Annotated in this window: 56 protein-coding genes and 1 tRNA gene (2 of these 57 running past the window's edge); 35 read left to right on the top strand and 22 right to left on the bottom strand. The window is 66.2% G+C overall.

Annotation, left to right across the window (positions count from 1 at the left end; translation table 11 throughout):
- From selA to NJH59_RS04780, 3 genes are all read left to right on the top strand, one after another.
- Nucleotides 1–993, top strand: partial view of an L-seryl-tRNA(Sec) selenium transferase gene (gene selA / locus NJH59_RS04790; RefSeq protein WP_054916432.1) — the 3' portion only. Its footprint begins 432 nt before the window's first position; 993 of the gene's 1425 nt are visible here — the last part of the coding sequence; its start codon lies beyond the left edge, outside the window; the stop codon is at nt 991–993.
- Entirely contained in the window at nt 990–2903 is a 1914-nt protein-coding gene (gene selB, locus NJH59_RS04785) for a selenocysteine-specific translation elongation factor (protein WP_196932675.1), read from the top strand. Before selA ends, selB begins: the two co-directional genes overlap by 4 nt.
- Before the next feature lie 6 nt (nt 2904–2909).
- Nucleotides 2910–3005 (top strand) — tRNA-Sec (locus NJH59_RS04780).
- 14 nt (nt 3006–3019) lie between these two features.
- Here the strand turns inward: NJH59_RS04780 and NJH59_RS04775 are convergent.
- Nucleotides 3020–4012 carry an asparaginase gene (locus NJH59_RS04775; protein ID WP_253086473.1) on the bottom strand — a complete coding sequence of 331 codons (993 nt, stop codon included), beginning with the start codon at nt 4010–4012 and terminating at the stop codon, nt 3020–3022.
- An 80-nt stretch (nt 4013–4092) separates the two neighbouring features.
- Entirely contained in the window at nt 4093–5541 is a 1449-nt protein-coding gene (locus NJH59_RS04770; RefSeq protein WP_253086482.1) for a sodium:alanine symporter family protein, read from the bottom strand.
- Nucleotides 5542–5709: 168 nt separating this feature from the next.
- Here NJH59_RS04770 and NJH59_RS04765 point away from each other — a divergent pair, with 168 nt between their 5' ends.
- Nucleotides 5710–6528 carry a helix-turn-helix transcriptional regulator gene (locus tag NJH59_RS04765; RefSeq protein WP_043861908.1) on the top strand — a complete coding sequence of 273 codons (819 nt, stop codon included), beginning with the start codon at nt 5710–5712 and terminating at the stop codon, nt 6526–6528.
- Nucleotides 6529–6540: 12 nt separating this feature from the next.
- On the opposite strand, the gene NJH59_RS04760 is transcribed toward NJH59_RS04765, so the two are convergent.
- On the bottom strand, nt 6541–7383 hold the full coding sequence (locus NJH59_RS04760; RefSeq protein ID WP_253086472.1) for an alpha/beta hydrolase: 843 nt from the start codon (nt 7381–7383) through the stop codon (nt 6541–6543).
- A gap of 254 nt (nt 7384–7637) precedes the next feature.
- On the opposite strand from NJH59_RS04760, the gene NJH59_RS04755 reads away from it, so the two are divergent.
- Together NJH59_RS04755 and NJH59_RS04750 are read left to right on the top strand one after the other, a co-directional pair.
- Nucleotides 7638–8522 carry a sugar nucleotide-binding protein gene (locus NJH59_RS04755; RefSeq protein WP_253086471.1) on the top strand — a complete coding sequence of 295 codons (885 nt, stop codon included), beginning with the start codon at nt 7638–7640 and terminating at the stop codon, nt 8520–8522.
- Complete coding sequence (locus NJH59_RS04750; protein WP_253086470.1) at nt 8515–9444, top strand: NAD-dependent epimerase/dehydratase family protein; 930 nt, start codon at nt 8515–8517, stop codon at nt 9442–9444. The genes NJH59_RS04755 and NJH59_RS04750 overlap by 8 nt, the downstream gene beginning before the upstream one ends.
- Nucleotides 9445–9546: 102 nt before the next feature.
- Here the strand turns inward: NJH59_RS04750 and NJH59_RS04745 are convergent, their stop codons facing one another.
- From NJH59_RS04745 to NJH59_RS04725, 5 genes are all read right to left on the bottom strand, one after another.
- Nucleotides 9547–10230 carry an OmpW family outer membrane protein gene (locus NJH59_RS04745; protein ID WP_043861904.1) on the bottom strand — a complete coding sequence of 228 codons (684 nt, stop codon included), beginning with the start codon at nt 10228–10230 and terminating at the stop codon, nt 9547–9549.
- Between the two features lie 110 nt (nt 10231–10340).
- Nucleotides 10341–10853 carry a DUF3299 domain-containing protein gene (locus NJH59_RS04740; RefSeq protein ID WP_043861948.1) on the bottom strand — a complete coding sequence of 171 codons (513 nt, stop codon included), beginning with the start codon at nt 10851–10853 and terminating at the stop codon, nt 10341–10343.
- An 11-nt stretch (nt 10854–10864) separates the two neighbouring features.
- Nucleotides 10865–12130: an ABC transporter permease gene (locus NJH59_RS04735; protein WP_043861903.1), complete on the bottom strand. Its 1266-nt coding sequence runs from the start codon at nt 12128–12130 to the stop codon at nt 10865–10867.
- Complete coding sequence (locus NJH59_RS04730; RefSeq protein WP_043861902.1) at nt 12130–12849, bottom strand: ABC transporter ATP-binding protein; 720 nt, start codon at nt 12847–12849, stop codon at nt 12130–12132. Before NJH59_RS04730 ends, NJH59_RS04735 begins: the two co-directional genes overlap by 1 nt.
- Nucleotide 12850: 1 nt before the next feature.
- On the bottom strand, nt 12851–13414 hold the full coding sequence (locus NJH59_RS04725) for a DUF2796 domain-containing protein (protein ID WP_196932642.1): 564 nt from the start codon (nt 13412–13414) through the stop codon (nt 12851–12853).
- Nucleotides 13415–13539: 125 nt separating this feature from the next.
- Between NJH59_RS04725 and NJH59_RS04720 the strand changes: the two genes are divergently transcribed.
- Entirely contained in the window at nt 13540–13884 is a 345-nt protein-coding gene (locus NJH59_RS04720) for a hypothetical protein (RefSeq protein ID WP_078481672.1), read from the top strand.
- Nucleotides 13885–13963: 79 nt separating this feature from the next.
- Here NJH59_RS04720 and trxA read toward each other — a convergent pair whose 3' ends face one another.
- The 3 genes from trxA to NJH59_RS04705 are packed head-to-tail and all read right to left on the bottom strand — an operon-like array spanning nt 13964 to nt 15973.
- Nucleotides 13964–14836 carry a thioredoxin gene (gene trxA / locus NJH59_RS04715; RefSeq protein ID WP_100634159.1) on the bottom strand — a complete coding sequence of 291 codons (873 nt, stop codon included), beginning with the start codon at nt 14834–14836 and terminating at the stop codon, nt 13964–13966.
- 31 nt (nt 14837–14867) lie between these two features.
- On the bottom strand, nt 14868–15530 hold the full coding sequence (locus NJH59_RS04710) for a methyltransferase (protein ID WP_054916423.1): 663 nt from the start codon (nt 15528–15530) through the stop codon (nt 14868–14870).
- Nucleotides 15527–15973 (bottom strand): YbaY family lipoprotein, encoded by a 447-nt coding sequence (locus NJH59_RS04705; RefSeq protein ID WP_043861898.1) that lies wholly within the window; start codon nt 15971–15973, stop codon nt 15527–15529. Before NJH59_RS04705 ends, NJH59_RS04710 begins: the two co-directional genes overlap by 4 nt.
- Before the next feature lie 108 nt (nt 15974–16081).
- Here NJH59_RS04705 and nrdR point away from each other — a divergent pair, with 108 nt between their 5' ends.
- From nrdR to NJH59_RS04650, 11 genes are all read left to right on the top strand, one after another.
- Nucleotides 16082–16546, top strand: a complete 465-nt coding sequence (gene nrdR / locus NJH59_RS04700) for a transcriptional regulator NrdR (RefSeq protein WP_043861897.1) — start codon at nt 16082–16084, stop codon at nt 16544–16546.
- Entirely contained in the window at nt 16543–17679 is a 1137-nt protein-coding gene (gene ribD / locus NJH59_RS04695; RefSeq protein ID WP_253086469.1) for a bifunctional diaminohydroxyphosphoribosylaminopyrimidine deaminase/5-amino-6-(5-phosphoribosylamino)uracil reductase RibD, read from the top strand. Before nrdR ends, ribD begins: the two co-directional genes overlap by 4 nt.
- 43 nt (nt 17680–17722) lie before the next feature.
- Nucleotides 17723–18385 carry a riboflavin synthase gene (locus tag NJH59_RS04690; RefSeq protein WP_043861895.1) on the top strand — a complete coding sequence of 221 codons (663 nt, stop codon included), beginning with the start codon at nt 17723–17725 and terminating at the stop codon, nt 18383–18385.
- Nucleotides 18386–18403: 18 nt separating this feature from the next.
- A complete protein-coding gene (gene ribBA / locus NJH59_RS04685; RefSeq protein ID WP_043861894.1) occupies nt 18404–19495 on the top strand; it encodes a bifunctional 3,4-dihydroxy-2-butanone-4-phosphate synthase/GTP cyclohydrolase II in 1092 nt (363 codons plus the stop codon).
- A gap of 90 nt (nt 19496–19585) precedes the next feature.
- Entirely contained in the window at nt 19586–20062 is a 477-nt protein-coding gene (gene ribE / locus NJH59_RS04680; protein WP_043861893.1) for a 6,7-dimethyl-8-ribityllumazine synthase, read from the top strand.
- A complete protein-coding gene (nusB, locus tag NJH59_RS04675) occupies nt 20059–20559 on the top strand; it encodes a transcription antitermination factor NusB (RefSeq protein ID WP_043861892.1) in 501 nt (166 codons plus the stop codon). Before ribE ends, nusB begins: the two co-directional genes overlap by 4 nt.
- A gap of 18 nt (nt 20560–20577) precedes the next feature.
- Nucleotides 20578–21531, top strand: a complete 954-nt coding sequence (gene thiL / locus NJH59_RS04670; protein ID WP_253086468.1) for a thiamine-phosphate kinase — start codon at nt 20578–20580, stop codon at nt 21529–21531.
- A gap of 9 nt (nt 21532–21540) precedes the next feature.
- A complete protein-coding gene (locus NJH59_RS04665; RefSeq protein ID WP_043861890.1) occupies nt 21541–22044 on the top strand; it encodes a phosphatidylglycerophosphatase A in 504 nt (167 codons plus the stop codon).
- A gap of 13 nt (nt 22045–22057) precedes the next feature.
- On the top strand, nt 22058–22852 hold the full coding sequence (locus NJH59_RS04660; RefSeq protein WP_043861889.1) for an ABC transporter substrate-binding protein: 795 nt from the start codon (nt 22058–22060) through the stop codon (nt 22850–22852).
- Between the two features lie 68 nt (nt 22853–22920).
- Nucleotides 22921–23538, top strand: a complete 618-nt coding sequence (ribA, locus tag NJH59_RS04655; RefSeq protein ID WP_043861888.1) for a GTP cyclohydrolase II — start codon at nt 22921–22923, stop codon at nt 23536–23538.
- Nucleotides 23535–23954, top strand: coding sequence for a hypothetical protein (locus tag NJH59_RS04650; RefSeq protein ID WP_043861887.1), 420 nt, complete (start codon nt 23535–23537; stop codon nt 23952–23954). The genes ribA and NJH59_RS04650 overlap by 4 nt, the downstream gene beginning before the upstream one ends.
- 63 nt (nt 23955–24017) lie before the next feature.
- Here NJH59_RS04650 and dxs read toward each other — a convergent pair whose 3' ends face one another.
- The 3 genes from dxs to NJH59_RS04635 all read right to left on the bottom strand — a co-directional run bounded on the left by dxs (nt 24018) and on the right by NJH59_RS04635 (nt 27195).
- A complete protein-coding gene (gene dxs, locus NJH59_RS04645; protein ID WP_116052320.1) occupies nt 24018–25916 on the bottom strand; it encodes a 1-deoxy-D-xylulose-5-phosphate synthase in 1899 nt (632 codons plus the stop codon).
- 152 nt (nt 25917–26068) lie between these two features.
- Nucleotides 26069–26956: a (2E,6E)-farnesyl diphosphate synthase gene (gene ispA, locus NJH59_RS04640; protein WP_043861885.1), complete on the bottom strand. Its 888-nt coding sequence runs from the start codon at nt 26954–26956 to the stop codon at nt 26069–26071.
- On the bottom strand, nt 26953–27195 hold the full coding sequence (locus tag NJH59_RS04635) for an exodeoxyribonuclease VII small subunit (RefSeq protein ID WP_043861884.1): 243 nt from the start codon (nt 27193–27195) through the stop codon (nt 26953–26955). The genes ispA and NJH59_RS04635 overlap by 4 nt, the downstream gene beginning before the upstream one ends.
- Nucleotides 27196–27439: 244 nt before the next feature.
- Here NJH59_RS04635 and NJH59_RS04630 point away from each other — a divergent pair, with 244 nt between their 5' ends.
- Genes NJH59_RS04630 through NJH59_RS04620 form a run of 3 tightly spaced genes read left to right on the top strand, consistent with a single transcriptional unit; the run spans nt 27440 to nt 31219 of the window.
- Nucleotides 27440–28843 (top strand): MBOAT family protein, encoded by a 1404-nt coding sequence (locus NJH59_RS04630; protein WP_238596467.1) that lies wholly within the window; start codon nt 27440–27442, stop codon nt 28841–28843.
- The gene (locus NJH59_RS04625; RefSeq protein ID WP_253086467.1) at nt 28830–30008 is read left to right on the top strand and encodes an SGNH family hydrolase; all 1179 of its coding nucleotides are present in this window, start codon (nt 28830–28832) and stop codon (nt 30006–30008) included. Before NJH59_RS04630 ends, NJH59_RS04625 begins: the two co-directional genes overlap by 14 nt.
- A 2-nt stretch (nt 30009–30010) precedes the next feature.
- Nucleotides 30011–31219 carry an SGNH/GDSL hydrolase family protein gene (locus tag NJH59_RS04620; RefSeq protein ID WP_253086466.1) on the top strand — a complete coding sequence of 403 codons (1209 nt, stop codon included), beginning with the start codon at nt 30011–30013 and terminating at the stop codon, nt 31217–31219.
- Between the two features lie 244 nt (nt 31220–31463).
- Here the strand turns inward: NJH59_RS04620 and NJH59_RS04615 are convergent, their stop codons facing one another.
- On the bottom strand, nt 31464–32549 hold the full coding sequence (locus NJH59_RS04615) for a dienelactone hydrolase family protein (protein WP_253086465.1): 1086 nt from the start codon (nt 32547–32549) through the stop codon (nt 31464–31466).
- Between the two features lie 85 nt (nt 32550–32634).
- Nucleotides 32635–34218 carry an RNA repair transcriptional activator RtcR gene (gene rtcR / locus NJH59_RS04610; RefSeq protein WP_088514361.1) on the bottom strand — a complete coding sequence of 528 codons (1584 nt, stop codon included), beginning with the start codon at nt 34216–34218 and terminating at the stop codon, nt 32635–32637.
- Between the two features lie 611 nt (nt 34219–34829).
- Between rtcR and NJH59_RS04605 the strand changes: the two genes are divergently transcribed.
- Genes NJH59_RS04605 through NJH59_RS04585 form a run of 5 tightly spaced genes read left to right on the top strand, consistent with a single transcriptional unit; the run spans nt 34830 to nt 39501 of the window.
- Nucleotides 34830–35975, top strand: coding sequence for a slipin family protein (locus tag NJH59_RS04605; protein WP_043861878.1), 1146 nt, complete (start codon nt 34830–34832; stop codon nt 35973–35975).
- A 45-nt stretch (nt 35976–36020) separates the two neighbouring features.
- On the top strand, nt 36021–37235 hold the full coding sequence (locus NJH59_RS04600) for an RtcB family protein (protein WP_253086464.1): 1215 nt from the start codon (nt 36021–36023) through the stop codon (nt 37233–37235).
- Between the two features lie 50 nt (nt 37236–37285).
- A complete protein-coding gene (locus NJH59_RS04595) occupies nt 37286–38083 on the top strand; it encodes a nucleotidyltransferase domain-containing protein (RefSeq protein ID WP_043861877.1) in 798 nt (265 codons plus the stop codon).
- 28 nt (nt 38084–38111) lie between these two features.
- Nucleotides 38112–38423, top strand: coding sequence for a hypothetical protein (locus tag NJH59_RS04590; RefSeq protein WP_043861876.1), 312 nt, complete (start codon nt 38112–38114; stop codon nt 38421–38423).
- 4 nt (nt 38424–38427) lie between these two features.
- On the top strand, nt 38428–39501 hold the full coding sequence (locus NJH59_RS04585) for a DUF6708 domain-containing protein (protein ID WP_052504270.1): 1074 nt from the start codon (nt 38428–38430) through the stop codon (nt 39499–39501).
- Here NJH59_RS04585 and NJH59_RS04580 read toward each other — a convergent pair.
- Nucleotides 39431–40336 carry a DMT family transporter gene (locus tag NJH59_RS04580; protein WP_104571882.1) on the bottom strand — a complete coding sequence of 302 codons (906 nt, stop codon included), beginning with the start codon at nt 40334–40336 and terminating at the stop codon, nt 39431–39433. The two genes, NJH59_RS04585 and NJH59_RS04580, sit on opposite strands and share 71 nt — an antisense overlap.
- 98 nt (nt 40337–40434) lie before the next feature.
- Between NJH59_RS04580 and NJH59_RS04575 the strand changes: the two genes are divergently transcribed.
- The 8 genes from NJH59_RS04575 to NJH59_RS04540 all read left to right on the top strand — a co-directional run bounded on the left by NJH59_RS04575 (nt 40435) and on the right by NJH59_RS04540 (nt 49675).
- Nucleotides 40435–41346: a LysR substrate-binding domain-containing protein gene (locus tag NJH59_RS04575; RefSeq protein ID WP_054916414.1), complete on the top strand. Its 912-nt coding sequence runs from the start codon at nt 40435–40437 to the stop codon at nt 41344–41346.
- Nucleotides 41347–41402: 56 nt separating this feature from the next.
- Nucleotides 41403–42410 (top strand): response regulator, encoded by a 1008-nt coding sequence (locus NJH59_RS04570; protein WP_043861873.1) that lies wholly within the window; start codon nt 41403–41405, stop codon nt 42408–42410.
- 4 nt (nt 42411–42414) lie between these two features.
- Nucleotides 42415–43386 carry a sensor domain-containing diguanylate cyclase gene (locus tag NJH59_RS04565; RefSeq protein WP_043861872.1) on the top strand — a complete coding sequence of 324 codons (972 nt, stop codon included), beginning with the start codon at nt 42415–42417 and terminating at the stop codon, nt 43384–43386.
- A gap of 97 nt (nt 43387–43483) precedes the next feature.
- Entirely contained in the window at nt 43484–44002 is a 519-nt protein-coding gene (locus tag NJH59_RS04560) for a sigma-70 family RNA polymerase sigma factor (RefSeq protein WP_043861871.1), read from the top strand.
- Complete coding sequence (locus tag NJH59_RS04555; RefSeq protein WP_231390680.1) at nt 43995–45002, top strand: FecR domain-containing protein; 1008 nt, start codon at nt 43995–43997, stop codon at nt 45000–45002. The genes NJH59_RS04560 and NJH59_RS04555 overlap by 8 nt, the downstream gene beginning before the upstream one ends.
- Nucleotides 45003–45120: 118 nt before the next feature.
- The gene (locus NJH59_RS04550; RefSeq protein ID WP_253086463.1) at nt 45121–47916 is read left to right on the top strand and encodes a TonB-dependent receptor; all 2796 of its coding nucleotides are present in this window, start codon (nt 45121–45123) and stop codon (nt 47914–47916) included.
- A 1-nt stretch (nt 47917) separates the two neighbouring features.
- Nucleotides 47918–49018: a cytochrome c peroxidase gene (locus tag NJH59_RS04545; protein ID WP_253086462.1), complete on the top strand. Its 1101-nt coding sequence runs from the start codon at nt 47918–47920 to the stop codon at nt 49016–49018.
- Nucleotides 49019–49123: 105 nt separating this feature from the next.
- The gene (locus NJH59_RS04540; protein ID WP_058541907.1) at nt 49124–49675 is read left to right on the top strand and encodes an NADAR family protein; all 552 of its coding nucleotides are present in this window, start codon (nt 49124–49126) and stop codon (nt 49673–49675) included.
- Between the two features lie 19 nt (nt 49676–49694).
- Here the strand turns inward: NJH59_RS04540 and NJH59_RS04535 are convergent, their stop codons facing one another.
- Nucleotides 49695–50591 carry a LysR substrate-binding domain-containing protein gene (locus NJH59_RS04535; protein ID WP_058541906.1) on the bottom strand — a complete coding sequence of 299 codons (897 nt, stop codon included), beginning with the start codon at nt 50589–50591 and terminating at the stop codon, nt 49695–49697.
- A gap of 126 nt (nt 50592–50717) precedes the next feature.
- On the opposite strand from NJH59_RS04535, the gene NJH59_RS04530 reads away from it, so the two are divergent.
- Nucleotides 50718–51782 (top strand): D-cysteine desulfhydrase family protein, encoded by a 1065-nt coding sequence (locus NJH59_RS04530; protein WP_253086461.1) that lies wholly within the window; start codon nt 50718–50720, stop codon nt 51780–51782.
- Here NJH59_RS04530 and NJH59_RS04525 read toward each other — a convergent pair.
- From NJH59_RS04525 to NJH59_RS04510, 4 genes are all read right to left on the bottom strand, one after another.
- Entirely contained in the window at nt 51725–52921 is a 1197-nt protein-coding gene (locus tag NJH59_RS04525) for an NAD(P)/FAD-dependent oxidoreductase (protein ID WP_253086460.1), read from the bottom strand. The two genes, NJH59_RS04530 and NJH59_RS04525, sit on opposite strands and share 58 nt — an antisense overlap.
- Nucleotides 52914–53468, bottom strand: a complete 555-nt coding sequence (locus NJH59_RS04520; protein ID WP_253086459.1) for an OsmC family protein — start codon at nt 53466–53468, stop codon at nt 52914–52916. Before NJH59_RS04520 ends, NJH59_RS04525 begins: the two co-directional genes overlap by 8 nt.
- Before the next feature lie 77 nt (nt 53469–53545).
- A complete protein-coding gene (locus NJH59_RS04515; protein WP_043863934.1) occupies nt 53546–54313 on the bottom strand; it encodes an ABC transporter ATP-binding protein in 768 nt (255 codons plus the stop codon).
- Nucleotides 54310–55103, bottom strand: the 3' portion of a protein-coding gene (locus NJH59_RS04510; protein WP_078481402.1) for an ABC transporter permease. It continues 40 nt past the right edge of the window; the window shows 794 of its 834 coding nt (coding positions 41–834); the start codon falls outside the window, past its right edge; the stop codon is at nt 54310–54312. Before NJH59_RS04510 ends, NJH59_RS04515 begins: the two co-directional genes overlap by 4 nt.

The following is a 55103-nucleotide window of genomic DNA, read 5'->3' as shown; positions in this document are numbered from 1 at the left end:
GGCGCCGAGGCCGTGACCGTGGTCAACAACAATGCCGCCGCCGTGCTGCTGGCGCTCAACAGCCTGGGCGCGCGCAAGGAGGGCATCATTTCGCGCGGCGAACTGATCGAGATCGGTGGTGCATTCCGCATCCCCGACATCATGGCCCGCGCCGGGGTCAGGCTGCACGAGGTGGGCACCACCAATCGCACCCACGCCCGCGACTACGAAGCGGCAATCAACCCGCGCAGCGGCCTGCTGATGCGCGTGCATTGCAGCAACTACAGCATTGAAGGCTTCACCAGCCATGTGCCCACCGCCGAGCTGGCGCAACTGGCCCACCAGCACGGCCTGCCGCTGCTCGAAGACCTGGGCAGCGGCAGCCTGATCGACCTGACCCGCTGGGGCCTGCCCGCCGAACCCACGGTGCGTCAGGCCCTGGCCGATGGCGCCGATATCGTTACCTTCAGCGGCGACAAGCTGCTCGGCGGTCCGCAGGCCGGGATCATCGTGGGCAGCAAGGCGCTGATCGCGCGCATCAAGAAGAACCCGCTCAAGCGTGCCCTGCGGGTCGACAAGTTGACCCTCGCCGCGCTGGAAGCGGTGCTGGGCCTGTACCGCGACCCCGACCGTTTGGCCGAGCGCCTGCCCAGCCTGCGCCTGCTGACCCGGCCGCAAGCCGAGATCCTGGCCCAGGCCGAACGCCTGGCGCCGCGCATGGCACAGGCGTTGGGCGCGTCGTGGAGCGTTGCCGCGCTGCCTGCACTGGGCATGATCGGCAGCGGCAGCCAGCCGGTGGCACGCCTGCCCAGTGCTGCGCTGTGCATGCGCCCACAGGTGTCCAAGCGCCTGCGCGGTCGCAGCCTGCTGGCGCTGGAAGCGGCCTTGCGCGCGTTGCCCATCCCGGTGCTCGGGCGCCTGGACGACGACGCGCTGTGGCTCGACCTGCGCCAGCTGGATGACGAACCCGCGTGGCTGGCGCAGCTGACGCAACTGGCGGTACTGCCCACGTGATCGTCGGCACCGCCGGGCACATCGACCATGGCAAGACCGCGCTGCTCGAAGCCCTCACCGGCCAGGCCGGGGATCATCGGCGCGAAGAGCGCGAACGCGGCATCACCATCGACCTTGGCTACCGTTATGCAGCGCTGGCGGCGGATGCGCCGTTGACCGGCTTTGTCGACGTGCCGGGCCACGAGCGGTTTATCCACAACATGCTGGCCGGCGCCCAGGGTATCGACCTGGTGCTGCTGGTGGTGGCGGCCGACGACGGGGTGATGCCCCAGACCCGCGAGCACCTGGCCATCGTCGAACTGCTGGGCATCGCGCAGGCGCTGGTGGCCATCACCAAATGCGACCGGGTCGAGCCGGCGCGGGTGCAGGCGGTGCAGGCCCAGGTGCGCGGGCTGCTTGCGCCGGGACCGTATGCCGGGGCGGCGCAGTTCGCGGTGTCGAGTGTCAGCGGCCAGGGTATCGAGGCACTGCGTCAGGCATTGCTCGCCGCGCAGCACGCCCTGCAGCCGCGTAGCCAGGGTGGCGCTTTTCGCCTGGCCATCGACCGGGCCTTCAGCGTGGCCGGGGCCGGTATCGTGGTCACGGGCACCGCGTTGTCCGGGCAGGTTCAGGTGGGCGACAGCCTGGTGCTGGGCAAGGCGGGCAAACCGGTGCGGGTGCGCGGCCTGCACGCGCAGAACCAGGTCGCGACCCAGGCCTTCGCCGGGCAGCGCGTGGCCCTGAACATCAGTGCCGAGCGGCTGGCGCTGGAGCATATCCACCGCGGCGACTGGCTGCTGGCCGAGTGGCTGCATGCGCCTACTCAGCGGCTGGATATCGAACTGCACCTGCTGGCCGGGGAAGCCCGTGCACTCGAGCATTTCAGCCCGGTGCACCTGCACCTGGGCACCCAGGACGTCACCGCCCGCGTCGCATTGCTGGAAGGCGAGCGGCTGGCGCCCGGGGCGCGCATGTTCGCGCAGCTGCTGGTCAACGCGCCGGTGCAGGCGGTGCATGGTGACTCCGTGGTGCTGCGCGACCAGAGTGCCCAGCGCACCCTTGGCGGCGGGCGCGTACTCGATCCATTCGCCCCGGCCCGCCAGCGCCGCAGCCCGCAGCGGCTGGCGCAGCTGCAGGCACTGGCGGCGGCCGACAGCCTGGAAAAGGCCTTGCCGGCGCTGCTTGCGCAAGGCACGGGCGGGCTCGACCCGCAGCGCCTGGAGCGCCAGTTCAATCGCTTGCGCAACCACTGGCGGCTGGATGCGCAGGTGCAGGTGGTGGCCACGCGGCAGGGGCCGCTGCTGTTCGACACGACGCAATGGCAGGCGCTCAAGGCCCGGGTGCTGGCGCAACTGGCGCGCTTTCACGAGCTCGAACCCGACCAGCTCGGCCCTGACCGCGACCGCCTGCGCCGTTTCGCCAGCCTGGCACTGGAGCGGCCGGCGTTCATCAGCCTGGTGGACGAGTTGCTGGGCGAGCAGGCGATTGCCAGCAGCGGCCCGTGGCTGCACCTGCCCACGCACCAGGCGCGCCTGAACGAGGCCGACACGGCGCTCTGGCAACAGGTGCAACCGTTGCTGCTGGCGGCGCGTTTCGATCCGCCCTGGGTGCGCGACCTGGCCCGCGCCACCGGCAGCGAAGAAGCCGAGGTACGGCTGCTGCTGCGCAAGATGGCGCGTCTGGGCCAGGTGCACCAGGTGGTGCGCGATCTGTTCTATCCCGAGGCCACAGTGCGGCAAATGGCGGCTATGCTGTTGCGCATGGCGGGTGATGAGGTGCAGGTGACGGTTTTTCGTGATGCGCTGGGTATCGGGCGCAAGCGCAGCATCCAGGTGCTGGAATACTTCGATCGCATCGGCCTGACCCGGCGCCTGGGCGACCAGCGCCGCATTCGCCGCGACAATGCCCTGGCTCAACCGGGCGACAACTGAATTCAAGGAAGGCAATCGCGCCCGGTGGCGCGGCCGGGCTTCAAACCCGGTTGGGGACGGCAGCCGTTCCCGGGCAGGTTCGACTCCGGCTGCCTTCCGCCATTTTTCGCAGTGCCTCAGGCCACCCGTTCACCGCACAGGTCCAGGGCGAACCAGTGCTCGGCGGTGTCGATGTCCAGCCCCGCGCCCAGCAGGGCGAACAGCTTGCCCAGCGCCGCCTCGCGGGTCATGCCGCCGCCCGATACCAGGCCGGTCTCGCGCAGGCGGCTGCCGGCGGCGTAGGTATCGAACAGCACACTGCCCTCGATGCACTGGCTGATGGCGGCAATCAGCACGCCCCCCTGGCGCGCCTTCTGCAACGCCTGCATCAGTGCTGCATCTTCCGATGGGCCGGTGCCGCTGCCATAGCATTCAAGCAGCAGGCCGCGCACGCCGCTCACTACCAGTGCCTGTACCTGCTCGGCCTGCAAGCCGGGGTACACCGGCAGCACCGCCAGTTTCACCGGCACCCGCGGTTGGGCATAGCCGAGTACCGCGGGCAACGCGCTGGCGCGGCTGCCTTCGCGGTGGCGCGCCGGCGCGGCAAACGCATCGAAGGCCTCGCTGCGCAGTTTGCTGGCCCGTGCGCCGTGCAGCAGCTGGCCTGCGAAATACAGCTGCACGCCGCTTTGCAGGCCGCTTTCGAACAGGGCCAGGGCGCCGTGCAGGTTGTCCCAGGCGTCGCTGTGCGGTGCGCCGGCCGGCAGCATCGAGCCGGTGAGCACTACCGGCACATCCAGCCCCAGCAGCAGGAACGACAACGCTGCTGCGCTGTAGGCCAGGGTGTCGGTGCCGTGCAGCAGCAGGATGGCGTCGTGGCCATCACGCGTCACCGCTGTGACGATGGCCGCCTGCATGGCCAGCCAGTTGGCCTGCTGCATGTTGGCGCTGTCGAGCAGCGGTGACATCTCCTGCAGGCGCCAGTGCACCCGGGGTGGCGTCGGGTGCGTGTCCAGCCAGGCGCGCATGCGTGCCTCGAAGCCACCGGCCGGCGCCAGGCCATGGGGCGTTTGCAGCATGCCGATGGTGCCGCCGGTGTAGAGGACGAGAAGGTTCTTGACCGCGCGCATGGTGAGCATTCCAGGCAGGTGAGAAAAGGGGCATCGCGAATCGGCTGCCGCCCGCGAACGGGGCGGCGGCACAGGGTTGCTCAGCGTTGCGCTTGAGCTTGAGCTTCGCCCACGCTGGCAGGGCGTGTGCTTTCAGCGGGCTGGACAGCAGGCCAGGCCTGGGTGTCCAGGTCCAGGTCGGGGAACCTGGCCGAGTCGAATACCGGCTGCTTGATGCCTGCCTTGCGCTGGTCGTCGTAGTCGCGCATCACGCGCAGGCCGATCTTGAACAGCAGCGCCAGGGCGATCAGGTTGACGAAGGCCAGGCACGTCATGGTGATGTCGGCGAAGGCGAACACGGTCGACAGGTTCTGCACCGAGCCCCACACGATCAGCGCCAGCACCAGGGCACGGTAGACCATCAGCACCGCACGGTTGCGGGTCAGAAACTGCAGGCTGTTTTCGCCCAGGTAGTAGTTGTAGAGGATGCAGGTGAACACGAACAGCGACAGCGCCACGCTGACGAACAGGCGACCCCAGTCACCGACCACGGCAGCCAGCGAGTTCTGGGTCAGCACGATGCCGTCACCTTCGAAGCCCGGGGTGTAGAAGCCCGACAGCAGAATCAGCAGCGCGGTGCAGGTGCAGATCACGAAGGTATCGAGGAACACGCTGAATGCCTGCACCACGCCCTGGGCGCCCGGGTGTTTCACTGCCGCCACGGCGGCCACGTTGGGCGCACTGCCAAGGCCCGCTTCGTTGGCGAACACGCCACGCTTGACGCCCATCACGATGGCACTGCCCAGCAGGCCGCCGAAGGCAGGGTCCAGGCCGAAGGCGCTCTTGAAGATGGTTTCGAGCATGGCCGGCACGTGTTCGATCTGGCTGCCGATCACGTACAGGGTAACGCCGATGTAGGCCAGGGTCTTGACCGGCACCAGCAGGTCGGACACCGAAGCGATGCGCTTGATCCCGCCCAGGAACACGATGGCCAGCAGCACGGCCAGGGCAATCCCGGTGTGCTCCGGGGCGAAGCCGAAGGCGTTCTGCAGCGAGTGGGTCACGGTGTACGACTGCAGGCCGTTGAAGGCGAAGCCGTAGGTCACCAGCAGCAACACCGAGAACACCACTGCCATGGCGCGCAGGTTGAGGCCGTGCAGGATGTAGTAGGCCGGGCCTCCGCGGTACAGGCCGTCACCGTCGGCGCGCTTGTAGACCTGCGCCAGGGTGCATTCGAAGAAGCTGCTGGACATGCCCACCAGCGCCGTCACCCACATCCAGAACACCGCGCCCGGGCCGCCCAGGGTCACGGCGATACCGACACCGGCGATGTTGCCGGCACCCACGCGCCCGGCCAGGCTCAGCATCAGTGCCTGGAACGAACTCAACTGGCCCGCCTGGCCGCGCAACGATTCCTTGAATACGCCGAACATATGGATGAAATGGCGAAACTGCACAAATCGCGAGCGCAGGGTGAAATAGCTTCCCAGTCCGACGATAAGCACGATAAGGAGCTTCCCCGAAAGGAAATCGTTGAGCACTTCGAGCATGGCGTGACCTCGGTTCTTGTTCTGAATGACAGTGGCTGACGGCGTGCGCCGTTTGCCTGGGGGCGCATGGTTGGTCATGACAAACGTCGTTACAATTTCGCGGGTTGCTCTGAGTTGATGCGACCTGATGCTAAACTGGCGCCTATCGCATCAATCGGTACCTGATCAATGAGTCAACACCTGGGCCCCAACCTCAAGCTGGCGTGCAGCCATTACCGCTCTATTTCCGAGGTTTGCCGGCAGCTGTCGATCAACCGGGCGCAGTTCAACAAGTACCTGAGCGGGCAGAGCCAGCCGACGGCGTACAACCTCAAGCGCATCGGCGACTTCTTCGGCGTCGAGGACTACGAACTGGGCCTGCCGCCGGAACAGTTCGCGCGCCTGATCGGTGCGCGCAGCTCGGCGCTTGCCAGCCCGGCCCAGGCCGACCCGTTGCTGGAACTGCTGCGCCCGCTGCGCGAGCACGAGGGCAATCTGTCGCGCTACTGCGGCTACTACTTCGAGTATTCCAACTGCATGTCGGTGCCGGGCAGCATCCTGCTGTCGCTGGTGCACCTGCGCGAAGAACGCGGCACGTTCCTGTTCGAGCGCCAGGAACGCCAGGAGCGCTCCAGCAGCACCGACGTGCAGGCCGAAGACTGGGTGCGCTGCCGCTACCTGGGCGCGGCCTTTCAGTTGCAGGACCGGGTGTTTCTGATCGACTACGAATCGCTGACGGTCAACGAGATGAGCCAGACCATCCTGATTCCCAGCTTCAAGAGCCGCATCACCCGGCTCAACGGCCTCAAGACCGGCGTCTCCAGCGGTGACCGGCGCACTCCGGCGTGTACCCGCGTGGTGTGGGAATACCTGGGCCCGGAAATCAACCGCATCAATGCCTACCGCCAGGTCCGGCTGTACCGCCCGGATGACCCGCGCATCGATGACGATGTGCGCGCACGGCTCAACGTCGGGCCGATTCGCAACGGCCTGTTCGAGATCGAGTGAAGGGCGCCGTGCTCAGCGGCGAATGAATGCCGCCACCTGCTGCGCCAGGGCCCCGGCCTGTGGGGGATGGGCGCGCAGGTGGGCGGCGATGCCGTGGTCGCAGTCGGGCAGGGTCAGCTGTTCGAAATGCCCGGGGGGTAGGGTGTCGCTCAGCGCCTGGATGACTTCGGCCGGGATCGGGCTGTAGCGCAGCATGCCGTCGATTTCCACATGGCCTGCCGACGTGCCCGGGGTTCGCCCGTGGTGGCCGGCCAGCAGGCCATCGTATTGTCCCAGCACCAGCAGCACCTGGCCGCGATAGCTGCGCAGGAACTTGTAGCTGTCGCTGTCGAGAAACCCGTGGGGGGTGCTGATGGCGCGGGTGAAGGCCGGGCCGAAGGGTGCATCGTAGGCGCTGTCGGCATAGACCGCCGGGCACAGCAGCACCAGCTTGTTCACCTGGCGTGCATGGTGCGCTGCCACTTTCAGCGCCAGCGCTGCGCCCAGGCTGTGGCCGATCACGGTGTTGCAGCGATGCTCGACGTGGCGAAAGAAGCGCAGCGCCTCGGCCAGGTTGGTGTGCAGCGAGGGCGCCCGGGCCCCCGGCAGGCTGGCCAGGCTGTGCCCCGACAGGTTGCCGGTCAGCGAGCCGATGCCCAGGGCCTGCAGGCGGTACAGCAGCGGGTTGAGGTGGGTGAAGTCGCTGCGTGCGCCGCCGAGCATGAACAGCGGCGGCGCGTGCTCGATATCGGGGATCAGCAGGCGACCTTCCTGGCTGTAGCCGTCGAACGTTTCGACCACCAGGCACTCGCGGCCCGGGCTGGGTTCGTCGAATTGCCAACGCTCACGTCCGTGTGCGGCCGTCTTGATCGGCATGAAGCGGTCCTCTTGCCCGGGGTGAAGGGTCGACAAGTCGACATGAACCAGCGAGGCTGACGCTTTTACAGTAGATGCAGTCGGGCATTTCTGGTGGGCGCGCAGGTTATTTCTTGAACTACGTTGAACCCGTCACACTTTGCGCTGACACACTCTAGACTTTGGCGCCAGTCGGCCCCGCGTTGGACTTCGCCTGCTGGAAGCCGCAAAATATCCGCTTTCCCTCAATTTATCTGACCGGACCTGCTGACTCTATGCGAATGCGCCTGATGCTGTTGGGTGGTGGAAATGCCCTTGGGCAAGCGCTGATTCGCCTCGGGGCCGAGGAAGATATCGGCTTTCTGGCGCCGCGCCCACCTGACCAGGGCTGGGATGCCGCGAGCCTGACCCAGCTGCTCGATGACACCCGCCCCGATGCGCTGATCAATCTGGCCTACTACTTCGACTGGTTCCAGGCCGAATCGGTGAGCGAGCAGCGCCTGGCTTCGCAGGAGCGTGCGGTCGAGCGCCTGGCCGAACTGTGCCAGCACCACAACATCATCTTGCTGCAACCCTCCAGCTACCGGGTATTCGACGGTTCGCGGGCCACGGCCTATAGCGAAAAGGACGAGCCGGTACCGCTCGGCCAACGTGGCCAGGCGTTGTGGCGCATCGAACAGAGCGTGCGCGCGACCTGCCCGCAGCACGTGCTGCTGCGCTTTGGCTGGGTGCTCGACGACAGCGTCGACGGTGTGCTGGGGCGTTTTCTGACTCGCGCCGAGCACTCGCAGGAACTGCTGCTGGCCGACGACCGGCGTGGCAACCCGACCCCGGTCGACGATGCAGCGCGGGTGATCCTGGCGGTGCTCAAGCAACTGGACTGTGGCGCGCCACTGTGGGGCACCTACCATTACGCCGGCAACGAGGCGACCACGCCGCTGGCGCTGGGTCAGGCGATCCTCAGCGAAGCCGGGCAACTGCGTCAGCTGGCCGTCGAAGCGCCCACTGCGCAGGCCCACGCCGCCCGCCCGGATGCTGGCGAAGAACCCCAGCACGCAGTGCTGGCCTGCAAGAAAATCCTCCACACCTTCGGCATCAAGCCGCGTGCCTGGCGCGCCGGCCTGCCGACCCTACTGGACCGGTTCTATCGTCATGGCTGATGCTCCTATCCTGATTACCGGGGGGGCCGGCTTCATCGGCTCCCACCTGAGCGACGCGCTGCTGGCCAAGGGGTACGCAGTGCGTGTGCTCGACGACCTGTCTACCGGCCGGCGCCTGAACCTGCAGCTGGACAACCCGCGCCTGCAACTGATCGAGGGCGACGTGGCCGATGCCGCCCTGGTGGCCCGGGCCGCCGAGGGCTGCCAGGCCGTGGTGCACCTGGCGGCGGTGGCCTCGGTGCAGGCCTCTGTGGAAGACCCGGTCAGGACCCACCAGAGCAACTTCATCGGCACGCTGAACGTGTGCGAAGCGATGCGTGTGGCCGGCATCAAGCGCGTGCTGTTTGCCTCCAGCGCCGCGGTGTACGGCAACAACGGTGAAGGCCAGGCCATCGACGAGGACACGCCCAAGGCGCCGCTGACCCCCTATGCGGTGGACAAGCTGGCCAGCGAGCAGTACCTGGACTTCTATCGCCGCCAGCATGGGCTGGAGCCGGTGGTGTTCCGCTTCTTCAATATCTTCGGGCCGCGCCAGGACCCGTCGTCGCCGTATTCGGGGGTGATCAGCATCTTCTGCGAGCGCGCCCTCAACGGCACGCCGATCAACCTGTTTGGCGATGGCGAGCAGACCCGTGACTTCCTGTATGTGGCCGACCTGGTGGCGGTGCTGGTGCAGGCGCTGGAACAGACGCAGGTGCAGGAGGGGGCGGTGAACGTGGGGCTGAACCGCGCCACCACGCTGAACCAGTTGCTCGAGGCACTGCGCAAGGTGGTAGGGCCGTTGCCCGAGGTCAATCACGGGCCGGCGCGCGCGGGTGATATCCGTCATTCGCGGGCCGACAATGCGCGGCTGCTGGCGCGCTTCGACCTGCCCGAGCCGACGCCGCTGGCCGATGGGCTGGCGCACCTGCTGGGGCGCTGAACGTAAAAAGCTTCGCCGGCAACGCCGGCTCCTGCAGGCGGTGTTTTCCTGGCGGGAATCGCAGCCAAAAAAAAGCCCCGAATGATCGGGGCTTTTTCATGGTCAGAACTTGTAACCCACACCCACCATGTAGACCCATGGGTCCACATCCACGCTCACCTTGGTCTTGCCCACGCCCAGCGCGCTTGGGCCGTCGATGGTGGCCTTGGTGTCGATGTCCACGTACCAGACCGCGGCGTTGACCAGCAGGTTGTCGGTCAGCATGTAGTCCATGCCCAGTTGGCCGGCCAGGCCGACCGAGTCCTTGAGCTTCATGTTGCTGAAGCCCTGGGCCTTGCGGCTGCTGCTCAGGTCTTCATCGAAGAACAGGGTGTAGTTCAGACCGATACCGGCGTAAGGCTGGAACTTGGAGGTCGGTTCCATCGGGTAGTACTGCAGCGACAGGGTCGGTGGCAGTTGCTTGATGTTCGCCAGCTTGCCGTCCAGGCCCGCGCCCAGGCCCTTGACGCCCACTTCGTGCTGGAACGGGGTGGCTGCCAGCAGTTCCAGGCCGATGTGGTCGGTCAGCATGTAGGCAAAGGCCAGGCCCAGCTGGGTGTCGCTGTCCAGGGTGGCCTTGGTGCCGCCAACCTTGGTGCCATCGAGCTTGATATCGCCGCTGTCTTCGTTCGGTGCGGTGGTGATCGCACCGGCACGCAGAATGAAATCGCCCGCCTGGTGGGCGTGGGCAACAGGGGCTGCAAGCGCGAGGGCAATGAGCGAGGCGCTGAGCAAGGACTTGTTCATGGAAGCTCCCAAAGGACGTTTAGAATTTAATGTGTCCAATGGTAAGGAGCTGACAGGCGGTGATTCTTGACGCAGCTCAATGAAACCGCAAACGCCCTGGCGCGGGGCTTCTATTGTAGTTCATAGGCGTAGATCTTCTCGGCTTCCATCTGGTAGCCGGCCTCGGCCAGCTCGCTGCTGGAAGCCTTGACCTGCATCGGCCCCTCGATCCAGTAGGGCTGGTACAGCTCCTCGACCTTGATGCCGATTTCGCTGAACACGTGCACGATCTGGTTCGACGGTGGGGGCGGCACGTGAATGCATGCGCCGTAGTACGGCACCAGCAGGAACTCGGTGGTACGGCCTTCCTCGCTGACTTCCAGTGGCACGATGTAGCCCGGCAGCTTCACCTGCTGGCCATCCAGTGCCTTCACCACCGGCGCGTCGGGCGCCTGCTGCTGCGCCGCCGGGCCGCTTTCGCCGGCCAGCGCGTTGCTCAACTGCGAAAGGTCGTGCAGTGGGGTCATCTGCGGCACGATCACCGGTGCACCCTCGGGGATCAATTGCGGCCATTCCAGCGTGCGCGGCTCACCCGCCCACAGGGGCGGGGCAATCAACAGCAACAACAGCAGGGCACGACGTATCACGGGCGTTCTCACAGGTGAATGGACAAACCGTCGGCCAGCGACTGGCGGTAGGCCCGCCAGGCCGGAATGCTGCCCATCAGCACGGCGGCGCCGAGGATGATCCCCAGCAGACTCCACTCGTGGGCGCTGGGCAGCGCCAGCGGCAGGTACAGGCCGTAGTTGGCCTGCACCGTGCCCTGGGCCAGGGCGATGCCAAGGTAGAGCAGGCCAAGCCCGGCGGCAATCCCCGCCAGCGCCAGGGTGAACGCCTCCATCACCAGCAGCCCTGCAATATGCCAGGGGCGTGCACCCACCGAGCGCAGGATGGCCATTTCGCGGCGGCGCTCGTTGAGGCTGGTGAGGATCGCCGTGAGCATGCCGATCAGGCCGGTCAGCACCACGAACAGCGACACCACGAACAGCGCCTGTTCGGCGGTGCCCATCAGGCTCCACAGCTCCTGCAGGGCCACGCCGGGCAGAATCGCCAACAGCGGCTCGCCGCGAAACTCGTTGATCTCGCGTTGTAGGGTGAAGGTGCTGATCTTGTTGTTCAGGCCCAGCATGAACGCGGTGATGGCCTTGGGTGTGAGGTCCATGCCTCGGGCCTGTTCGGCGCTGACGCGGCCGGCGCCGCGGGCGGGCACGCCGTTGTGCCAGTCGACGTGGATCGCCTCCATGCCGCCAAGGCTGATGTGCAGGGTGCGGTCCACCGGGGTGCCGGTGCGTTGCAGCACGCCCACCACGGTGAACGGCTTGTCGTCATGCTTGACCAGGCTGATGGCGGCCACGCCATGGGCCAGCACCAGCTTGTCGCCGAGCTTGTAATGCAGCGCGTCGGCCACCTCGGCGCCCAGCACCACCTCGAACGGGTCGCTGGCGAAGGCACGCCCGCTGGCCAGTTGCAGGTGCTGCTTGCGCCCGTACTGGTAATGCTCGAAGTAGGCTTCGGTGGTGCCCATCACCCGATAACCGCGGTGCGAGTCGCCCAGCGAGATCGGGATGGCCCACTTCACCCGCGGGTTGCTGGCGTAGTGCTCGAAGCTGTCCCAGCGGATGTTGTTGGTGGCATTGCCGATGCGAAACACCGAGTACAGCAGCAGGTTCACCGAGCCCGAGCGCGCACCGACAATCAGGTCGGTGCCACTGATGGTGCTGGCAAAACTGGCGCGGGCCTCGGTGCGTACCCGCTCCACCGCCAGCAGCAGGCACACCGACAGGGCGATGGCGAAGGCGGTGAGCAGGGCAGTGAAGCGGCGGTTGGCGAGACTCGCCAGGGCAAGGCGGAGCAGGTACATCAGGCCTCCAGGTCGCTGGCAGGGCGCGCGGCGCGGTTGAGTTCGGCAAGCGACAGCTGGCGATCGAACAGCGGTGCCAGGCTCTGGTCGTGGCTGACGAACAACAGGCTGGAGCCGGCTGCGCGGCATTCGGCGAACAGCAGGCGGATGAAGGCTTCACGGGTGTCGGCATCGAGCGCCGAAGTCGGCTCGTCGGCAATCACCAGCTCGGGTTGGCCGATCAGCGCGCGGGCGGCGGCCACCCGTTGCTGCTGACCGATCGACAGGCTGTCGGCGCGCCGTGCCAGCAGTGCCGGGTCCTTCAGGCCCAGATGGGCGAGCAGGCTGGCGGCGGCCTTGTCCACACTGCCGTAGCGCTGGCCGGCGCGTTGCGCCCGGCTGCGCGAGAAACGGCACGGCAGCTCGACGTTTTCGCGTACCGACAGAAACGGCAGCAGGTTGAACTGCTGGAAGATGTAGCCGGTATGATCGACGCGAAAACGGTCGCGCTGGCCCTGGCTGAGCGCACCCAGCTCCTGGCCGAGCAGGCGGATGCTGCCGCGGTCGGCCTTCTGCACCCCGCCCAGCAGGCCCAGCAGGGTGGTCTTGCCACTGCCGCTGGGGCCCTTGAGGAACAGCGACTCGCCGGCCTGCAGGCGCAACGCCGGTATGTCCAGCAGCTCAGGCTGGCCGGGCCAGGCGAAACCCAGCCGGGACAGTTCGATCAGTGCCTGGCCCATGTCAGAAGTCGATCGCGCTGTGGGTCGGGGTCAGGTCCACGCCCTTCTGGCCATTGGGGCCCACCAGTTGCAGCTGGATCTTCTGGGTGGCGGGGAAGGCCTTGAACAGTGGCGCCAGGTCCAGGCGGGTGAGCTGGGCCGGGGTGGTGCATTCGAGTTTGTAATGGGCGTTGATGTCGCTGTGTTCGTGATCGTGGGCGTCGCCATCCTCGTCATGCACCGGCTTGTCGCCGAACAGCGGGCTTTGCAGGTCCTGGTCGGTTTCGCTGCAACCGGCTGCCTTGTTCAGGGCGAACAGCGCCAGGGGTGTTTCGAGCTGGGCGCGCACGGCCGCGACCTTGGCCTTGTCGGTGGCAGAAGTGGCGGCATGTTCGAAGCCCACCAGGTTCATCGCCGGGCTGTCGAATTCCAGCTCCAGGGCATTGCCGTCGAGTGCGACGTTCAGGTGCGCCACGCCATGTTCATGGGCGCCCAGGCTGCCATGCTCATGGTCATGGTCGTCATGGGCGTAAACTAGACTCAGGGGCAGCAGGGCGAACGGCAAGGCAAGCAGCAGACGACGCATGGGCGGAACTCCGGAAGGCGCTGAAAGAGTTTCGAAATGTTATAACAACTTGTCGGCCGCGTACCAGTGTCGCTGGATGAAACTTCGTGGGAGCATGGGCGCCTGATCGAGTGGAGGGTGCGAACGTGCGTATTCGTGGACACATCGGCGAATGGCCGGTGGATTTGAGCGTGGAGCTGGAGCCCCATGAGTGGGCGCAGCTGGGCGGGCAGTTGCAGGCGGCCGGGGCGCCGGCGGTTGCCGCTGCTGTACCGACGGCGCCGGTTCGCCCGGACGATGCAGTGTGGCAGGCGGCGCGCGAGGTGTTGCGCAAGGCCGGTCAGTTGAACGGGCCCCAGTTGCTGGAGGCGCTGGAGGGGTTGGCGGGCAATACGGCGGCCGGCAAGCGCCTGCTGGTGCGTTTGCGCCATAGCAGCGAGGTGAGGGTGGAAAGCGGGGCGGATGCGCCGGTCTATCACTGGGTCGGCTGAACACCGCGTTGATCCCATCGCGGGTCAAGCCCGCTCCCACAGCGCGGGTAGGTAACCTTGTGGGAGCGGGCGGTTGACCTCAGTACAACGCAGCAAACAGCTTGCGGCGGTAATCCAGCACCAGCGGGTGCTCGTTGCCCAGCAGGTCGAACACCTGCAGCAGGGTCTTGTGCGGCAGGCCGCCTTCATACCCGCGGTTGCGCTTGAACAGTTTCAGCAGCCCGTCCAGCGCCGCCTCGTACTGCTGGCGCGAGAGCTGCTGCACTGCCAGCTGATACGCCGCCTCGTCATCCTCGGCGTTCTGTGCCAGGCGTGACTTCAGGTCTGCCACGTCCGGCAGGCTGGCGGCCTGCTTGAGGAACGTCAGCTGCGCCTTGGCACCGGCCAGTGCAGCCTTGTGCTCATCGCTCTTGACCGCATCGAGCACGGTCTGCGCTTCGCCCAGCTCGCCACGCTCGGCCAGGCAACGGGCATACAGGATCAGTGCCGCGGCATTGCTGTTGTCTTCGGTCAGCAGGGCCTGGAGCAGCGCCTCGGCCTCGCTGAAGCGTCCCTCGGCAAACAGCCCCTGGGCCACTACCAGCGGGTCGGCCGCCGCCGGTGGCGGCAGTTGCACATGCGGTTCGAGCATTGCGCGGATTTCCGACTCCGGGCGTGCCTCGGCAAAGCCGTCGACCGGCTGGCCATCCTTGAACAGCACCACCGTCGGCAGGCTGCGGATACCGAAGCGCGCGACAATGTCCTGTTCCACATCGCAGTTGACCTTGGCCAGCAGCAGCTCACCCCGGTATTCGGCGGTGATTTTCTCCAGCAGCGGCATCAGCACCTTGCACGGCGCGCACCAGTCGGCCCAGAAGTCGACGAGCACGGGTTTGACGTAGGAGTTCTGGATCACCGACTGGTCGAAGTCGGCGCTGGTGGCATTGAAGATGTACGGGGTTTCCTGGCTCATCGCGACTCTCGCAAATCCTTGAATGGCAACACTATAAAGCGCTGCGGCTGGCGTGGTACAGGCTCACCTGGCGGAATTCGTGGGGTTCGGCCAGGTCTGGCAGGGTCAGGGCGTGCAGGGTGTCGAGCTGGCGGTACAGGGGGTGACGGAAGTCGCGCACCCGCGAGTCGGCCACCAGCGCCTGGTGCCCGCGGCTGAGAAACGCATCGAGCAGCGGCAGGTTGGCGCGGTCGTAGAGCACATCGGCCACCAGCACCAGGTCGAAGCGGTCGGCCTCGGCGAAGAAATCGCTGGAGTAGCCCAACTGCACCTGGTTGAGCGCGGCATTCGCGCGGCTTGCCTGCAGCGCCAGCGGGTCGAGGTCGCAGGCCACCACTTCAAGCGCCCCGGCGCGGGCGGCGGCGATGCCGGCAATGCCCGAGCCTGCGCCGAAGTCCAGCACGCGTTTGCCGGCCACCCACTCGGGGCGGGCGGCCAGGTAGCGCGCCATGGCCAGGCCGCTGGCCCAGCAGAAGGCCCAGTAGGGCGGCTCGTGCAGGATGCGCCGGGTTTCCTCGGGGCTGAACGCGCGGTCCATGTTGTGCGCATCGATCAGCCACAGCTTGAGGTCGCAGGCCGGCAGCTCGCTGACCACCAGCCGTGCGTCCCCCAGCAGCCCGCTCAACGCCTGTTGCAGGTGGATCGGCGCGGTCACGGCGCTTTTTCGAGGCGCAGCGGGCCGGTGGCCTGGGTTTGCGGGCTGCTGACCGCTACAGGTTGCAGGTGCAGGATCAGCTGCCCGGACTGGCTGGCACGCCCGCGCAGCTCCACCCGCGCACCGGCAGGGAACGCCTCGGGGTTGAAACGCAGCTGGAACGGCAGGTCCTGGCCGTTGGCGTCCAGGTTGCTGCTGGCCAGCAGGCGTTGCGGGCGGCCGCGCGGGTCGACCACCAGCAGCGCCAGCTCGACCTCGGCGCCCGACGGGATGCCAAGCAGGGTGCCGCTGATTTCACGCTGGTAGGCCGGCAGCGGGCCCAGGGCCACAGGTTGCTTGGCCGCTACCGGGGCCTTGGGGGCCAGCACCGGCTTGGGTTCATCGCTGCTGCAGGCGGCCAGCAGGGCGGCAAAACTGAGCACAACGAGCGCTCTAAAGGGCATGATCAATTCCTTCGGGGGGATATTTCCTCACTGGATGGTAACTGCTTTGGCTTGTCTTGCCAGTGGGATGCGCTACCATGACCCTCCCTTTTTTTGTTGCCTGCCACCATGCACTGTCCCTTCTGCGGTGCCAACGACACCAAGGTCATCGACTCGCGACTGGTTGCCGAGGGCGAACAAGTGCGCCGTCGCCGCGAATGCGTGGCCTGCGGTGAGCGCTTCACCACCTTCGAAACCGCCGAACTGGTGCTGCCGCGCCTGATCAAGACCGACGGCAGCCGCCAGCCCTTCGACGAAGAAAAACTGCGCGCCGGCATGCAGCGGGCGCTGGAAAAGCGCCCGGTGAGCGTCGAGCGCCTCGAAGCGGCGCTGGCCCACATCAAGCACAAGCTGCGCGCCACCGGCGAGCGCGAGGTCAAGTCGCTGGTCGTCGGCGAACTGGTGATGGCCGAGCTGCAAAAGCTCGACGAAGTGGCCTACATCCGCTTCGCCTCGGTGTACCGCCGCTTCCAGGACCTGGACGAATTTCGTGAAGAAATCGACCGCCTGGCGCGCGAGCCTTCCAAGCAATGAGCCTGCCCAGCGAACGCGACGTGCTCGACGCCCACTACATGGCCCGTGCGCTGGAACTGGCGCGCAAGGGTCTCTATTCCACCCACCCCAACCCGCGGGTCGGTTGCGTGATCGTGCGTGACGGGCAGGTGGTCGGCGAAGGCTGGCACGTACGCGCCGGCGAACCGCATGCCGAGGTGCACGCGCTGCGCCAGGCCGGCGAGCTGGCCCGTGGCGCCTGTGCCTATGTGACCCTGGAGCCGTGCAGCCACCACGGGCGCACGCCGCCGTGTGCCGAGGCGCTGGTCAAGGCCGGTGTGGCGCGGGTGGTGGCGGCCATGCAGGACCCCAACCCGCAAGTGGCGGGGCAGGGGCTCAAGCGCCTGGCCGACGTCGGTATCGAGGTTGCCAGCGGTGTGCTGGAGGCCGAGGCCCGCGCACTCAACCCGGGCTTTCTGAAACGCATGGAACACGGCCTGCCCTTTGTGCGGGTCAAACTGGCGATGAGCCTGGACGGGCGCACCGCCATGGCCAGTGGCGAGAGCCAGTGGATCACCGGCCCGGCCGCACGCTCGGCGGTGCAGCGTCTGCGCGCGCGCTCCAGCGTGGTGCTGACCAGCGCCCAGAGCGTGCTGGCCGACACCGCGCGCATGACCGTGCGCGCCGACGAGCTTGGGCTGGACGCCGACAGCACCGCCCTGGCGATGGCCCGCCCACCGTTGCGCGTGCTCATCGACGGGCGCCTGCGCCTGCCGCTGACGGCGCCGTTCTTCCAGGCCGGCCCGGTGCTGGTGGTGACGGCCGCCGCGCCAGTTGCGCAGTACGCCCAGGCCGGCCATGACCTGCTGAGCCTGCCCGGCACCGACGGGCACGTCGACCTGCCCGCGCTGCTGCGCGAACTGGCCCGGCGTGGTGCCAGCGAGGTCCTGGTGGAGGCCGGCCCGGGCCTGGCCGGTGCCTTCGCGCAACAGGGCCTGGTGGACGAATACCAGCTCTTCATCGCTGCCAAGTTTCTCGGCTCCAGTGCCCGCCCATTGCTCGATTGGCCCCTGGCCAGAATGAGCGAAGCGCAGGCCCTCAAAATCACCGACATGCGCGCCGTAGGCGATGACTGGCGAGTCACTGCCATTCCTGTGCCTGCGCCCGGCGTATAATTCGCGGCCTGCGCCTTGCGCGACCCGTTCTGAAGGAGGACTCATGTTCACCGGCATCATCGAATCCATCGGCAGCATCCGTTCACTCACCCCCAAAGGCGGCGACGTGCGCGTGTATGTCGAAACCGGCAAGCTCGACCTGGGCGACGTGAAACTGGGCGACAGTATCGCCGTCAACGGCGTGTGCCTGACCGCCGTCGAACTACCTGGCGACGGTTTCTGGGCTGACGTCAGCCGCGAAACCCTCGACTGCACCGCCTTTGCCGACTTCAAGGTAGGCAGCCGGGTCAACCTGGAAAAGGCCCTGACCCCCAGCAGCCGTCTGGGCGGCCACCTGGTCAGCGGCCACGTCGACGGTGTCGGCGAGGTCATCTCGCGCAGCGATAACGCCCGCGCCATCCAGTTCCGCCTGCGCGCGCCGGCCGAACTGGCCAAGTACATCGCCCACAAGGGCTCGATCACCGTCGATGGCACCAGCCTCACGGTCAACCAGGTCGATGGCGCCGAGTTCGAGCTGACCATCGTGCCGCACACCCTCGCTGAAACCATCATGGCCGACTATCGCACCGGGCGTCGGGTTAACCTTGAGGTCGACCTGCTGGCCCGTTACCTGGAGCGTCTGCTGCTGGGCGACAAGGCCGCCGAGCCGGGCAAGGGTGGCATCACCGAAAGTTTCCTGGCCGCCAACGGCTACCTGAAATCCTGATTTAGAAGGGGGTGCCGCGTGGCGCTCAACAGCATCGAAGAACTGGTCGAAGACATTCGCCAGGGCAAAATGGTCATCCTGATGGATGACGAAGACCGCGAGAACGAAGGCGACCTGATCATGGCCGCCGAGTGCTGCAAGGCCGAACACATCAACTTCATGGCCAAGCACGCCCGTGGCCTGATCTGCATGCCGATGTCGCGCGAGCGCTGCGAGCTGCTCAAGCTGCCGCTGATGGCCCCGCGCAACGGCTCGGGCTTCGGCACCAAGTTCACCGTTTCGATCGAAGCTGCCGAAGGCGTCACCACCGGCATCTCCGCCGCCGACCGCGCGCGCACCGTGCAGGCCGCCGCCGCCCGGGACGCCAAGGCCGAAGACATCGTCAGCCCGGGCCACATCTTCCCGCTGATGGCCCAGCCCGGCGGTACCCTGGCCCGTGCCGGCCACACCGAGGCGGCCTGCGACCTGGCGCGCATGGCCGGTTTCGAGCCGAGCGGGGTGATCTGCGAGGTGATGAACGACGACGGCACCATGTCGCGTCGCGCCGAGCTGGAAGTGTTCGCCGCCGAGCACAACATCAAGATCGGCACCATCGCCGACCTGATCCACTACCGCATGATCCACGAACGTACCATTCAGCGGATTTCCGAGCAGCCGCTGGACAGCGAACTGGGTCAGTTCAACCTGGTGACCTACCGCGATTCGGTCGAAGGCGACGTGCACATGGCCCTGACCCTGGGCAAGATCTGCGCCGAGGAACCGACCCTGGTGCGGGTGCACAACATGGACCCGCTGCGCGACCTGCTGCTGGTCAAGCAGCCCGGCCGCTGGAGCCTGCGCGCCGCGATGAGCGCCGTGGCAGAGGCCGGCAGCGGCGTGGTGCTGCTGCTCGGCCACCCGCTGGACGGCGACGTGCTGCTGGCGCATATCCGCGAAAGCGCCGACAGCAGCCAGGTCAAGACACCCACCACCTACAGCACCGTGGGTGCCGGTTCGCAGATTCTGCGCGACCTGGGCGTACGCAAGATGCGCCTGATGAGTTCGCCAATGAAGTTCAATGCGATATCCGGATTCGATCTGGAAGTTGTAGAATACGTGCCCTCCGAATAAAGCAGGGGCTGGTTTCCCGCTGTTGATCCGGAACAAAACTCCCACAGGCCGCACCGTTGCGGCCTGGCTCTTTAAGATGAGAACCCCGCAATGTCCCTGAAGACCATCGAAGGTACCTTCATTGCCCCCAAAGGTCGCTATGCTTTGGTGGTTGGCCGCTTCAACAGCTTCGTCGTCGAAAGCCTGGTAAGCGGTGCCGTTGATGCCCTGGTTCGCCACGGCGTGAGCGAAAGCGACATCACCATCATCCGTGCACCGGGTGCGTTCGAGATTCCGCTGGTGGCACAGAAGGTCGCCCAGCAGAGCGAATACGCCGCGATCATCGCCCTGGGCGCCGTGATCCGTGGTGGCACCCCGCACTTCGAATACGTGGCGGGCGAATGCACCAAGGGCCTGGCCCAGGTGTCCATGGAGTTCGGCGTGCCGGTTGCCTTCGGTGTCCTGACCGTCGATTCGATCGAACAGGCCATCGAGCGTTCCGGCACCAAGGCCGGCAACAAGGGCGCCGAAGCGGCCCTGTCCGCCCTGGAAATGGTCAGCCTGCTGGCGCAGTTGGAGGCCAAGTGATTAGCGACGAAAGCGATCGTTTCAACCCGCGCGATCCAAAACCTGCGGATGCTGGCAAGCCCTCCAAGAGCGCCAAGCGTCGCGAAGCCCGCAAGCTCGCGACCCAGGCGCTGTACCAGTGGCACATGGCCAAGCACTCGCTGAACGAGATCGAAGCGCAGTTCCGGGTCGATAACGATTTCACCGATGTCGACGGTGCCTACTTCCGCGAGATCCTGCACGGCGTGCCGGCGATCAAGGAAGAAATCGACAAGGCCCTCGCGCCTTGCCTGGACACCGTGCTCGAAGAGCTCGATCCGGTCGAGCTGTCGGTGCTGCGCCTGTCCACCTGGGAGCTTATCAAGCGGGTCGACGTGCCTTATCGCGTGGTCATCAACGAAGGTATCGAGCTGGCCAAGGTGTACGGCGCCACTGACGGGCACAAGTTCGTCAACGGTGTGCTCGACAAGCTCGCACCGCGGCTGCGCGAAGCCGAAGTGAAGGCGTTCAAGCGCTGATTGCGGCGCTGCCTGCCCATGGGTGAATTCGAGCTGATCCGCCACTACTTCGCCGCCGCGCCCTGTGCGCAGGCCGGCGACGGGGTCGCCCTGGGGATCGGCGACGATTGCGCCCTGCTGGCGCTGCCGGCCGGCGAGCAACTGGCCGTGTCCACCGACACGCTGGTGGCCGGGGTGCATTTCCCGGCTGTGTGCGACCCGTTCCTGCTCGGCCAGCGCTCGCTGGCGGTGGCTGCCAGTGACCTGGCAGCCATGGGCGCCACCCCCGTGGCCTTTACCCTTGCCCTGACCCTGCCGACGGTTCACGCCGATTGGCTGAAGGCCTATGCCCAGGGTCTGAACCTGATGGCCCGACAATGCGGCCTGAGCCTGGTAGGCGGGGACACCACCCATGGGCCGCTGAGCCTGACCATGACCGTGTTCGGCCGCGTGCCTGCCGGCCAGGCCCTGACGCGCAGCGGTGCGCAGCCTGGTGACCTGGTGTGTGTCGGCGGTGAGCTGGGCAACGCCGCCGGGGCCTTGCCGCTGGTGCTTGGCGAACGCGAGGCGGCGGTGGCGCTGGCCGAGCCGCTGCTGGCGCACTACTGGTCGCCGCCACCGCAACTGGCGCTGGGTCAGGCGCTGCGAGGCAAGGCCAGCGCGGCGCTGGATATCTCCGATGGCCTGCTGGCCGATTGCGGACACATTGCCACGGCCTCGGGCGTGTCGATTGTGCTGTCGCTCGAACAGCTGCCGCTGGGTGCGGCGCTGCAGGGCCTGCTGGGCCTGGAAGGTGCGCGACAGGCCGCGCTCACCGGTGGCGACGACTACGTGATTGCCTTCACCTTGCCCCCCGCGCACCTGGCCGGCCTGCAGGCTGTCGGCTGGCCGGTGCACGTGGTCGGTCGGGTGGAGGCGGGCAGCGGCGTCAGCCTGCGTGACCACGCCGGGGCGGACATCACCCCGCGCACGCGGGGTTATCAACATTTTTAGGGAGACACCGTGACCGATCACCCCAATCAGGTGCCGGCAGAAAACGTGCCGCCTTCAGTCTGGCGCAACCCCTGGCATTTTCTGGCCTTCGGCTTCGGCTCCGGCACCCTGCCCAAGGCGCCGGGCACCTGGGGTTCGCTGGTGGCCGTGCCGTTCATCCCGCTGTGGCAGATGCTGCCCGACTGGGGCTACTGGCTGATGCTGGGGCTGACCATGCTGTTCGGCGTATGGTTGTGCGGCAAGGTCGCCGACGACCTGGGCGTGCATGACCACGAGGGCATCGTGTGGGACGAGATGGTCGGCATGTGGATAACCCTCTGGCTGGTACCGGAAGGTTGGCTATGGTTGTTGGCAGGCTTTCTGATGTTCCGCTTCTTCGACATACTCAAGCCGTGGCCGATCCGCTGGATCGACCGGCATGTGCATGGCGGTTTCGGCATCATGTTCGATGACGTGCTGGCCGGCGTGTTCGCCTGGTTGGGCATGCAGGCGCTGGTGTGGAGTTTCACCTGAAGGGAGTGGCCTGATGCGCGCATGGCGAGTGTTGCTGCTGGTGTTGGCGCTGGGTGGCGGCATCGCCTGCGCTGGCGAGCCGACCGCGTTGCCGCAGGAGGTGCGCCTGGCCAGCGAGATCTGGCCGGACTACACCGACGTCGAAGGGCGCGGCATGGCCTGGGACGTGTTGCGCAAGGTGTTCGAGCCGGCGGGGGTCAAGGTGCTCGCCATCAGCGTGCCCTACAGCCGCGCAGTGGGCCTGGTCAAACGCGCCGAGGCCGATGCCTGGGTCGGCTCCTACGAGCAGGAAAGCAACGACTACCTTTACCCGCGCAACGCCTTCGACCAGGATCATATCTACGCCCTGGGCCTGGCCAGCCTGCCGGTGCCGAGCGCCGCCACCATCGGCCGCTACAAGCTCTCCTGGGTGCGTGGCTACGAGTACCAGCGCTACCTGCCCGATGTGAAGGAGTTTCGCGAGGTGCAGCGGCGCGACGGCATCCTGCCGATGCTCGAACTCAAGCGCGTGGACTTCTATATCGATGCCCAGACCGAGGTGGACTACGTGTACAACCAGGCCCGTGACAAGGCCCGGTTCCGCCGCACCCACATCGCCGAGTTGCCGTTGTACCTGGCCTTTGCCAGGACCGAGCAGGCCTGTGCGCTCCGGGCGCTGTTCGATCGGCGCATGGACGAACTGATCGCCAGCGGTGAATTGCGCGAGATCTTCGAGCGCTGGCAGCAGCCGTATCCGTTCCCGATTCCGGGCAGGGCGCACGTGCCAGCATCTAACTTCTCGATCTGTTTGCCCAAGAATTCAGCCTAAGCACCTGCCTTACGCTGCTGTTACAATCGGCGCACATCAAATTTCACGTTATTGATCAGGAGCACAAGGTGCCCGTCGTCTTTGTTGCCGCTTCCAAGCTGCCCACCCCCTTTGCCACGTTCACCATGCATGGTTTTCTCGACGAAGCCACCGGCCGCGAGCACGTTGTGCTCAGCCTGGGTGATGTAGCCGATGGCGAGCCGGTACTGGGGCGCCTGCATTCCGAATGCCTGACCGGCGATGCGCTGTTCAGCCAGCGCTGCGACTGTGGTTCGCAGCTGGAGGCCGCTCTTCAGGCCATCGCCCGCGAAGGCCGTGGCGTGCTGCTGTATCTGCGTCAGGAGGGCCGTGGCATCGGCCTGCTGAACAAGATTCGCGCCTACGAACTGCAGGACGGCGGCGCCGACACCGTCGAGGCCAACGAGCGCCTGGGCTTTGCCGCCGACCAGCGTGACTACGCCATGTGCCAGCCGATGCTCGAGCACCTGGGCGTCACGTCATTGCGCCTGATGACCAACAACCCGCGCAAGGTAAAAGCCCTCACCGCCATGGGCATTGCGGTAGCCGAGCGCGTGCCGCTGCACACCGGACACAATCCGCATAACAAGCACTACCTGGCCACCAAGGCCGGCAAGCTCGGCCACATGATGGGCAACGAGCACCAGGGCGAGGCCGGTCGGGCGTGACCCGCGGCCAGGTCAAGCGGCGGCTGGCGTTCGCCTGGTGGCAGTTCTTCGCGATTGCCCTGGCGCCGCTGCTGGTGTTCGGCTGGGCGTTCGGAGGCAGCGTGGCGCGTGTCCCGCTGCTGGTGATGCCGGTGTTTCTGGCCGGGCTGGCCTCGATGTTCTTCAGCCTGCCGCGTTTCAGCGCCTACAAGCGTGCATTGATTGCCACTGAAAAGGCGCTGAACAGCGCTGAAGAGCCGGCGGCCTGGATAGAGCTGGCGCGGGTTCGCCGTGTGTCGATGCTGTTCGCCTGCCTGCCGGCGTGGGTGGCCGCACTGTCGGTGTTCGTGGGCCTGGAGGGAGTGCCGCAGATTCTGCTGGCCATCGCCAGCGTGGTGATCCTTTACCTGTACCGGGTACCGCGTCAGCTGGGCTGATGCGCCCTTCGCCAGCCAGGCTGGTTCCTGCAGGCAGGAGCCAGCCTGGCTGGCGAAAGGGGTCTAAAGGCCCAGCAGTTGGATCCGCTGACGCACCGAAGCCTCGATCCCGGCAGCATCCAGCCCGCATTCGGCCAGCATCTGCGCCGGCTTGGCATGCTCGACGTACACATCCGGCAAGCCCAGGTGCAGCATCGGCTTGAGCACGCCTTCAGCGCTCAGGAACTCGCTGACCGCAGAGCCGGCGCCGCCCATGATGGCGTTCTCTTCGATGGTCACCAGCAGTTCATGGCTGCCGGCCAGCTCGCGCACCAGCGCTTCATCCAGCGGCTTGACGAAACGCATGTCGACCACGGTGGCATCCAGGTTTTCGGCCACCTTCAGCGCTTCGGCCAGTTGCACACCGAACACCAGCAGGGCGACCTTGCTGCCCTGGCGGCGAATCACGCCCTTGCCGATCTCCAGCGGCTCAAGGTCGCCGTCGATCGTCGCGTTCGGCCCGCTGCCACGCGGGTAGCGCACGGCGGCAGGGCCGTTGTACAGGTGCCCGGTGCTGAGCATCTTGCGCAGCTCGTTCTCGTCGCTGGGGGTCATCACCAGCATGCCGGGGATGCAGCGCAGGAACGACAGGTCGAAGCTGCCGGCGTGGGTCGGGCCGTCTTCGCCCACCAGGCCGGCGCGGTCGATGGCGAACAGCACGTCGAGGTTCTGCACCGCCACGTCATGGATCAACTGGTCGTAGGCGCGCTGCAGGAAGGTCGAATAGATCGCCACCACCGGCTTGGCGCCCTCGCAGGCCATGCCCGCCGCCAGCGTCACCGCGTGCTGCTCGGCAATCGCCACGTCGAAGTAGCGCTCGGGGTAGCGTTCGCTGAACGCCACCAGGTCCGAGCCTTCCTTCATGGCGGGGGTGATGCCCACCAGGCGCTGGTCGGCAGCGGCCATGTCGCACAGCCACTGGCCGAACACCGCCGAGTACTTCGGCCCGGCGGCCTTTTTCGGCGCGGTGGCCGGGGCGTCCAGCGGTTCGAGCTTGGTGATCGCGTGGTAGCCGATCGGGTCGACCTCGGCCGGGGCGAAACCCTTGCCCTTCTTGGTCACCACGTGCAGGAACTGCGGCCCCTTGAGGTCGCGCATGTTGCGCAGGGTGGCGATCAGGGTGGGCAGGTCGTGGCCGTCGATGGGGCCGATGTAGTTCCAGCCCAGCTCTTCGAACAGGGTGCCGGGCACCAGCATGCCCTTGGCATACTCCTCGGTGCGGCGGGCGATCTCCCAGGCGCCGGGCAGGCGCGACAGCACCTTCTTGCTGCCCTCGCGCATGCTTGCATAGGTGCGGCTGGAGAGGATCTTGGCCAGGTAGTTGGACAGGCCGCCGACATTGCGCGAAATCGACATGTCGTTGTCGTTGAGGATCACCAGCATGTCGGCGTTGACTTCCTGGGCGTGGTTCAACGCCTCGAAGGCCATGCCGGCGGTGAGCGCGCCGTCACCGATCACTGCAATCGACTTGCGTGCCTGGTTCTGCAGGCGGGCGGCGATGGCCATGCCCAGCGCGGCGCTGATCGAGGTGCTGGAGTGCCCGACGCCAAAGGTGTCGTACTCGCTCTCGACGCGGCGCGGGAAGGCGGCCAGGCCGTCCTTCTGGCGCAGGCTGTGCATGCGTTCGCGCCGACCCGTGAGGATCTTGTGCGGATACGCCTGGTGGCCCACGTCCCACACCAGCCGGTCGTCCGGAGTGTCGAAGACGTAGTGCAGGGCGATCGTCAGTTCGATGACGCCCAGGCCGGCACCGAAGTGCCCGCCGGTCTGGCCGACGCTATAGAGCAGCTCCTGGCGCAGTTCGTCGGCCAGTTTCTCCAGGTCGGCTTCGGCCAGACGACGCAGGCCGGCTGGCGTATCGGCACGGTCAAGCAGCGGCGTGACCGGGCGTTCGCGGGGGATCTCTTGAAACGTCGTGGGCATCAGGCGAATCGTTATAGGTGTGATGAGGCGGCAGTTTACCTTATTGCGGTGAAGGCTGCCCATTGAGGTATGTGGTGTGCGTTTCGCCGGCAATGCCGGCTCCTACAGGGTTCGATGCAGGAGCCGGCATTGCCGGCGAAGGGCCGCTGCGGTCAGCTGCGGCGTTCGACGATGTACCGCGCCAGCGCCCGCAGCGGCTCGGCCTTGTCATCGAACCCAGCCAGCGCTGCCAGCGCCTGGTCGCGCAGTTCCAGCGCGTAGGCCTTGGCGGCTTCGAGCCCCAGCAATGCCGGGTAGGTCGGCTTGTCGCGGGCGATATCTGCGCCCTGGCGCTTGCCCAGGGTCGCGGTATCGCTCTCGACATCCAGGATGTCGTCCTGCACCTGGAACGCCAGGCCGATGGCCTGGGCATACTGCTGCAAGGCCGCAAGCGTCTGGGCATCGGCCCGCGCGCTGGCCAGGGCGCCGACCTTGACGCTGGTTTCGATCAGCGCGCCGGTCTTGTGCCGGTGCATGTACTCCAGCGCGGTCTGATCGAGCTTGAGCCCCACCGAGCCCAGGTCGATGGCCTGGCCACCGACCATGCCGGCGGGGCCGGCGCCCTGGGCCACGGCCTGCACCATGGCCAGACGAATGGCATCGCTCTGCGGGCTCAGGCGCGGGTCGAGCAGGGCGCTGAAGGCCAGGCTCTGCAAGCCGTCGCCGGCCAGGATCGCGCAGGCCTCGTCGAATTTCTTGTGGGTGGTGGGCTGGCCGCGACGCAGGTCGTCGTCGTCCATCGCCGGCAGGTCGTCATGCACCAGCGAATAGGCGTGGATCAGCTCGACTGCGCAGGCGGCGCCGTCGGCATCGCTGCTGGCGCCACCCAGCGCCTCGCAGGCGGCATAGGCCAGCAGCGGGCGTACCCGCTTGCCGCCGTTCATCACGCTGTAGCGCATGGCGGCATACAGGCGCTCGAGTTCGCTCGAGGGGGCGTGGAACAGGGTTTCCAGCGCGGCATCCACCTGGGCCTGGCAACGGGCCTGGTAGGCGGCAATCATTCCGGCTGTTCCGCGTCGAACGGCTCGGCGCGCAACTCGCCGTCGCGCTCCAGCAGCACCTGGACCTTCTGCTCGGCCTGGGTCAGGGCGCTCTGGCAATCGCGGGTCAGGCCGATGCCTTGCTCGAAGGCGGTCAGCGAGTCTTCCAGCGACAGTTCGCCGTTCTCCAGGCGTTCGACCAGCGCTTGCAGGTCGGCAAGGGATTGCTCGAAGTCAATGGCAGCTTTTTTTCGGGCCATGGCGGCTGTCTCTGGTGGCGGTTTGAACGGCGCGACACTAGCAGAGCAGGGCAGGGGGAGCAAATCAGCGCCTGTGATCTTTCGTCGCATTCTGTTGCATAAATGCCGTGGGAACAGGCTTGATTTTCCTGCACCGCTTGCATTGTGGGGGCTCACTGCTGTCTGCCATAATCGCGCCCGCTCTGCGCCGCGGGTTGTATCCGGGTCAGGGTCCCCCCTTCCATGTCGCGTAATGGACTACGTTGTGAGCTTTCTTTCGATCGAGTTCGGCCTCTGCTTCACTCTGTTTTTCGCGGTCTACTGGAGCCTTTGCTGGAGCGTTCGCCTGCAGAACGTCCTGCTGCTGGCGGGCAGCTATGCGCTGGTCGCAAGCTTCAGCCTCGATTCGCTGTACATCCTGCTCGGCTACACCCTGCTGGTCTACCTGCTGGGGCTGTTCAGCGCGCGACATCCCGGACGGCGCTTCACCTACCTGATGGTGTTGCTGCTGGTGCTGGGCTGCTTCTATGTCTTCAAGTACCAGGAATTCTTCGTGGGGGGCGTGCAGGCCGCGCTGGCCGACCTGGGCCTGGACGTCTCGCTGCCGGTGCTGGAGGTGCTGCTGCCGATCGGGCTGTCGTTCTACACCTTCCATTCGGTCAGCTACCTGGTGTCGATCAACCGCGGTGAAATGGCCCCGGCCGCGCCGCTGGACCTGGCCCTGTACCTCGCCTTCTTCCCCAGCCTGGTGGCCGGCCCGGTCAACCGCGCCGCGCACATGCTGCCGCAGATTCGCCCGGCGCAGATCCGCCAGGTGCTGGAGCCGCAGCGGGCGCTGGGGCTGATTGCGCTGGCGGTGGTCAAGCTGTTCTTCTTCAGTGCCTGGCTGGGCAGCGAGTGGGTCGACCCGGTGTTCGAGACCCCAAGCGGCTTCAGCGCCGAGCAACTGCTGCTGAGCGTGTACGGTTACAGCCTGCTGATCTACCTGAACTTCAGCGGCTACACCAACCTGGTGACCGGCGTGGCGCTGCTGCTGGGCTTTCGCCTGCCGGCCAACTTCAATGCGCCCTACGCGGCCCGCAACCTCAAGGAGTTCTGGGGGCGCTGGCACATCAGCCTGTCGACCTTCATTCGCGACTACGTGTACATCCCGCTGGGCGGCAACCGCCAGGGCGTGTGGCGCGGCAACCTGAACATGCTGCTGGCGATGCTGGTTTCCGGCCTGTGGCACGGCGCGAGCCTCAACTTCATCATCTGGGGTGCGCTGCACGGCGTGGGGCTGGCGCTGTACAAGGCCTCAACCTACGTGCTGCCACAACCGATGCGCTGGCCGGGCGCGGATGTGCTGGCGCGCCTGCTGACCTTCCACTACGTCGCCTTCGCCTGGATCTTCTTTCGCTGCGCGAGCCTGGATGATGCGCTGGACATGCTCGGCGGCATCGCCGGCCTGAGCCTGGGCGGGCTGTTGAGCACCACCGGCCTGCTGTTGCTGGGCTGCGTGCTGTACATCGCGGTGTACCCGCAGGTGCTGGCTCTGCTGCGCCAGGGTTTTGCCGCCAGCAGCCGGCTGCCCTGGCAGCTCTACCCGATCCCGCTGGGGTTGTTCGTGTCGTTGGTCATCTTCGCTTCGCAATCGGGCGTGCCGGGGTTCATCTATGCAAGCTTCTAGTACCGGTCAGCTGTTCAAGACGCAAATGGGCGCGGCCAAGGTGCTGTACGCGATCCTGGTCACCACCTTGCTGCTGTTCTGGCTGAACCAGAACTCCATCAGCCTGTACTGCCAGCAGAAGTATCACCAGAGCTGCGAGCTGCCCTGGGTAGGGCAGAGCCAGGCGTGGCGCCTGGGCGGCAACCTGACCCAGGCCCTGGGGGATGCGCGCAGCAGCTTCATCGACAGCCTGGAGCGCCAGACCCTGCTGGCCCAGGCCGAGGGCATGCCGACGGTCGAGCTGCCGCCCAGTATGCCGGTGGTGCTGGTCGACCTGGCGCAGCCGCATGCCAAGGCGCCGGCGCCTGCCAAGGTACCGGTGATGGCGCCGACACCTGCGGCCAGGCCCCCTGCAGTGCAGCCAGCGGCAGTGCAGCCGGTTGTGGCGCAGGCGCCCGCCGCGCAGCCCACCGCGCAACCGGTCAAGGTGGCGGCGCAACCGCTGGTGCCGGGGCAGCCGCCCAAGGCCGTGAGCCTGGCGGCTGGCGACGAAGTGTTCCTGGTGGGCGACTCGCTGATGCAGGGCGTGGCGCCGCACCTGGCCAACACCTTGCTCAAGCGCTACCAGATCAAGAGCGTCAACCTCAGCCGCCAGAGCACGGGCCTGGCGTACCCCGGTTTTTTCAACTGGCCGCAGACGGTGTCCGACACGCTGCAGAATCACCCCAACATCCGCCTGATGGTGGTGTTCCTGGGTCCGAACGACCCGTGGGACATGCCCGAGTCCAAGGGCAAGCCGTTCCTGCGTTTCAAATCGCCTGAGTGGGAGGCGCTGTACCGCAAGCGCATCGACCGGATCCTGGACGAGGCCCGTGCGCACAATGTGCAGGTGATCTGGGTCGGCCCGCCCAACATGCAAAAGCCCAGGTTGTCGACGGCCATGGCCTATCTCAGCGGGCTGTATGAAAGCCAGGCGCAGTTGTACCAGCAGCATTACGTGTCGGCCAACGGCGTGCTCGGTTACCAGGCCGACGAGTTCTCCTATACCCTGCAGAACAGCCAGGGCAAACGGGTCAAGACCCGTGTCGACGACGGCATCCACTTCACCACCACGGGCCAGAAGCTGATCGCCGAGCAGGTACTGTCGATGATCGCCTTCCCGGGCCTGACCGTAACGGGACACTGAGCATGCGCCGAGCGCACAACATCCTGGTGCTGGCGGCGCTTATCTGCGCGCTGCCGGGCTGCAGCCCGGTGGCGGCGGTCAACGCGCCGGCCGCGCGCCCCCTCGCCGTGCAGCAGAAGGCGACCGGCAGCCGTGACGGCAACCTTGCGGTGCTGGCCGGCAAGCTGCGCACCTCCAGTCGCACACCGGTCAATATCGTGCAATTTGGAGATTCGCACACTGCCGCCGACCTGTTCAGCGGCGAGATGCGTCGCCTGCTGCAGTCGCAGTACGGCGATGGCGGCATAGGCTTTGTGGCGGCGACACCGGTACCTGGCACGCGCTACGACAACCTGATCCTCAAGACGGCCAGGCGCCAGTGGGAGCTGGTGTCGGCGCGCAACCAGCAAAGCACCCAGTTCCCGCTGGGGGGCTACCTGTCGGTACCGCTGGCGGCGAACCCGAGCGTGCGCCTGGAGGCGCGCGAACCCAGTGCCCAGCGCTACCGTATCTCGGCCCTGTACCAGGCGCGGGAGAACAGCAGCCTTACCGCCCGTGGCGGGCAGAACGCGGCGCGCCGCGTGATGCTGGCCGCAAGCAACGGGCAGTGGCGCTTCAGCCCGCCGCTCAACAGCATCAGCCTGCCGGTGGAGATGAGCCTGAATGCCCACCCGGGCACGGTGCTGGGTGGCTGGTACATCCAGGGCCAGAAGAACGCCGGGGTGACCTATTCGGCCCTGGGCATCAACGGTGCGCGGCTGGAGGTGCAGGACAAATGGCAGGCTGGCTGGCAGGAAAACCTCAAGGCCCTGCGCCCGGACCTGATCATTCTGGCCTATGGCACCAACGAAGCGTTCGACAACACCCTGGACATGGCCAAGTACCGTGACCAGTTGCGCCGTACCGTGGCCCAGCTCAAGCGGGTGCAGCCACGGGCGGTGATCCTGCTGGTGGGGCCTTCGGACTCGATCAAGCAGCGTGGCGCGCGCACCTGCGCGACGCGGCGCCCGCAGTCGTTGCCGCAGGTGGTGCAGATCCAGCGCCAGGTGGCACGCCAGGCCAACGTGCTGTTCTGGGACTGGCAGGCCTACATGGGCGGGGAGTGCTCGATTGCGCGCTGGCAGGCAGAGGGGCTGGCGCGAGGCGACCTGGTGCACCTGACGGCTGATGGCTATCGCAAGAGTGCGTCGGGGCTGTATGACTACCTGCGGGGGCAGTTGGGGCTGCGTTGAGGCAAAAAAAAGAGGGGCTGTATCGGTGTCGGGATTGGCTTGCGGCGCCCCGGTGCATCGATGACAGCCCCCCAGCTTCGAGCCACAGGGGCGTCGAACTCAGGTGCAAGCATAGAATGGTTTTTTGGGGCCTGCTGTAGGACTTTTGGACAGATCTCGAAGGGTTCTTCGTCAGCATGGCTGACTCCTGCCGTTTATCCCAACCCTGCAGGAGCCAGCCTTGCTGGCGAAAGCCGCGCTGTAGTCAGCCCGCCGGGGTCAGCCCCAATGCGTAATCGAGGTACCCGCGATACGCCGTTTCCCAGTCATCCTGGAAGGTGTGCCCGGCCGGGTGTTCGTGGCTTTGCACCGGGTTGCTGCCTTCGAATGCCTTCTGCGTGGTTGCGGTCAGTTCCAGGTTGCTCGAATGCTCCTTGGCGCCGTGCACGATCACGATGCGCTTGTCCTTGGCCTTCTGCACGGCGAATGGAATGCGAAAGCCGCCCGGCGACAGCAGTACTGCGCCGCTGTAATGCTGCGGGTATTCGGCGATCAGGTGCGCCGCATGTTCGGCGCCCTGGGAAAAGCCGATCAGCGCCACGTTCGAGCGGTCGATGCGGGTCTGCTTTTCCAGGGCCTTGAGCGCGGCCGCCACGGCTTTCTCGGTCGGCTCGACCGAGTGTTGCTGCCACATGAACTGGCCCTCGTCGCGCTTGAGCGTGCCGTTCACGCCCACCAGTACGGCGCGTTCGCCCACCAGCTCTTCACGCATGCGAATGCCCTTGCTGCCTTCGGTGCCGTAGCCGGACAACCACACCACCACCGGCCAGCCGCCGGCCGGGGCCTTGCCTTCGGGGATGCTGAACGCCGCCGCACCGGCATCCTTGGCCTGTTTGGCGTAGTTGGCCTCGGCGCTCTGCAGCAGTTTCTTGTAGGCCGGTGCGTCCTTCATGCCCTCCAGCTCGTCGTCGTCACGCAGGATCACGGCCTGCCAGAAACCGCGCTCGCGGGCCTGGTCGAGCAGGTCGCCAGCCAGATCGAACTTCTCCATCGAGGCCAGGGCGGCGCCGGCCTGGTAGGACGCATAGGCGTTCTTCGGGTCCAGGCGTGCGGCCGTCAGGTAATAGGCCAGGGCGCCAGCTATGTTGTCGTGCTCGCTTTTCTCCTTGTCGCCGGCATCGATGAATTCCTGTGCGTCGGCATCGTTCAGGTAGAGGTTGGCCATGCCGGCCAGGCCCTGCCAGCGGCCCTTGGCAACGGCCTCGTCTTCGTCGGCGAAGCTGGCGGTGGCGGTGAGGCTCAGGGCGGTGAACAGGCTGAGGGTGGCAAAGTGCAGACGAGGAGATGTCATGAACGACAAGACCGAGAGTCCTTTTTCGGTGGAAGGGAAAGTGTGCCGGCCAATACGGCCGGGGCGCGGATTCTAGCATGGCAGCTCAGCTGCGCAGCTGGTTCCAGTCCAGTTCGAAGCGCGCCAGGTATTTGCGCAGGCGGTCGGCATCGTTGGGTTTTTCCTTGTCCTGGCGCGATACCGCAAACAGCTGGCGCCCTGCGTCGGACAGCGAGCGGGCATCGCGACACACCCGCAGCACGGCCTCCAGTTGCAGGCGGTCGAACAGGTCCAGCTCACGCCCTTCAAGCAACGGCTCGGTGGGCGCCGCAACCCCCCAGGCCCGTTGCAGCCGGGTGATCTCTTCACTGACCAGGGGCTCGTCGATGCGTCCGCTGTCGGCCAGGGTCGCCATGCGCGTGATCGAGGCCGACAGCTCGCGAAAGTTGCCGGCCCAGCGTGCTTGCGGTGAATGGGCGAACGCCAGGTACTGGCGCTTGGCTTCAAGGTTGAAGCGCACGTTGCGGCCCTGTTCGCGGGCGTGGCGCTGCAGTTCGAAATCGATGTTCGGCTCGATGTCTTCGCGCCGCCCGGCCAGCCCCGGCAGTTCGAAGGTCCACAGGTTGATGCGCGCATACAGGTCTTCGCGAAACAGCCCTTCGGCCACCTGCTTGCGCAGGTCACGGTGGGTGCCGGCGATCAGCTGGAAGTCGCTTTGCACCTCGTTGTCTGCGCCCATCGGGAAGAAGCGCTTCTCTTCGATGGCCTTGAGCAGCATGGCCTGTTCGTCGGCGCCCAGTTCGCCGATTTCGTCGAGAAACAGCATGCCGCCGTCGGCGGCGCGCAGCAGGCCGTCGCGGGCGTTCTGTGCACCCGTGAAGGCGCCCTTGATATGCCCGAACAGGCTCGACATGGCGCCGTCGCCGCGCAGCGTGGCGCAGTTCACCTCGACGAAGCGGCCCTCCAGCTGGTGGCGCGTGCGCTTGAGTTCATGGATGCGCCGGGCCAGGAACGACTTGCCGGCACCGGTCGGCCCCACCAGCAGCATCGGGGCGGTGGAGCGCAGGGCGACGCGCTCGATCTGCTCGATGGAGTGGTTGAACGCCACGTTGCGCGTGGCGATGCCGGCCTTGAGAAACGCCAGGCTGTGCGCCTGCTCGCGCTGAAAGCGCGAAGCGATGTGGTCATAGCGCGACAGGTCGAGGTCGATCAGCGTGCTGGTGCCGGCCGGGTCACGCTCTTCTTCCTTGCCGCGCGCCGGCGAGGTCTGCACCAGTCGCGCCGGCAGGTAGCGCGCCTCGGTCAGCAGAAACCAGCAGATCTGCGCAACGTGGGTGCCGGTGGTGATGTGCACCAGGTAGTCCTCGTGCTCGGTGTCGAAGTGGTAGCTGCGGGCGAAGTCATGCAGCGCGCCGTACATCTCTTCGAAATCCCACGGGTTGTGCAGTGCCAAGCGGTGCAGGCGCACCTCGGTGTGGGGCGACACGCTGAGCACATCCTCGCGCAGGCGCTCGGCCAGGCCCAGATCGCGTTCGCTCTTGCCGTGAATCAGCTCCAGGCGGTCGATCGAAAGATCCGGCTGCTGGCACAGCGCGACGGTGGGCCGCCACTTGTTCCAGCGCGCGGCACCCTTTCCGTTGCGGTCGAGGGTGGTACCGATGAAGCCGATGGCAACGCTGCGCTTGTGCATGCTGTTTATCTTTTTGGATAAATGAAGAGATAAAAGTATACATAAAAGCCCTCAAGCATTTGCCCGGTGCGCAGGTTGATTTAACGAAGATGAAAATAAAACACTTATAAATCAATGGGTTGAAAATAAATTCTAACGCTTTAACAAAACCTGGCACGCCCCTCGCAATAACGCTTTCGACCGCATCGCCAAGCAGGCCAACGGGTCGGGGTTCACAACCCCACCGGTGCACGAGCCCACCCCTGGTGTTGGTGTCGTGCATGCCGCCGCCGCAACGACCGGTCGCTGGCGCAACCCCGGATGGGGCCGCCAACGAGCCTAGAACTCGTTACATACCCTCCACGGTAGCTGTACCCGTAACACCCGCCGGTGAGGCGAGGGCAACGCACTTGCAGCCAGGATGGCTGACTGTCGCGAAGGACGCCCCCGCCACCGCTGGTACGCCCGGCCTGCTGGCCGGGCCCGGGGCAAGGCGCAACGTCGGACCGAAGGACTCGGTCGGCAAAGGACTCTGATGTCCCGACGCGTGCACCTCCCCCCGGGCCCCACCTGCAGCGCTCGGCGTACCGGCCGCACCGGCACCACGGAATTCATTGAAAGGGAAATACAGAATGAAACTGCTCAAGCGCTTCATCGTGAAAAAGAACGAACGCGGCCTGCTGTTCTGCGAGGGCGACTTCGTGTCGATCCTGGAACCGGGCGTGCATCAGCGCTTTGACCTGCATAACCGGCTGACGGTGGAAACCTTCAGCCTCAACACCCCGCGCTTCGAGCACCGCCTGGCCGGCTACCTGCGCCAGAGCGAGCCGGCGGTGGTGGATCAGTACTTCGAGCGCATGGACCTGGCCGAACACGAAGTGGGCCTGCGTTTCGAGGATGGCGCACTGGCGGAACTGCTGCCACCGGGCAGCCGCCAGCTGTACTGGAAGGGCCAGAGCGCGCAGACCCTGCAGCGCATCGACCTGACCCACAGCTATCGCCTGGAGCCGATCCTGCTCGGCCAGCTCGGTCAGCCCAAGCTGCGCGGTCGCACCCTGGCCGGGCTGGATGCGGTGCTGCTGGCGCCGGTGCCGGCCTTCCATGTGGGCGTGCTCAAGGTCGATGGCGCAGTGGTCGAGCTGCTGCCGGCCGGTCAGTACGGCTTCTGGCGCTTCAACCGCCAGGTGAGCGTCGACATGGTCGACATGCGCATCCAGTCGCTGGAGGTCAGCGGCCAGGAGATCCTCACCCGCGACAAGGTCAGCCTGCGCCTGAACCTGGCGGCCAACTGGCGCTACAGCGACGTGCTGATGGCTTTCGCCAGCCTCAGCAAACCGCTGGAGCACCTGTACCGCGAGGTGCAGTTCGGCCTGCGTGCGGCCGTGGGCACGCGTACCCTCGACGAGCTGCTGGAGAACAAGCAGCTGATCGACGACACCGTCAGCCAGTACCTGGCCGAGAAACTGGTGGGCAGCGGCATCGAGGTCAGCGGCCTGGGCGTACGCGACATCATCCTGCCGGGTGAAATGAAGACCCTGCTGGCGCAAGTGGTGGAGGCGGAGAAGGCGGCCCAGGCCAACGTGATCCGGCGCCGCGAGGAAACTTCGGCGACCCGTTCGCTGCTCAACACCGCCAAGGTCATGGAAGACAACCCGACGGCCCTGCGCCTGAAGGAGCTGGAAACCCTGGAGCGGGTGGCCGAGCGCATCGACCGGATTTCGGTATTCGGCGGGCTGGATCAGGTGTTGAATGGGCTGGTCAGCCTGAAAACCGCATGACACCTGCCAGGCCTTCGGGCCTGGCGGGCTACAAGGACAATTGAGATGAAACACATGAACATCCTCGAAGTGGCCAACGGCAAACCGATCAAGCTCTGGACCCAGGGCGTGCCGGTGGACGAGGACGCACGCCAGCAACTGATGAACACCGCGCGCCTGCCGTTCATCTTCAAGCACCTGGCCGTGATGCCCGATGTGCACGTGGGCAAGGGCTCGACCATTGGCAGCGTGATCCCGACCCTGGGCGCGATCATCCCGGCGGCGGTGGGCGTGGACATCGGCTGCGGCATGATCGCGGCGCGCACCTCGCTGGTGGCGGCCGACCTGCCCGACAACCTGCAAGGGCTGCGCAGCGCCATCGAGAAGGCAGTGCCCCACGGCAAGACCTTCGGCCGGCGCGACCAGGGCGCGTGGAACCACGTACCGACCGCCGCCGATCAGGCGTGGTCGGCCCTGGCCGGGCGTTTCAAGGCGATCACCGACAAGTACCCGCAGCTGCAGAAGACCAACAATCGCCAGCACCTGGGCACCTTGGGCGGCGGCAACCACTTCATCGAGGTGTGCCTGGATGAGGCCGACCGCGTGTGGTTCATGCTGCACAGCGGCTCGCGGGGCGTGGGCAATGCCATCGGCAACCTGTTCATCGAGCTGGCCAAGGCCGACATGCGCCAGCACATCGCCAACCTGCCGGACAAGGAACTGGCGTACTTCGAGGAAGGCAGCCGACATTTCGACGATTACGTCCAGGCGGTGGAGTGGGCCCAGGACTTTGCCCGGCAGAACCGTGCACTGATGATGCACGCGGTGATCGAGGCCACGCGCCAGGTCATCCGCAAGCCGTTCGAGGCCAACCTGCAGGGGGTCAACTGCCACCACAACTACGTGCAGAAAGAGCAGCACTTCGGCCAGGAGATCCTGGTGACGCGCAAGGGCGCGGTGTCGGCGCAGAAGGGCCAGCTGGGGATCATTCCGGGCTCGATGGGCGCCAAGAGTTTCATCGTGCGCGGCCTGGGCAACAAGGAATCGTTCTGCTCCTGCAGCCACGGTGCCGGGCGGGTCATGAGCCGTACCCGGGCCAAACAGGCCTTCACCCTTGAGGACCAGGTGCGCGCCACCGCGCATGTGGAGTGCCGCAAGGACAAGGACGTGATCGACGAGATCCCGATGGCCTACAAGGACATCGATGCGGTGATGGCGGCGCAGCGCGAGCTGGTGGAAGTGGTGCACACGTTGCGTCAGGTGGTGTGTGTGAAAGGCTGATGGCCTCTTCGCCGGCCGTGCCGGCGAAGGGGTACAACGAGGATTCGAACATGAACATGGAAGACCGTCACCCCCTGCCCAGTGCGATGCGCAGCTGGGTACTCGAAGAACTGCAACGCATCGAGCGCGAGCATGACGTGCGCGTGCTCTACGCCTGCGAATCCGGCAGCCGCGCCTGGGGTTTTGCCTCCACCGACAGCGACTTCGACGTGCGCTTCATCTACGTGCACCGCCAGGACTGGTACCTGCGCATCGACGAGCCACGCGACGTGATCGAGCGCCCGCTCACCGACGAACTCGACATCAGTGGCTGGGAGCTGCGCAAGACCCTGCGCCTGCTGCGCAATGCCAACCCGACCCTGCTCGAATGGCTCGACTCGCCGCTGGTGTACCGCGCCGAGCCGGGGGCGCTGCAAGCCTTGCGCGGCCTGGCCAGACAGTTCCATTCGCCGCAGGCGGCGTTTCACCACTACCTGTCGATGGCTACCAAGAACTTTCGCATCTACCTGCAGGGCGAAGAGGTGCGCCTGAAGAAGTACCTCTACGTATTGCGCCCGTTGCTGGCGGTGCGCTGGATCGAACAGGGCCTGGGCATGCCGCCCACCGCGTTCGCCCAACTGGTGGAGGCGACCCTGCACGACCCGCTGCTGCTGGCCGACCTGGACGAGCTGCTTCGCGTCAAACGCATCGCCAGCGAAGCCGATTACGGGCCTCGCCGCGTCCTGCTGCACCAGTTCATCGAGAGCGAGCTGGCACGAGGGGGAGCCGCCCCGGCACTGCCCAGGCCCCACGGCGATGTAAAACTGCTCGACGACTATTTGCGTGATACTGTGCGCCGTTTTTCATAGGAGCCTGTATGAACAAGGATGTCGACGCATGCTGAACCTGCGGCTGGCGCAACGCTGGGAGCGCCTGGGCAATCGCGATACCGAGGTGGGCCTGATGCTGCTGTTCGCCCTGCTGGCCGCGCTGTTTGCCTGGGGCGCCTATGTCATGGCCTATCCGGAGCATGGCTGTGTGCGCATGGGCAAGGGCAACAGCGGCCCCCTGGAGTGCAACCCGCGCCAGCTGCTCAACAATGCTGTCGGGCTGCTGTTGATCGGTGTCTGCTGCGCAAGCCCCATCTTCTACATCCTGTGGCACTGGATCAAAGACATGGCGCGGCCATTGACGCTGGAAGAGGAATAGCTCGATGACCGACAGCAAATACGAACGCCTGCCCCACGCCGGTGACTTCGAGCGGGTGGCCGGCACCGAGATCGTCTACCTCTCGCCCCTGCCGATCCCCACCGGCATGCCGGCCTACAGCAGCCGCAACCTGCACCGCGAATCCAACGAGGTGTACCTGGACTTTGCCATCGGCCAGGGCAACTTCGAGTTCATGGCGCGCTGCGGCATCGCCTCGGTGATGGGCGTGGTTACCTGTTTCATGCTCACTGCCTTGCTCGGCTCCTGGGCACGCCGCCATGTGGAGCCGTTCTGGAGCACCTTCGCCGACTTCATGGCCAACGGGTTCATCTGGGGCTTCATCGCCTGCCTGTCGTTGCTGTATGCGGGGATGTTCTGGCGGGTGATGCGCGAGGTGACGATTCACCCGCCGATACGCTTCAACCGCCAGCGCCGCGAGGTGGCGTTCGTGCCCACTCGGGGCGCGGCGCCGATCTTCGTGCCGTGGGAGTCGGTGATCGCCTGCGTCAGCGCGGGGCGCACCGTCACCGAGTACGCCGTGCTGCCCGCCTTCAACCTGATGTTCTGCCTGCGTCAGGCCGACACCGGCAATGTGCTGTGGATCAACGTGCCCAGCGGCCACCTGGGCGCGGCGATTGCCGAATGGGAAGCGATCCGGGTGTACATGGAAGAGGGCCCGGCGAGCCTGCCGCCAGCGCCCGATGAAGAGTTCGAGGAGGGCACCGTGGCGTTCTTCCACATGGCCCGCCAGGGCTATCGCGACAACTTCCCGTGGTGGCAGCACTGGTTTGGCTTTCTGTTTGTGCAGGCCTTCGGCGGCTGGACCTTGCCGTGCCATATCTCGCACTGGGTCAACAACCGGCCCAAGGCGGGCATACCTCCTGAAGTGAAGGCGTGGTCGACGCCGCTGCCGGCTGAACAGCATGCCAGGCCCAGCGCCGAACTGCTGGCGCAGAGCGAAGAGGTGCGCAGTACCTTGCGTCGTGGCCAGACCCTGCTCGACTACTTCAATGTGAAGTTTGGCGACCCGGCTGAACCGGCAGCCGAGGCGGCCTCAGGTTCAGCGCCAGCACGCTGATCAGCACCAACGGCCCGCCCAGCATCACCGAAGCCGAGGGCCGCTCGCCCAGCAGCGCTGCGGCGATCAGCATGGCGAAGGCGGGTATCAGGTACAGCGCCAGGGTCACCCGGGTGACCTCGCAGTGGCGCAGTACCCAGGCCCAGGCCAGGTAGGCCAGCGCGCTGGGGAATACCCCCAGCACCAGCACCGCAGTGTTGGCCTGGGACGGCGCGTGGCCCAGGTCGTCGAGCAGCCCCGGCAGGTACACCATCAGCAATGCAGTGCCCGACCATACGGTGTAGCAGGTGATGGTCAGCGCGTCGTAGCGGTGGCCGTGGTGTTTCTGCAGGGCGAAATAGATGCTCCACGACAATGCCGCCACCAGAATCAGCAACCCGTGCGGGTCGAACTGGCCGAGCCCGCGATCGCCGGCCACCACGATCGCCGCGCCGGCCATGCCCAGCAGCAGGCAGCCCCAATGCCAGGCCCCGGCCACCTGTTTGAACACCCAGTGCGCGATCAGCAGGCTGAACAGCGGCGTGGACTGCGCCAGCACACTGGCCGCCCCGGCGCTGACCCCACGCTGGCCGTAGTTGATGGCCACATGGTGCAGGCTGACCGCGAACAGGCCAAGCAACAGCAGGGTGGGCACGTCCCTGAGCCGGGGCAGGGTGATGCCGCGCAGCAGCGCGATGACCGCCATGAACAGCGACGCCACGATAAAGCGCGCCAGCGCCAGGTGCGTGGGCGCATAGCCCTGCAAGCCCAGGCGGATGCCGGTGGGCGAGTAGGCCCAGCACAGCAGCACGAAGAGTACGGCGCAGGCAATTTTCAGTGAGCTGGGGCGGGTCATGGGGTGGGCTTCCGAAGGGCGGGTGCGCTCAGTATCGGAACACCTACTGCTCACTACAATCGACTTATACTGAGCCAATCGTTCACTTTGGGTGATGTATGGAGCTGATGCAGATCCGCATGTTCAAGACCGTCCACGACACCGGCAGCATTGCCCGTGCGGCCGAGGTGCTGCACTACGTGCCGTCCAACATCACGGCGCGGATCAAGGCGCTGGAGGCCGAGCTGGGCGTGCCGTTGTTCCATCGCCGCGGGCGCGGGCTGGTGATCAGTCCGGCGGGGGAAACCTTCTTGCCCTATGCCACGCAGATGCTGGCCCTGGCCGAGGCCTCCAGGCAGGCGCTGGCGCCGTCCGCCAAACCATCCGGACGCTTGCGCATCGGCGCCATCGAGTCCTCGGCCAGCGGGCGTCTGCCGCGGTTTCTGGCGCAGTACCATGCGCGCTATCCCGAGGTGACGCTGGAGCTGAGCACCGGCACTTGGTCGCAGATGCTCGACGATGTGCTCAACCACCGTCTCGATGGTGCGATCGTGGCGGTGGATGTCGAGCGCCCGCACCTGCGTCGCACCCTGATGTACCAGGAAGACCTGCTGCTGATCGGCGCACCGTCACTGGGGCCGCTGCGCAGCGCCGCGGACCTGGTGGGCAAGGCCGTGTTCATGTGGCCTGAAGGCTGTCCGTATCGGGCGGCACTGGAGCACTGGCTGCAGGCCCAGGGGCACAAGCTGCCCATCGTGGGCATCGGCAGCTACGGTGCGATAGTCAGCTGCGTCAGCGCCGGCACCGGGGTGTCACTGGTGCCGCGCGGCATCTACGAGCAGTACCGCCAGGGCGCAGGGTGGATCGGGCACGAGTTCGCCGACCTGAAGGCGGTCGACAACCTGTTCTACTGGCACGAGGGGGCGGGGCGACATCCGGCGCGGGAGGCATTCGTGCAGATGCTGCGCGATGGCCTGGCAGGGAATGTGCAAGTGGATTCGCTCAGCACCGCTGACGCCGCAGGTACGTAGAACCTGGCGTCGGATCATGGCATGATGCCATTACTTTTTATATTGATATTCACTCGATGAGCGCCCCGTCTGTGTCAACGATGTCCTTGCTGGTGTGCGATGACTCCATGGTGGCCCGCAAGCAGGTCCTGCGCGCGTTGCCCGCCAACTGGCCGGTGACGGTTACCGAGGCCAGCGACGGGCGCCAGGCCATGGACGCCATACGCCGCGGCCTGGGCCAGGTGGTGCTGCTGGACCTGACCATGCCCACCATGGATGGCTACCAGGTGCTGGCTGCGCTGCGTGACGAAGGCCTGAGCCCCAAGGTCATCGTGATCTCGGGCGATGTGCAGGAAGAGGCCGTGCGCCGGGTGCTGGACCTGGGCGCGCTGGCGTTTCTGAAAAAACCCTTCGACCAGGACGAGCTGCGCCGCCTGCTGGCCCAGCTGGGGCTGCTGGGTGAGCGCTCGGCGACACCGCTGGCCGGTGCGGCGACTGCCGTCATCGGCTTTCGCGAGGTGTTCAGCGAAACGGTCAACGTCGCCATCGGCCGCGCCGCGGCCCTGATCGCCAAGGTGCTGGGCGTGTTCGTGCAGTTGCCTGTGCCCAGCGTCAACCTCTTCGAGGTGGGCGAGTTGCACATGGCGCTGGCCGACGCGGGCAGCAGCCAGCGGCTCACGGCAATCTGCCAGGGCTTCATCGGCAGCGGCATCGCCGGCGAGGCCCTGCTGATGTTCCACGATTCGGAAATCGCCGACATGGCCAAGCTGATGCGCCACCAGAGCATCGAGTATTCCGACATGGAGCTGTTGCTGGACTTCTCCAGCGTATTGATCGGTGCGTGCCTGAGCAGCATTGCCGAGCAGATCGACGTGGTGTTCTCCCAGGGCCACCCGCAGATCCTCGGGCAGCACGGCACCATCGACGAGCTTATCCAGGTCAACGGCCAACGCTGGCAGAAAACCCTGGCGGTCGAGATCAGCTACAGCCTGGAAGGGCACGATATCCGTTTCGACCTGCTGTTGCTGTTCACCGAAGACTCCATCGAGCGCTTGACCCATAAACTTGCCTACCTGATGAACTGAGCCCATGCGCGATCCTATCGACCTGAAGGAATTTCACTGGCTGCTGAGCATCGTGCAGAGCATCGATGTGGGCGTGGTGGTGCTCGACCGCGAACATCGGGTGCAGGTGTGGAACACCTTCATGGAAAACCGCTCGGGGGTGCAGCCCAGGGATGCCTACAACCAGTGCTTCTTCAGCCTGTTCCCCGAGGTCGACCGGCAATGGTTCAGCCACAAGGTGGACAGCGTCGCGACCCTGGGCACCCCGGCTTTCACCATCTGGGAGCAGCGCCCGTACCTGGTGCGGTTCAAGAACTACCAGCCGATCACCGGCCAGGTGGATTTCATGTACCAGAACACCACGCTGCTGCCGTTGCGCTCCACCGACAGCGAGATCCGCCAGATCTGCCTGGTGATCTACGACGTGACCGATGTGGCCACCAACCGCCACCAGTTGCAGGCCGCCAACGCGCAGTTGCAGAAGCTGTCCAGCACCGATTGCCTGACCGGCCTGTACAACCGCGGGCATTGGGAGGAGTGCCTGCAACTGGCGCATGCGCGCAATCAGCGCTATGGCAATGCCACCAGCCTGGTGATGTTCGACATCGACCATTTCAAGCGGGTCAACGACACCTATGGTCACCCGGCGGGCGATGCCGTCATTCGCCAGGTGGCCAGGGTGGTTCGCGAGCAGATCCGCGACAGCGACGTGGCCGGCCGTTACGGTGGCGAAGAGTTCGGCGTGGTGCTGACGGACACCGACAAGGCCGGCGCGCTGATCTTTGCCGAGCGCCTGCGCAAGGCGGTCGAACGCCTGAGCGTCAGCCATGAGGGGCAGGACATCCGTTTCACCATCAGCCTGGGCGTGGCCGATCTGAGCCAGCCCTCCAGCAGCCACGCCGAACTGATTGCCTGGGCCGACCATGCGCTGTACCTGTCCAAGCACGGCGGGCGCAACCGGGTGACAGTGCATGAACCCGCGGTGGTGGCGGGCTAGCTCACCTCAAGGCGCAGTAGCAGGTCTGATATTTCAGTTGATAATCATTCGCAATTGAATGCAGAATAGCGGCCCTCCCAACCCGCTCCTGCCTTCAATGGTCGTCGCCGTGTCCTGCCCCAGCGATAAACTCCAGTTGTACCTTTCCCACCGTGCTGCGCTGGTCGACTATTCGGCACCCATCGTCGGCTGCCGTGCGCAGGCCGAGGACGTGGTGCAGGAGGCCTGGCTGCGTTTCTGCGGGCAGGCCGACGCCGGTGCGCAGTTGGGCAACCCGGTGGGGTACCTGTACCGCATCGTGCGCAACCTGTCGTTCGACCTGCTGCGCCGCACGACCCTGGAAAACCGCCAGCCCGATGGCGGCGAACGGCTCGATGAGCTGCCGTCGAGCGCACCGTCGCCGGAGCATCAGGCCCTGCACCGCGATCAGTTGCGTGTGCTGCAGGACGCCCTGGCGCTGCTGCCGGAGCGGGCGCGGCAGGCCTTTCACATGCACCGCTTGCAGCACATGACTTTTCAGGAAATTGCCGCCCGCTTGAATATTTCGACTAGTCTGGCGCACCAACTGGTGCGTGACGCACTGACCCACTGTGCGGAGCATCTGGCCGATGACTGATACCACCCCGTCTTGCCGAACGCCCGGCTCGCTGAAGGACGACCCGGTGTGGCAGGCCGCCATGGACTGGCTGCTGCAATGCAATGCCGAACCGGACAACGTGCTGCTGCACCAGGCCCATGCGCGCTGGCTGGCCGCTGACGAACGCCATGCGGCGGCCTGGCGCAAGGTGCAAAAGGTCTGGATGCTGAGCGCCGGCATCGACCCGCTGGAGCCACCAACGGCGCACCAGGTGCCCGCCGCACCGCGCATGGCAGCCCGCCGGCGCAGTTGGCCACGCCGGGCGCTGGCGGCGAGCGCGCTGGCGGCCTGCGTGCTGTTGCTGGTGGGGCGTGCGCCGCCGGCCGACTACAGCAGCACGGCGGGCGAGCACCGGCAGGTGCGCCTGAGCGACGGCAGCCACATCGAACTGGGCAGCGACAGCGCCATCCGCGTGGCGTTCGAGCCGGGTGCGCGTGCGGTCACGCTGCTCAAGGGCCAGGCATTCTTCGAGGTCAGCCATGACGCCGCGCGGCCCTTCACGGTGCAGGCCGAAGACGTGAAGGTGACCGTCACCGGCACGGCGTTCGATGTGGACCTTAGCCGCAGCGCGGTGTCGGTAGCAGTGCAGAGCGGCTCGGTGCAGGTGCGTGACAGGCGCGGCGAACTGGCAGTGCCGGCGCTGGGCGCGGGCGACAGTCTGCGCGTGGGGCTGAACCAGGGCCCGGCGCAGCGCAGCCGGGTGCAGCTGGAGCAGGTTGCGGCATGGCGCCAATGGCAGTTGCTGGTCAACGACCGTCCATTGGCCGAAGTCATCGAACAACTGCGTGCGTATTACCCCGGCGTGTTGCTGCTGCAGGACCGTGCCCTGGGCCAGCGGCGCATCACCGCGTCGCTGAACCTGCGGTCGCCAGGTAGCGCGCTGCAACTGGCCATCGCCCCGCTGGGCGGGCAGCTGACGCAATGGGGGCCGTACATCACGGTCATCCGTGAGCGCGCTTCGCCGCCTGGAAAAAAATAAATTCACGAAGTTCTGGAAATTCCCCATCGCCGTTCGTTTATTGCCCCGCTGAGTTAATCGTACAGATTCTCATTTACAGGCGCGTATCGTTCGCGCCGCACGGGGAGTTCACCAGAGCATGTCCATTCGCACCCAAGAGTCGTTGCAGGGTCGTCGGCGCAGTGCGCGCCTGCTGTTGCTGTCAGTGGGGCTGGCAGTGTCGTTGCCGGTGCTGGCCGATGACGAGCCGGCACGCCACAGCATCGATATCGCGCGCCAGCCGCTGGGCTCTGCGCTGATGGCGCTGGGGCAGCAGACCGGCCTGCAGATCAGTGTCGAAAGCCAGTTGCTGGGCAACCTCAGTGCCCCGCCGGTGCGTGGCGAGCTGAGCGCCGATCAGGCGCTGGCGATCCTGCTCAAGGGCAGCGACCTGGAATGGGTGCATATCGGCGACGACGCGCTGCTGCTGCAACGGGTGGTGCGTCCGCGTGCCGACCAGATCCAGCTGGAAAACACCAAGGTCCGCGAACGGGCGCTGCTGCCACAGGGTGAAACCCATATCGATCGCGAGCTTATCGAGGCAATGCCGGCCGGCAACGGCGACATCACCAGCCTGCTGCGCAGCCACCCCAACGTTCAGTTCGACGACAACCAGCTCAGCAGCAAGACACCCGGAGAAATCGCCCCGGCCAACATCAGCATCAACGGCGCGGCGTTCTACCAGAACGCCTTCCTGGTCGACGGCATCAACATGAACAACGACATCGACCCGGCCGAAGACCGCGTGCAGTTGCTGGACAGGGTGCCGGGGCGCAGCCAGGGCCTGGCGCTGGACACCGACCTGCTGGAGAACATCACGGTTCTGGACAGCAACGTGCCGGCCGCCTATGGCGGCTTCAACGGTGGGGTGATCGACGCCCAGACCCGCGCCCCGACCAAGGCCCTGCACGGCAAGTTCTCGGTACAGACCACGCGCTCGGCCTGGACCAAATACCACATCGACGAGACGGAAGAGCAGCGCATGGAGAACTCCGGCTCGCCCGACGAGCAGCCCGAGTTCGACAAGGTCATCGTGCGCGGTACCTTGCAAGGCCACCTGACCGACACCTTCGGCCTGATCGGCAACTTCAGCCAGAAGCGCTCGACCATTCCGCTGAGCCTCTACTCCTACAACAACGTCGAAGAGATGGGCTATCACAAGGAGAAGCAGGAGCGGCGCATCGACAACTACTTCCTCAAGTCGGTATGGCAAGCCAGCGACCGGCTCACCGTCGAGACCAGCGTGACCCACGCGCCCGAAGAGAGCCATTACTTCCGGGCCAACGTCGCCAACTCCGGCTATGACAACAAGGTTGGCGGTACCCAGTTGAACCTGCGCACCGTGTGGGACGGCGACCTGGCCCGCGTCGAACAGACCCTGGCCTGGAGCCGCCAGGAACAGAGCCGCACCTCGGACTCGGCCGACTACTGGACCTGGCGCAAGTCGACCACCAAGGACTGGGGCATCGGCAGCAAGACCACCGCCAACACCCTGGAGGGGGGCTGGGGCGATATCGAACAGCAGCAGCGCACCTGGCAGTACAAGCTCAATGCCGACTGGCGCAGCTTCGACTGGCTGGGCGCCATTCACCGCCCGCAGACCGGCCTGGAGTTCTCCCGCCAGTACGTGCGCTACGAGCGCCTCACCGACAGCAGTACCTACGTGGCCCCGGCCGCCACCAACAGCTGTACCAACAGCGCGGGGGTGACCGATTCCGTTGCCTGCAACATGGGCGAGACCGTCAGTGGCTGGGCCGGCCAGTACATGAAGAGCCGCACCCGCTATGCCCCCGGCGAATTCGATTTCACCACCACCACCTGGGGCAGTTGGGTGCAGGACGAGATCACCCTGGGCAAGCTGACCCTGCGCCCCGGCGTGCGCGTGGACAGTGACGACTACATGGACAAGACCACCTGGGCACCGCGCTTCTCCCTGGAGTACGACGTGTTCGGTGACCGCACCACCTTGCTCAGTGCCGGTGCCAACCGCTACTACGGCCGCAGCGTCACCAGCTGGCAGTTGCAGGACGGGCGCAACCGCCTGCGCTTCAACGAAACCCGCGCGAGCCTCGACAAACCCTGGGTGACCAAGTCCAACGGCAGCAACCAGACGCTGTTCAATCAGCTCGACATCCCCTATGACGACGAGCTGATGCTGGGCGTGGTGCAGCAGTGGGCCGGCATCGAGTACGGCCTCAAGTACGTCAATCGCAAGGGCCGCGACCAGGTGGTACAGGTGTCCGGGCGCACCCTGGGGCAGCCGTCCACCGACCCTGACCTGGCCAGCAACTACACCACCTACACCAACGACGGCAAGAGCGAGACCGATACCTACACCCTGACCGTGACGCCGATGCAGCGCTGGACGCTGCTGGGCACGCAGACCGGCGGCCAGCTGGCGCTGAACTGGACCGACAGCAAGGCTTCCTCGCCCAGCTATGTGCAGGCCGACGACACCTACTACCAGAACGACGTGATCCAGTACCAGGGCAGCTTCATCAACTACCAGGACCGCCCGGCGACCAACTACAACCGACCGTGGACGGCGCGCCTGACCACCATCACCGACATCCCCCAGGCCAACCTGCAGTGGAGCAACTTCTGGCGCTACCGGGCCGGCTACAAGCGCATCGGCGACACCGGGCGCAACGTCGATTACAGGGGCACCTCGGTGGATGTGTGGGAAGAGCAGAAATTCGACGCGGCGCTGACCTGGGACACGCGTCTGGGCTGGCGTATCCCCACCGCACGGGACCAGGCCATCTTCGTCAACGTCGACGTGTTCAACGTGCTCGACAAGAAGTCGGTCAATGCCAACGCCACGGTCAACAGCAATTCGGTGTCGACCTATGAAGTGGGTCGCCAGTACTGGCTGGAAGTGGGGTACACCTTCTGAGATGCGCCTGTTCCTGATTGGCATCGCACTCATGCTGGCCAGCCCGGCCCTGTGGGCGAAGCACCACGCACCCCTGTGTGCATCGGCTGATGCGGCCTGCCTGCGCAAGGCCTACAGCCGCCCGCCGGCACACTGGCCGGCGCCGCAGGTGGACGCCGGCGTGGCCTGGCAGGAGCTGGGGCCACTGCCCGAGCGTGCACCCTCGCCTGCGCACAACCCCTACACCGAACAGAAGGCAGCGCTGGGGCGCACGCTGTTCTTCGACCCGCGCCTGTCGCGGTCGGGGCAGATCGCCTGTGCCTCGTGCCACGAGCCGGACCTGGCGTTCGCCGATGGGCGCCGGGTGTCGTTCGGGCATGGGCGTGCGCCAGGCCGGCGCAATGCGCCGAGCGTGGTCACCAGTGGCCTGGCCCCACAGCTGTTCTGGGATGGCCGCGCCGACAGCCTGGAAACCCAGGCGCTGATGCCGGTCGTCGATCCGGCGGAAATGGCCTTCAGCGTCGATGAACTGGTGGCCCGGTTGCGTGCCAGCGCCGATTACCCGGCACTGTTTGCCGTGGCGTTTCCCGGGCAGGCGCTGGGTGCCGAGCAGATTGCCGCAGCCCTGGCGACGTACCAGCGCGACCTGTTGCGGGTCGCGCAGCGCACGCCGTTCGAGCGCTTCCTGCGCGGTCGCACTGCTGCGCTGAGTGACCAGCAGCTATACGGGCTGCACCTGTTTCGCACCAAGGCGCGCTGCATGAACTGCCACTTCGGGCCGGGAATGAGCGACCAGCGTTTTCACAATGCCGGCCTGACGTTCTACGGGCGCAGCCGCGAGGACCTGGGTCGCCATGAAGTCACCGGCCTGGCCGCGGACGTGGGGCGTTTTCGCACCCCTTCGCTGCGCCTGGTGAGCCGCACCGGCCCGTGGTTCCACAACGGTTTCGCCAGCAGCCTCGATCAGGTGCTGGCGTTCTACAACGTGGGCATGCCGAGGCCGGTGCCGAAGCCTGGGCAGCAGGGCGATCCGCTGTTTCCTGTCACCTCCGCACAGTTCGAGGCGCTGGGGCTGGACCGGGTGGAGTTGAAGGCGTTGAAGGCATTTCTGGAGGCGCTGTGAGCGGGTGCTGCATTACGCGGTAGTATCACCGTCCTGGCCGGCAGGCACCGTTCGGTGCTGCGGCCGGATGACCGTTGCAATGGTGTTATTGGAGAGGCAATCAGCGTGAACGATTCACAGATGCTCGAGGACCTGGTGTCCCGCTACCTGGCCGGCGAAAGGCCCGAGTTCGTATTCTTCTGGGGCCATCAGGTGAGCCGCAAGGGTGTCACCGCCTCGTGTTTCAGCCAGTGGTACGTGGCGCCGTTCGAGGTGGGCGGGCAGTCGTACCAGTCGGCCGAGCACTACATGATGGCCGAGAAGGCGGCGCTGTTTGGTGATGAACAGACGCGGGCACGGATCATCGAGGCGACCGATCCCAATGCGGCCAAGGCACTCGGACGCCAGGTGCGTGGGTTCGACGAGGCGCGGTGGGCACAGGAGCGTTTCGCGATCGTGGTGCGGGCCAACCAGGCCAAGTTTTCCCAGAACGCGGAACTGGGGGCCTTCCTGCAGGGCACCGGCACGCGGGTGATCGTGGAGGCCAGCCCGGTGGACCGGGTGTGGGGGATCGGCCTGGCGCAGGATGACCAGAACGCCCACCGGCCGGACCGCTGGCGCGGCCTGAACCTGCTGGGCTTCGCGCTGATGCAGGTGCGCGACGCGGCGCAGGCCTGACGGCCCGCCGGCCCTGCGATCAGGGCTGGCTCGGCAAGTCGAGCCGCGCCTGGATGAACGCGACGAAGGCAGTGAGCTTGGGCAGTGACTTCTTCGAGCGTGGATACACCATCTGCACCGGTTTGTGGGCCGGCACATACGCCCCCAGAATGCTCACCAGCTCCTTGTTCGCCAGCGCGGCGGCCACCAGAAAGTCCGGCTGCATCAGGATCCCGCTGCCGGCAATGGCGGCCTGCAGCAGTACCTGGCCATCGTTGCTGCGAAGCACCGCCTGCTCGGGCCAGAACACCTCTTTGCCAGCCTGCTTGAGTGGCCAGGCAAAGCGGTTGTTCCAGGAGGTGTGGGTGAGGATTCGGTGGGCGTGGAGCGCCTCCGGTGTTGTCGGCTCGCCGGCCTTCTCGAGGTATTTCGGGGCGGCGCAGATCACCATCTGATAGGGCGGCAGGGGCTGCGAGACCAGGTTGGCGTCAACCAGCTCGGCGATCCTGAAGCCCAGGTCGAAGGCACTCTCGTAGAGGTCCACCACCTCGTTGCTCAGGATCAGCTCGACCTGAACCTGCGGGTAGCGCTGCATGAACTCGGTCACCAGCGGGCCGACCAGCGATACCCCCAGTGTCATCGGCGCGGTCACCCGCAGCAGGCCACTGGGCGCGTCGCTGGAGGCTTCTACCCGGTTGTAGGCGTAGGCGACCTGCTCCAGGGCGGTCCTGGCCTCGGCATAGAAGATACGGCCTTCGCCGGTTATGGTCTGCCGGCGTGTGGTGCGTTGAACCAGCCGGGTGTTCAGGGTTTTCTCAAGGCTCTGCACATGCCGCCCCACCATCACCGCCGACATCCCCAGCGCGGCAGCCGCCCCAGCAAAGCTGCCGGCCTCGACCACGGCAACAAACACTTCCATCTGCCTGAGCTTGCTCATCGAGTGATCCGAGAGGTGATGATTACTAACGTTGAGTGAGCCAATTGCTAACCTGGCGTGCGTTTATTGCGCTTTAGTTTATCCCTATAGTCCGTGGCATTGAACCAGAGCACGAGGTGTCATCCCATGCGACATGTACTGAGCCAGGCGCTGGGCGCATTCGCGCGCGCCGATCTGCTGCAGGGCGCCACCGGCATACAACGCGCCGAGCGTATCGAGCACCATCTGGGCCTGCCGGCCATGGGTGTCGGCCTGTACCTCAAGCGCGATGACCACATGCTTGTCGGCGGTGGCGGCAACAAGCTGCGCAAACTGGAGTTTCACCTGGGCGAGGCGCTGAAGAACGGCGTCGACACCCTGATCACCGTGGGCGGCATCCAGTCCAACCACGCGCGGTTGACGGCCGCCGTGTGCGCCCGGCTGGGGCTTGAATGCGAACTGATCCTCAGCCGTGCGGTGCCCAGGGCCGATTGCGATTACGAGCTCAATGGCAATGTGCTGCTCGACCAGCTGTTCGGGGCCAGGGTGCAGGTGCTGGACAGGGGCGCCGATGCACTGGCAGCGGCCGAGGCGCGCGCGCAGCAGTTGCGTGCGGCAGGTCGCAAGGTGCTGGTCATTCCCACCGGCGGTTCCACGCCGCTTGGCAGCCTGGGCTACGCCCGTGGCGCCGAAGAGATCGTGCAGCAGGAAACCGCGATGGGCGTGCGATTCGACGAGGTCGTGGTTCCCAATGGCAGCGCCGGCACCCATGCCGGGCTTGCGGCGGGGTTCGAGGTACTGGGGCGGGGTGCGGCGAGCGTCAGGTCCTGGTCGGTGCTGGCCGACCAGCAGGCCGCGGCGGCCACGACCCTGCAGTTGACTCGCCAGGCGCTGGCCTTGCTGGGCCATGCTGCAAGCCTCGATGCGAGTGCGATCAACATCGATGGCAGCCAGTTGGGCGAAGGCTACGGGCTGCCGACCCAGGCCATGCTCGAAGCGGTGCGCCTGATGGCGCGCTGCGAAGGTGTGCTGGTGGACCCGGTGTACTCGGGCAAGGCCTTCGCCGGGCTGCTGGCCGACCTGCGACAGGGCCGCTATCGCCGCGGCGATAACGTGCTGTTCATCATGACCGGTGGCACCCCGGGGCTTTACGCCTACAGGGAAACCTTCGCCGAGCCGGTGCAAGGCGCCAGTTGCGTGGCGTCGAGATAGCCCTTGACCGCCCTTGCCACGCCAGGCGCCTGCAGGCCGATTTCGCGCAGCTGCCCGCTCAGGGGGTTGCGGTAGCCGATGAAGAACAGGCCCCGCGCAACGCTCGACTGGCCGTCGTCATCCACGGTCGGCTTGCCGTCCGCCGTGAGCGCCTCGGGGTACTGGATCAGCGCCTCCAGGCCGGTGGTGTAGCCGGTGCCCGCAACGATCACGTCCATGCGCAGCGTGCAGCGCTCGGTGCGGTCGATGCCGGTGTGGGCCACGGCGCCTTGCTCGTTCAGTTCCAGCAGCGGGCCGACCACCTTGATGCGGCGCTGTTTCAGGTCGTCGATCACCGGCATGAACAGCGTCGGCGTGACACTGCCCAGCCCGGACACGCCCTGTGCCGGTGGTGGCAGGCCGTAGGTCGACAGGTCGCCGACCCAGCGCCGCGACAACCAGCTCAGCACCGCGTCGCTCGCGCGGGGCGGTAGCCGACGGATCAACGTACCCAGTGCCGCCAGCGGCACGCCGAACAGGCTCTTGGGCAGAAAGTGCGGCGCGCGCCGCACCGACAGCGTGACCGACGCGGCATGGGGCACCAGGCGGCTGGCTATCTCGCAGGACGAATTGCCGCTGCCGACCACCACCACGTGCTTGCCGGCGTAGGCACGTGCATTGCCGAAGTGCGCGGCATGCACGATCTGCCCGGCAAAGCGCTGTGCCCCCGGCCACTGCGGGATCGACGGTACGCACGAGGTACCGGTGGCGACCACCAGCGCCGGTGCGCGCCACTCGCGGCCATCACGGCAGCGCACCTGCCACATCGATTGCGCCTGAAGGTAGCCGACCGATTCCACGTCGCACCCGGTCAGCACCTCGAAGCCGCCCCGGGCCGGCAGTGACGCCAGCACCCGGGCCAGGTCATCGCGGCTCGGCCAGCGGCCTGCCGCCCATGGAAAGCGCCCGCCCGGCAACCCGGAAAACCAGCGCCCGGTGTTCAGGCGCAGGCCGTCATAGTGGTTGCGCCACACGTCGCCCACGGCCTGCGTGCGCTCCAGCACCAGCGGGCGCAGGCCGGCGCGTACCAGCTCGTAGGCGCAGGACAGCCCCGCCGGCCCGCCACCCACCACCAGCACCCTGTGCGCGTTGTCAGCCATGGGTGGCGCCGCCGGTGTGTTGCACCTCCACCGTCAGGGGCACGGGACGCATGATGGTGTCGGGGATCGGCGCGGTCGGCAGCAGCTTGGCCAGCAATGCGTCCACGCGCTCGGGTGATTCTTCGGTATCGATCGACACCTGCACCTGGATGCTTTCAAAGCCCGGGTTGCCGCTGGTCACGCCAAATGCGGCGCGAAAATCCACGCGGCCGCTCACGTCCAGCACCAGGCTGTTGACCTTGACTCCGGATGCCGACAGGCCGCCGATGTAGGTGGCCGCCAGGCAGTTGCCGATACCCGCCAGCAACAGTTCCTGGGGCGTGGCGCCCAGGCCGGCACCGCCATAGGCGCAGGGCTCGTCGCCGTGCAGCACGGCACCGGACTTGACCTTGGTGAGGGTCTGGTAGCCCTCGGTCCACTGCACACTGGTGTGGTAGAGCGGGCGTGCGATGTCACCCTCGCCATCGGCCCGGATGCGTTCGCGAACTGCTCGGCCGGCGTTGGCCTGGAGGCCGTTGATGGTGACGCGGTGGTTGGTTTCACTCATGGTCTGTGCTCTTCAAGGGGCGGCATGGCAGTCGAATGACCGTGTGCCAATCAGTTAATCGGGAGGTCCCGTGTCGACTAGAAATGCTCGGCCAGCCGGGTTTCGTGGGTCAGAAACGCGTCCAGCCGTTCTTGCAGGTCAAGCAGTTGCGCCGAGCGCACCTGGCGCGGGCGCGGCAGGTCGATTTCCAGGATCTGGGCGATGCGGCCGTGGGGCGTGCTGGCCATCAGCACGATACGGTCGGCCAGCAGCAGCGCCTCCTGCAGGTCGTGGGTCACCATCAGCACCGTGGCGCCGCTGGTGTTCCAGGCGCGCAGCAACTGGTCCTGCATCAGGCGCCGGGTCTGTGCGTCCAGTGCCGAAAACGGCTCGTCGAGCAGCAGCAGGCGTGGCTCCAGGGCCAGTGCCCTGGCCAGGGCGATGCGCTGGCACATGCCGCCAGACAATGCCGCCGGCCGGTGCCGGGCGAATTCGGCCAGGCCCACGTCGGCAAGCAACTGCTCGGCGCGCCGGGTGGCCGCTTCACGGTCCAGCCCGCGGTTGAGCAGGGCGATGGCAATGTTTTCCACCGCACTCATCCAGGGGAACAGGTTGTTCTGCTGGAAGATCAGCGCACTGTCGGGCTGGTTGCCGCTCACTGCCTGGCCGTCGTACAGCAGGTGCCCGGTGCTGGGTTGCTGCAGGCCCGCGGCGATGTTGAGCAGGGTGCTCTTGCCGCACCCGCTGCGCCCCAGCAGCACGGTGAAACTGGCGGCCTTGATATCCAGGTCACCCACCTCGACCCGTGTGCCGCCTTCGAACTGCTTGCTCAGGCCACGAAAACTCAGCGTGGCGCCCCGGCTCATGACGCCCACCCGGTGAGGCGGCGTCCGAGCAACAGCATCAGGCGATCCACCACGAAACCCACGACACCAATGGTCATCACACCCACCATCACCAACGGCATGTTGTACATCTGCTGGGCCATGATGATCATGTAGCCCAACCCGGAATTGATTCCCGCCATCTCCCCGGCCAGCACCGCCATCCATGCGCCGAAGAACGCCATGCGCAGGCTGGTCATCGCACTGGGGGCGATTGCCGGCAGTCGCACGCGCAGCCAGATCTGTTGGCGCGTGCACCTCAGGTTGCGGGCGATGTTCAGGTACTGCGGGTCGATGGCATCCAGCGCGGCGACCAGCGACAGCGTCATGGTGCCCAGCACGGCCAGGAACACCACGAACACTGCGGCCTGTCCGCCGATGCCGATCACCGCGATGGTGAAGGGGACCCAGGCCACCGGTGAGATCGGCGCCAGGGTCTGCACCAGCGGCAGGATCAGGCGGCGCAGCAGCTTCACCTCGGTGGTGATCACCGCCAGCAGCAGCGCCACCAGGCTGCCAGCCAGCAACCCGCCGCTGACCCGCAGCAGGGTCACCAGCAAGGCCTCCAGCAAGCCGCTGCGCTGCTGCCCGAAACCCACCACCGCTTCGCCGGAAAACGCATACGGCAGGGTCACGCTAGGCGGCGGGAGCACGCGGCCATCCAGCCAGCCAGACTGCACCGCCAGCTCCCATGCGCCGATCAGCAATGCCCACGCCAGCAGGAACCACAGCGTGTCGCGCAGCGCGTCCAGATAACGCGGGGCACGGCGTG

The organism is Pseudomonas sp. VE 267-6A, from assembly GCF_024126555.1.
GTDB lineage: Bacteria > Pseudomonadota > Gammaproteobacteria > Pseudomonadales > Pseudomonadaceae > Aquipseudomonas > Aquipseudomonas palmensis.
The sequence above is the reverse complement of the archived record's forward strand: the minus strand, read 5'-3'. Positions and strand labels throughout refer to the sequence as shown.

What these genes read in the sequence shown, in the direction of transcription:
- NJH59_RS04635 (WP_043861884.1), bottom strand. Translation starts at nt 27,195, where the DNA reads ATGGCCCGAAAAAAAGCTGCCATTGACTTCGAGCAATCCCTTGCCGAC.
- NJH59_RS04770 (WP_253086482.1), bottom strand. Translation starts at nt 5,541, where the DNA reads ATGCTCGAAGTGCTCAACGATTTCCTTTCGGGGAAGCTCCTTATCGTG.
- NJH59_RS04625 (WP_253086467.1), top strand. Translation starts at nt 28,830, where the DNA reads ATGCAAGCTTCTAGTACCGGTCAGCTGTTCAAGACGCAAATGGGCGCG.
- NJH59_RS04560 (WP_043861871.1), top strand. Translation starts at nt 43,484, where the DNA reads ATGGTCGTCGCCGTGTCCTGCCCCAGCGATAAACTCCAGTTGTACCTT.
- NJH59_RS04555 (WP_231390680.1), top strand. Translation starts at nt 43,995, where the DNA reads ATGACTGATACCACCCCGTCTTGCCGAACGCCCGGCTCGCTGAAGGAC.
- NJH59_RS04530 (WP_253086461.1), top strand. Translation starts at nt 50,718, where the DNA reads ATGCGACATGTACTGAGCCAGGCGCTGGGCGCATTCGCGCGCGCCGAT.
- NJH59_RS04620 (WP_253086466.1), top strand. Translation starts at nt 30,011, where the DNA reads ATGCGCCGAGCGCACAACATCCTGGTGCTGGCGGCGCTTATCTGCGCG.
- NJH59_RS04765 (WP_043861908.1), top strand. Translation starts at nt 5,710, where the DNA reads ATGAGTCAACACCTGGGCCCCAACCTCAAGCTGGCGTGCAGCCATTAC.
- NJH59_RS04735 (WP_043861903.1), bottom strand. Translation starts at nt 12,130, where the DNA reads ATGTACCTGCTCCGCCTTGCCCTGGCGAGTCTCGCCAACCGCCGCTTC.
- ribD (WP_253086469.1), top strand. Translation starts at nt 16,543, where the DNA reads ATGAGCCTGCCCAGCGAACGCGACGTGCTCGACGCCCACTACATGGCC.
- NJH59_RS04570 (WP_043861873.1), top strand. Translation starts at nt 41,403, where the DNA reads ATGAGCGCCCCGTCTGTGTCAACGATGTCCTTGCTGGTGTGCGATGAC.
- NJH59_RS04525 (WP_253086460.1), bottom strand. Translation starts at nt 52,921, where the DNA reads ATGGCTGACAACGCGCACAGGGTGCTGGTGGTGGGTGGCGGGCCGGCG.
- ispA (WP_043861885.1), bottom strand. Translation starts at nt 26,956, where the DNA reads ATGATTGCCGCCTACCAGGCCCGTTGCCAGGCCCAGGTGGATGCCGCG.
- NJH59_RS04575 (WP_054916414.1), top strand. Translation starts at nt 40,435, where the DNA reads ATGGAGCTGATGCAGATCCGCATGTTCAAGACCGTCCACGACACCGGC.
- NJH59_RS04520 (WP_253086459.1), bottom strand. Translation starts at nt 53,468, where the DNA reads ATGAGTGAAACCAACCACCGCGTCACCATCAACGGCCTCCAGGCCAAC.
- NJH59_RS04775 (WP_253086473.1), bottom strand. Translation starts at nt 4,012, where the DNA reads ATGCGCGCGGTCAAGAACCTTCTCGTCCTCTACACCGGCGGCACCATC.
- NJH59_RS04760 (WP_253086472.1), bottom strand. Translation starts at nt 7,383, where the DNA reads ATGCCGATCAAGACGGCCGCACACGGACGTGAGCGTTGGCAATTCGAC.
- NJH59_RS04725 (WP_196932642.1), bottom strand. Translation starts at nt 13,414, where the DNA reads ATGCGTCGTCTGCTGCTTGCCTTGCCGTTCGCCCTGCTGCCCCTGAGT.
- NJH59_RS04605 (WP_043861878.1), top strand. Translation starts at nt 34,830, where the DNA reads ATGAAACTGCTCAAGCGCTTCATCGTGAAAAAGAACGAACGCGGCCTG.
- NJH59_RS04535 (WP_058541906.1), bottom strand. Translation starts at nt 50,591, where the DNA reads ATGAGCAAGCTCAGGCAGATGGAAGTGTTTGTTGCCGTGGTCGAGGCC.
- dxs (WP_116052320.1), bottom strand. Translation starts at nt 25,916, where the DNA reads ATGCCCACGACGTTTCAAGAGATCCCCCGCGAACGCCCGGTCACGCCG.
- NJH59_RS04745 (WP_043861904.1), bottom strand. Translation starts at nt 10,230, where the DNA reads ATGAACAAGTCCTTGCTCAGCGCCTCGCTCATTGCCCTCGCGCTTGCA.
- thiL (WP_253086468.1), top strand. Translation starts at nt 20,578, where the DNA reads ATGGGTGAATTCGAGCTGATCCGCCACTACTTCGCCGCCGCGCCCTGT.
- NJH59_RS04600 (WP_253086464.1), top strand. Translation starts at nt 36,021, where the DNA reads ATGAAACACATGAACATCCTCGAAGTGGCCAACGGCAAACCGATCAAG.
- NJH59_RS04545 (WP_253086462.1), top strand. Translation starts at nt 47,918, where the DNA reads ATGCGCCTGTTCCTGATTGGCATCGCACTCATGCTGGCCAGCCCGGCC.
- ribE (WP_043861893.1), top strand. Translation starts at nt 19,586, where the DNA reads ATGTCCCTGAAGACCATCGAAGGTACCTTCATTGCCCCCAAAGGTCGC.
- NJH59_RS04595 (WP_043861877.1), top strand. Translation starts at nt 37,286, where the DNA reads ATGAACATGGAAGACCGTCACCCCCTGCCCAGTGCGATGCGCAGCTGG.
- NJH59_RS04730 (WP_043861902.1), bottom strand. Translation starts at nt 12,849, where the DNA reads ATGGGCCAGGCACTGATCGAACTGTCCCGGCTGGGTTTCGCCTGGCCC.
- NJH59_RS04550 (WP_253086463.1), top strand. Translation starts at nt 45,121, where the DNA reads ATGTCCATTCGCACCCAAGAGTCGTTGCAGGGTCGTCGGCGCAGTGCG.
- NJH59_RS04705 (WP_043861898.1), bottom strand. Translation starts at nt 15,973, where the DNA reads ATGCCCTTTAGAGCGCTCGTTGTGCTCAGTTTTGCCGCCCTGCTGGCC.
- trxA (WP_100634159.1), bottom strand. Translation starts at nt 14,836, where the DNA reads ATGAGCCAGGAAACCCCGTACATCTTCAATGCCACCAGCGCCGACTTC.
- NJH59_RS04750 (WP_253086470.1), top strand. Translation starts at nt 8,515, where the DNA reads ATGGCTGATGCTCCTATCCTGATTACCGGGGGGGCCGGCTTCATCGGC.
- nrdR (WP_043861897.1), top strand. Translation starts at nt 16,082, where the DNA reads ATGCACTGTCCCTTCTGCGGTGCCAACGACACCAAGGTCATCGACTCG.
- NJH59_RS04755 (WP_253086471.1), top strand. Translation starts at nt 7,638, where the DNA reads ATGCGAATGCGCCTGATGCTGTTGGGTGGTGGAAATGCCCTTGGGCAA.
- NJH59_RS04690 (WP_043861895.1), top strand. Translation starts at nt 17,723, where the DNA reads ATGTTCACCGGCATCATCGAATCCATCGGCAGCATCCGTTCACTCACC.
- NJH59_RS04660 (WP_043861889.1), top strand. Translation starts at nt 22,058, where the DNA reads ATGCGCGCATGGCGAGTGTTGCTGCTGGTGTTGGCGCTGGGTGGCGGC.
- NJH59_RS04565 (WP_043861872.1), top strand. Translation starts at nt 42,415, where the DNA reads ATGCGCGATCCTATCGACCTGAAGGAATTTCACTGGCTGCTGAGCATC.
- NJH59_RS04585 (WP_052504270.1), top strand. Translation starts at nt 38,428, where the DNA reads ATGACCGACAGCAAATACGAACGCCTGCCCCACGCCGGTGACTTCGAG.
- rtcR (WP_088514361.1), bottom strand. Translation starts at nt 34,218, where the DNA reads ATGCACAAGCGCAGCGTTGCCATCGGCTTCATCGGTACCACCCTCGAC.
- NJH59_RS04515 (WP_043863934.1), bottom strand. Translation starts at nt 54,313, where the DNA reads ATGAGCCGGGGCGCCACGCTGAGTTTTCGTGGCCTGAGCAAGCAGTTC.
- NJH59_RS04590 (WP_043861876.1), top strand. Translation starts at nt 38,112, where the DNA reads ATGCTGAACCTGCGGCTGGCGCAACGCTGGGAGCGCCTGGGCAATCGC.
- NJH59_RS04580 (WP_104571882.1), bottom strand. Translation starts at nt 40,336, where the DNA reads ATGACCCGCCCCAGCTCACTGAAAATTGCCTGCGCCGTACTCTTCGTG.
- NJH59_RS04615 (WP_253086465.1), bottom strand. Translation starts at nt 32,549, where the DNA reads ATGACATCTCCTCGTCTGCACTTTGCCACCCTCAGCCTGTTCACCGCC.